The organism is Streptomyces sp. NPDC003035, from assembly GCF_042888285.1.
Taxonomy (GTDB): Bacteria; Actinomycetota; Actinomycetes; order Streptomycetales; family Streptomycetaceae; genus Streptomyces.
This window is the reverse complement of the sequence record NZ_JBIAPJ010000004.1, coordinates 448,095-504,493: the sequence shown is the minus strand read 5'-3', so window position 1 is coordinate 504,493 and position 56,399 is coordinate 448,095. Positions and strand designations below refer to the sequence as shown.

The window sequence follows — 56,399 nt, the reverse complement described above, 5'->3', positions numbered from 1 at the left end:
TCAGGGTGTGCCCCGGCGCAGGAGTCGAAGAACGACGGCGTAGCGCCAACCGCCACTCCTTCAGCCAAGGTTCCGGTGACACCCCTGACGGTGGCTCAGCTCAAGACCTTCGCCTTCAAGGACGGAGAAGTCCCGCAAGCCCACGAGCCCATCGAGGTGAGCGAACCGGCGCCCGAGGGCAGCGGGCGCAGCTTCCCGCCCATCTCCGAACCCTCTTGCCGGCCGCTCATCGACGTCCGCTCGGGCGAGGGTTCATTCGCTCATGTCTTCCAGACTTTCAACTGGAAGGAGAACATCATGGGCGGCGGCTCCACACTTGCCTCCTACCAGGCCGGCAAAGCCGAACAGCGCTTCGCGGAACTCAAGCAGGCCCTCGCCACCTGCCGGTCGTACGAGGGCGAGGGCTGGGTCGGGAAGTTCAAGGCGACAGTGAAGACGGAGGCACCGCCGCAGGTCGGCGACGAGGCCGTGGCCTTCCGCGAGATCATCCCCATGGGGCCGGAACAGCCCGGAGACCGGAACGAGCAGTTCATCGTGGTACGCACGGGGAACACCATCGCCACGTTCTCCGAGCTCAGCGTAGGCGCAGGCCTGTCGTTCCCCGCCGAGCTGGTCAGTCGCCAGGTGGAACGGCTGCGGAACGCTCAGCGGCCCTGATCACAGGCGAACGCGACCGGCCGACGACGCCCCCGTAGCCGTCGGCCGGTCACATCCCTCCCCGGTCAGTCCGCCAGCGGCAGGTAGACCCGGTTGCCCGCGGCCGCGAACTCCTTGGACTTCTCTGCCATCCCGGCCTCGATCTCCTCCGACTGGAGGTCGCCGCCGTGCTCGCGCCGGATGTCCTGCGAGATCTTCATCGAGCAGAACTTCGGGCCGCACATCGAGCAGAAGTGCGCGGTCTTCGCGGGCTCCGCCGGCAGCGTCTCGTCGTGGAACTCACGAGCCGTGTCCGGGTCGAGCGCCAGGTTGAACTGGTCCTCCCAGCGGAACTCGAACCGCGCGTCCGACAGCGCGTCGTCCCACTCCTGCGCCCCCGGGTGCCCCTTGGCCAGGTCGGCCGCGTGCGCCGCGATCTTGTACGTGATGACGCCGGTCTTCACGTCGTCGCGGTTCGGCAGGCCCAGGTGCTCCTTGGGCGTGACGTAACAGAGCATCGCCGTGCCCCACCAGGCGATCATGGCGGCGCCGATGCCGGAGGTGATGTGGTCGTACGCCGGAGCGACGTCCGTGGTCAGCGGGCCGAGGGTGTAGAACGGCGCCTCCTCGCAGATCTCCTGCTGGAGGTCGATGTTCTCCTTGATCTTGTGCATCGGGACATGGCCCGGGCCCTCGATCATCGTCTGGACGTTGTGGCGCTTGGCGATCGTGTTGAGCTCGCCGAGCGTCTTCAGCTCCGCGAACTGCGCCGCGTCGTTGGCGTCCGCGATCGAACCGGGGCGCAGACCGTCGCCCAGCGAGTACGTGACGTCGTACGTCGCCAGGATCTCGCAGAGCTCCTCGAAGTTCGTGTAGAGGAAGTTCTCCTTGTGGTGCGCCAGACACCAGGCGGCCATGATCGAACCGCCGCGCGAGACGATGCCGGTCTTGCGACGGGCGGTCAGGGGCACGTACGGCAGCAGTACGCCGGCGTGCACCGTCATGTAGTCGACGCCCTGCTCGGCCTGCTCGATGACCGTGTCCTTGTAGATCTCCCAGGTCAGCTCCTCGGCCTTGCCGTCGACCTTCTCCAGGGCCTGGTAGAGCGGCACGGTGCCGATCGGCACGGGGGAGTTGCGCAGCACCCACTCGCGGGTGGTGTGGATGTTGCGGCCGGTGGAGAGGTCCATGACCGTGTCCGCGCCCCACTTGGTGGCCCAGGTCATCTTCTCCACCTCCTCCTCGATGGAGGAGGTCACGGCGGAGTTGCCGATGTTGGCGTTGACCTTCACCAGGAACCGCTTGCCGATGATCATCGGCTCGATCTCCGGGTGGTTGACGTTCGCCGGGAGCACCGCGCGACCCGCGGCGATCTCCTCCCGTACGACCTCGGGGGAGACGTTCTCGCGGATCGCGACGTACTCCATCTCCGGGGTGATCTCGCCCCGGCGGGCGTACGCGAGCTGCGTCACCGCCTGGCCGTCGCGCCCCCGGCGGGGAAGCCGCGGACGGCCGGGGAAGACCGCGTCGAGGTTCTTCAGCCCACCGCCGCGCGGCGAGGTGTGCTTGATGCCGTCGTCCTCGGGACGGACCGGGCGGCCCGCGTACTCCTCGGTGTCGCCGCGGCCGATGATCCAGTTCTCGCGCAGCGGCGGCAGGCCCCGCCGTACGTCGGTGTCGATGGTGGGGTCGGTGTACGGACCGGACGTGTCGTAGAGCGTCACGTCCTTGCCGTTGGTGAGGTGCACCTGCCGGACGGGCACTCGGAGGTCGGGGCGCGAACCCTCGATGTACCCCTTGTGCCAGCCCGGCTTGCGCTCGTCCTGGCTGGTGGCAGGCGTGCGTGCATCCTGAATGGTCATGAGACCGATCTCCCTACGCCGGCATTACCCGGTAACAGGTTCGGCGGTCGGCGCAGCCTCCTCCCGTACGTACGTCAGTACGCGCGTACGGTGATCAGCGCCCTCTCAGCCCGGTGCTCCGAGCTCCCGCGTGTGCAAAGGTGCCACCACGCTAGCGTCAATCCGGCCGTGCTGAACAGTGGGCCCCCACCGTTCTTGCGATGATCGGTCGGTGACTTCCTCGCAGCAGACCCCAGAACCCGACGGCCACGGCGGACATGGCGGACATGGCGACGCGGGCCACGGGCATGGCCACGCCCACAGCCATGGGCCGGCCGCGCCCGTCTCCCGCCATCTGCGCAGGGTCATCGCCGCGGTGCTGATCCCGTTCGCCACGGCCGTGGTGGTCGGTCTCGCCGTCCTGTGGCCGGGGGGCGCCCCCGAGCACGAGCGCACCGGCGTCGGTTTCGACCGGCAGACCTTCCAGGGCAAGGTCGTCGCGGTCGAGCAGGTCGACTGCAGGGACGTGAACGCCGCCCAGGTCCCACCGACCGGGGACACCTCCACGCCCGAGGGCCGTGAGGCCGTCAACGCCCAGCAGGGGAAGTGCGAGAAGGCGACCATCGAGGTCTCCGACGGCCCCGACAAGGGCCGTACCTTCACGGAGATCGTGCAGCCGGACGCGCCCCGTCAACTGGATCAGGGACAGGGCGTGGTGGTGGCGTACGCCCCCGACGCCCCGCGCGACCTGCAGTATTCGGTGACGGATGTGAACCGCAAGGTTCCGCTGACGGTCCTCGCCCTGATCTTCGCGCTCGCGGTCGTGCTCGTCGGCCGGCTGCGCGGCGTGATGGCGCTGATCTCGCTCGCCGTGAGCTTCCTGATCCTGACCTTCTTCATCCTGCCGGCGATTCTCCAGGGCTCGAATCCGCTGGTGGTCGCGGTGGTCGGGTCCAGCGCGATCATGCTGATCGCGCTCTACATGTGTCACGGCCTGTCGGCCCGTACCTCGGTCGCGGTGCTCGGCACGCTGATCTCACTGCTGCTGATCGGGCTGCTCGGTTCGCTCTTCATCGGCTGGGCGTCGCTCAGCGGCAACACGGACGACAACACGGGTCTGATCCACGGCCTCTACCCGGACATCGACATGTCCGGCCTGCTGCTCGCGGGCATCATCATCGGTTCGCTCGGTGTCCTCGACGACGTGACGGTGACCCAGACCTCGGCGGTGTGGGAGCTCCACCAGGCCGATCCCCGGATGGGCCCCCGTGCGCTGTACCGGGCCGGGATCCGGATCGGCCGCGACCACATCGCGTCCGTGGTGAACACGCTGGTGCTCGCCTACGCCGGTGCGGCCCTGCCCCTGCTGCTGCTCTTCTCGATCGCGCAGAGCAGCGTGGGGACAGTGGCCAACAGCGAGCTGGTCGCGGAGGAGATCGTCCGGACGCTGGTGGGATCGATCGGTCTCGTCGCGTCGGTCCCGGTCACCACCGCGCTGGCCGCCCTCGTGGTCTCCGCCGACCGGCCGGGCGACCTCGCTTCCGAGAAGCGATCGTCCAAAGGTGGGCGCCGCCGCCGGGCGAAGTGATCGGCCGCTCCGGGCGCTCCCGGCCGGGGAGCGCGCCGGGGAGCGCCGGGCTCCCGGGGCAGCACGCCGGGGCGCTCAGCCTGCGTTCTCCTCTGCCAGAATCCGGCCGAGAGCGGCTTCCAGATGGCCTTCGAAGTCGCCCAGCGTTCGTTCCTGACCAAGCGGAACCAACCTGTCCGTACGGTCGAGGAAGGCGACGAGCGGCGGAGCGCTGGCCCGGAACAGGGCCCGGTCGCTGCCGACCTGGAGCCGGATGGAGACGTCCGAAAGTGCCTCGGGTGCGGTCGGCGCGATGTGCACATCACCGTCCCCGCTCGGTCGGTTGATCCCGTCCAGCAGCAGTTCCCGTCCGAACGCCCAGGTCACGGGCGCGTCTCCGGGGAGATGGAAGGTCATCCGTACCGCGTAGGGGTCCCGGGTCTCGTACCGGAGTTCCACCGGGATCCTGAAGGAGAGCTCCTCGGAGACGAGGAAGCTCATCAGGACCTCGGCCTGAACCGACTCTCGCATCATGTACCCCGCAGTAGATGAAGCAGTTGTGTAAACACGGCTGCTGAAAGGTGATCAAAAAGGCCAGGAATGATCCCCCATGGCCCTCTTGACGCAATCGTGGTGGAAGCGCTAGCAGATCACAAGGAGTGATTTTTCAGATACTGATAGAGAAAGCGAAGGAGCTGAACAACCTCCCGATCTCGTTGCGTAGCTGATCGACTGCGGGCAGCAACCGTTCTTCCTGGTGAAGAGGGAGGGAAATCGCCATGGCGGCCGCCGTGGACCCGGCAGTGATCGGGATGGCGGCACAGACCGTGCCGAGCGCATATTCCTGACGCTCCACCAGGGGCTCCATTCGCCCCATACCGCCCAAACGCTCCAAAAGCACCCGCCGGTTACGCACCGTATACGGAGTGATGGTTTCCACCGGATGGCGGTCGAGGTGGTCTTGACGACTCTTCAGATCCAGTTGACTGAGCAGGCACTGCCCGATCGCATGGGCGTGTCCGGTCTCGCGGAAGTCGGCCCACTCGTCCACGGCGGGAGTGGAGGGGGTGTCGGCGACGGCGACGAGCTCGATCTCACCCTCGCGGTAGATCGCGAAGTAGACAGGGACGCCGATCTCGTCGCGCCAGTGCGCGAGGGAGTCTTCGATCTTGGTGCGACGATTCTGCAGAACTCCACCGCCGGCCAGTCGGCCCGCCGCGTCGCCGAACACGAACACACCCTTCTCGCGGCGCAGATAGCCCTCGTGCGTCAGAGTGCGGAGCAGGTGGTACGCGGTCGGAAGCGGGAGCCCCGCCTCGCGCGCGAGCTGTTTGGCGGGAGCTCCGTCCTCGTGGGAGCCCACGGCCTCCAGGAGTCTCAGCGCCCGCTGCACCGAGCCGATCAGGGTAGGAACAGCAGACTGCGAAGCCGTGGCCAAAGGTCACCCCCAGGCGTGACGACGGGTGCCGCGCACCCGCCCGCGGGGGCCGCCCCCGCGCGCCCGCCGCGGCCTGGGAACCGGTGGGGTCCGGTGGCGGACCCGCCCGGGACAGGTGAAGAACGGCTGGTCAGCGCTGAGGTCTACGCCAGTTTCCCCGGGGCGGCAGAGATTCCACTCTAATGGGAGGCCCAGGGCATGAACGCGGATTCAACCACCGCGTCCCTCGGCCGGGCTAACAGCGAGCGGTCGGCTCATACCGGCGGGTAGCTTATGCTACCAGTCCTCGCGCGAGGCCGACGAGGAGGTGAACTTCCGCACGACGTAGATCAGTCCGCCGACGAGGGCGACGAAGACCAGCGCCTTGAAGAGCAGGCCGATCACGACCATCGCGATGCTGGTGATCAGGCCACCGAAGACGAGCAGGGCGATGACCGGTATCGCCACCCACTTCACCCACCAGGGCATCCCCGCGAGAATCTCTCGTACCGCCATCGCGCTTACCTCATCTCCCGCAGACTCCGCTCCGCGCACTCTGCGCCGAACACTCCCGATGCTAGGGGCGGTACCGGGGCCCGCGGGGGCCTCGCGTCCCTTGCTGTCCCCTGATCCGACCCCTAGGGGAGGTCAGGACTCCGGCGGGGAGAAGACCACCATGACCCGGAGATCCTCGGTGATGTGGTGGAACTTGTGGGCCACCCCGGCCGGCACATAGACCACGCTGCCGCGCGCGACCTGTGTCGTCTCCATCCCGACCGTGATCGCGGCACGGCCGCTCACGACGAAGTACACCTCGTCCTGACCATGCGGCTGCTGCGGGTCGAGGGAGCCCGCGTCGAGCGCGTACAGACCCACCGACATGTTCCGCTCCCGCAGGAACTGGAGGTACGCGCCGTCGTTGGCGGCGCGCTCCGCCTCCAACTCGTCCAGTCGGAATGCCTTCATCGTGCGTCCGCCCCTGCCCTTGGCCCGATCATGTCTGCCACGATCAGACACATGAAGAATTTCGTAGTCAAGACGCTCGCGAACGCGGGCGCCCTGGGAGTGGCCATCTGGCTGCTCCAGGACATCACCTTGACCGGTGACAGCACGGGCAAGAAGGCCTGGACGCTCATCCTCGTCGCCCTGGTTTTCGGGCTGGTGAACTTCTTGGTGAAGCCGGTCGTCAAACTGATCTCGCTTCCGCTGTTCATCCTCACCCTCGGCCTGATCACCCTGGTGATCAACGCCCTGATGCTGCTGCTCACCTCCTGGCTGGCCGACCAGCTCGACCTCAGCTTCCACGTCGAAGGCTTCTGGACCGCCGTGCTCGGTGGCCTGATCATCTCCGTCGTCTCCTGGGCGCTCAACGTCGTTCTCCCCGACGGGGACTGAGTGCGGACGATGACGTACCGCATCTGTTTCGTCTGCACCGGCAACATCTGCCGCTCGCCGATGGCCGAGTCCGTCTTCCGCGCGCGCGTGGAGGAGGCCGGCCTGGCGGGCGCGGTGGAGGTGGACAGCGGGGGCACCGGCGGCTGGTACGAGGGCGAGGGCGCCGATCGGCGCACAGTCGCCGTCCTGGAGGACCACGGTTACGCCTCCGCCCACACGGCCCGCCGGTTCCGTGCCTCGTGGTTCCCGGCGCTCGATCTGGTGATCGCCCTCGACGAGGGGCATCTGCGGGAGCTCCGGCGGCTCGCCCCGACCCCGGACGACGCGGCGAAGATACGGCTGCTGCGCTCGTACGACCCGGCGGCCGACGGTCCGGATGTGCCCGACCCGTACTACGGCGGGACGGAAGGGTTCGAGGAGTGCCTGGAGATGGTGGAGGCCGCGAGCGAGGGACTGCTCGCCGCGGTGCGCGAGAGGGTGGAGGAACGAGCGGCATGAGCACGGACGCAGTGGGCGACGGACTCGGTGAGGGGACGCGGGCGGTGCGCGCCGGGCTTCCCGAGCCGGTGAAGTACGAGCCGACCCTGCCGGGGCCGGTGTTCGCCGCCCACTTCCACCTCCCGGGCGACCCCACCGGCCCCTACACGTACGGGCGGGACGAGAACCCCACCTGGACCCATCTGGAACGCGCCATCGGCGAGCTGGAGGCACCGGGGGAGCCGGGCGTCGAGACGCTCGTCTTCGCCTCGGGCATGGCGGCCATCTCCGCCGTCCTCTTCTCCCAGCTCACGGCGGGCGACACGGTCGTCATGCCGGACGACGGTTACCAGGCGCTGCCGCTGCTCCACGAGCAGCTCAGGGCGTACGGCATCGAGGTCCGTACCGCGCCGACGGGCGGCGACGCCCAGCTGTCCGTACTGGACGGAGCCCGGCTGCTGTGGATCGAGACGCCCTCCAACCCCGGGCTCGACGTCTGCGACATCCGTCGCCTGGTGCGCGCGGCGCACGAGAGCGGAGCGCTCGTCGCGGTCGACAACACCCTGGCCACCCCGCTCGGCCAGCGCCCCCTGGAGCTCGGCGCGGACTTCTCCGTCGCGAGCGACACGAAAGGCATGACCGGGCACGGCGACATCCTGCTCGGTCACGTCAGTTGCCGCGATCCGCGACGGGCGGCGGAGGTACGGCGCTGGCGGAAGATCGTCGGCGCGATCCCCGGCCCGATGGAGGCCTGGCTCGCGCATCGCTCCCTCGCCACGCTCCACCTCCGCATCGACCGGCAGTGCGCCTCGGCCCTCGCCCTCGCGAAGGCCCTGGACGCGCGCGCCGAGGTGGCGGGGCTGCGCTATCCGGGACTGCCCGACGACCCCTCGCACGCGGTGGCGTCGCGGCAGATGCGGCGCTTCGGGCCCGTGGTGTCCTTCGTCCTTCCCGACCGGGCGTGGGCGGAGCGGTTCCTCGACGGACTGCGCCTCGTGGACGACGCCACCAGCTTCGGCGGTGTGCGCTCCACGGCCGAGCGGCGCGGACGGTGGGGAGGCGACTCCGTCCCGGAGGGTTTCATCCGCTTCTCCGTCGGCGCGGAGGACCCGGAGGACCTGATCGCGGACGTGCTGCGCGCCCTCGACGAGGCCGAGAAGACCGCCGGCTGACCTGCTGACGTACGGCCACCGCAGGACGGCACACGGAACGGGGCGCTCCGAGCCTCCCCCCTCATGGCTCGGAACGCCCCGGTTCCACGCGCGGAGAACCGCCTGACCAAGGCTAGTTGACTCTGCGTCAGTGTCCAATCACGGTAGCGACAGAGGCCTATCGACTTATTTATAGTTGGACGGTCCTGAGGCGCCGTCAGCCGACCGCCTGAGTCGAACGGCCGCACGGCCGGGAGGGGGCGGACATGGATCTCGCCCTGCTGCGCACATTCGTCACGGTGCACCGGGCCGGCTCCTTCACGCGCGCCGCGGCGCTTCTCGGACTGTCCCAGCCCGCGGTCACCAGCCAGATCCGCACCCTGGAACGACAGCTGGGCCGCCCGCTCTTCCTCAGACAGGCCCGTGGCGTCACTCCCACCACCATCGGCGACGAGCTGGCCCACCGCGCCGCCCCGCATCTGGACGCGCTCGTCGAGATCGCCGAGACAGGCCCGGGCGAGGAGAGCGGCATCCGTACGCTCCATCTCGCCGGGCCTCCCGAGTTCACCTCGGTACGCGCACTGCCCGCCCTCACGCCCCTCGTCTCCCAGGGACTGGCCGTACGGGCCTCCTTCTCCGGGAACACCGAGGAGATCCTCGACGGCCTCGCTGCGGGCCATCACGACCTGGCCATCGCCACCGCCCGCCCGCGCGGCGGCCTGCTCACCTCCACCCCGCTCTGCGACGAGGAGCACGTCCTGGTCGCCGCCCCGCGGTGGGCCGCCCGGCTCGCACCGGAGGTGCTGCTGCGCAAGGGTGCCGTCGTCCTGGAGCAGCTGCCGGTGGTGGAGGTCCACGAGTCGCTGCCGTTCGTCTCCCGCTACTGGGCGGCCGTCTTCGAGACCAAGCCGGCCGCGGCCGCCACGGTCATAGCGCCCGATCTGCGGGCCGTCCTGGAATCGGCGGCCTCCGAGGCCGGCCTCGCCGTCCTGCCGCGCTATCTGTGCGAGGACGCCCTGGCGCAGGGACGTCTCGTGGCGCTGCTCGATCCGCCGGTTCCCCCGCTGCGGACGTACTTCCTCGTCGTCCGGGCCGGCACCCTTCCACTGCCCCACATCGCGCGGGCCCACGAGTGGCTCCTGCGCGCCTCTGGGGACTGGTGAGTTTCAGGACACCCCTGGCGGGCCATTTTCTTCCCATGACCGAACGCCCTGTGGTCAAGCGCACCGCACGCGCCATCCTGCTCGACGGAAACGACCTCATCCTCATCAAGCGCACCAAGCCGGGGATGGATCCCTACTGGGTGACACCCGGCGGCGGGGTAGAGGCCTCGGACCCCACCGTCGTCCAGGCCCTCCACCGCGAGGTGCACGAGGAACTGGGCGCCAAGATCACCGATGTGGTCCCCTGCTTCGTGGACACCGTGGAGCACATCGTCGACGGCGGCGTCTCGGGGGTGAAGGTCCAGCATTTCTTCGTCTGCCGGCTCGAGTCGATGGACCCCTCGTTGCGCCACGGACCCGAGGTCGAGGAACCCGTCGGCGAGTACGAGATCGTCCGGGTGCCGTTCACCCGGATCGGTATCGCCGCGGTCCATCTCGTACCGCTGTCCCTGCGTCACTACCTGGACGGCAACATCGAAGGCGTCCGCGCCATGCACGCGCCCGACCTGGGCTGACTACCCGCCGCCCACCGTTACCAGGTCCTCCAGCGAATCGTGGCGGATCCGCTCGGCGGGGATCCCGATGCCCCGCAGAGTGTCGACCCCGCGGCGGATCATGCCGGGCGGCCCCGACAGATAGGCCTCGTACTCGTTCCAGGGGCCGTACTGACGCACGGCGTCCAGCAACTGCGCCCTGTCCTCGGTGACCGGCCGCACCGACAGCCAGGGGAAGGTCTGCTGGAGCCGCATCATCGTGTCGATGTCGTAAAGGTCATGGCCGCTGCGCGCCCCGTAGAACACCTCCACGGGGCGCCGGGCCCCGTGTTCGGCCACATCCTCCACCAGCGCCTTGATGGGGGCTATCCCGGTGCCGCCGCCCAGGCAGAGCAGTCCGTTGTCCGTGGTGTGGTCTACCGTCATCGACCCGGCCGGCGGCCCGAGGCGCAGGACGTCACCGGGGCGCGCGTGGTGGACCAGGGCGTTGGAGACCCAGCCGGCCGGAACCGCCTTGACGTGCAGGGAGAGCAGTCCGTCGGGGCGGGCGCGGAGGCGAAGGAGTAGTGCCGCCATACGCGCGGCCACCAGGGTGCCTCCAGCGTCGTGTACTGGCCGGCGAGGAAGGGGTAGTGCTGGTCGGGGCGGAGTGTGATCACCGCGATGTCCGGGGTCCGTAGATCGTGCGAGACGACCTCGGCCTGCCACCAGGCGGGCGTGTGCCGCTCGGTCTCGGCCGCCGCGTCGATCATGATCTGCGAGATCGTGGTGTACGTCCTCACCCAGGCGGCTTCCGTCTCCTCGTCCCACGTCACCGTGGCGTACCGGATCAGCGCCCCGATCAGGGCCTCGCCGACGGCCGGGTAGTGAGCCGACTGTGTGCCGTACTTGCGGTGCCCGCGGCCCAGGTTCTGGAGGTACTCGGTGAGCACCGGGACGTTGTCCATGTGCTCGGCCGCCGTCAGCAGCGACGCGAGAAGCCGGTCCCGCTGGGTATCCATGGCCACGGGGAACATCGAGCGCAGCTCCGGGTGGCGGACGAAGAGCAGCGCGTAGAAGTACGAGGTGACCTTGTCGGCCACGGGGGCGATCTCCGCCAGGGTGCGGCGGACGAGGACCGCGTCGGGAGGGGATTCCGAGGGTATCCGGGGTGGTGCGTCGCCCTCAGCGGCCGACAGGGGGGTCGGAGCGTCCATCATGTGCCTCGCCTCGCGCAAGCGGCTCTTGTCGCCGCAGCGTGGCAGGTTCGGCCATCGGTTCGGACAGAAAGTGGAATTCTCGGGCATTAGCCCCCGGCGTACGACTAGGCTGCGCCCTTTTGAACCAGCTCGTACGCCTCTCGTAGATCGCCTCCCACGTAGGCATGGCGGGAGAGCCCGGCCAGATGACGGTCCGCGTTCACCGCCACCGCCAAGGGGACCGCGGCGAAGAGCTCGGCATCGGACATCGAGTCGCCGTAGGCGACACAGTCCTCGAACCCCATCCCGTACTTCGCGCAGAGGCGTCGCGCGATGCTCACCTTCGCCGCGGCATCGAGGATCCCCGGGCGATGGATGGGCGCCGTGAAGGGAACCGACGGCCATCGGGAACCATGCGCCGCATCGGCCCCCCAGTCGAGGAGCCGCTCGACAAAGAAGTCCGGCGAGAGCGAAATGACCGCACAGCGACCTCCCTGGGCCCGGATGTCCGCCCAGACCTCACGGATGCCGGCCAGCCAGGGCGCCCCCTCGAAGGCGGCCGTGACCTGCTCGGCGGTCAGGGCGGACCAGAGCTCGCGGGCTTGGACGGCGAACTCGTCGGGTGTCAGCCCCTCCAGCAGAAATCCCCGCTCCAGGGCTGCGATCTCCTCGCTGAGACCCAGCTGCCGGGAGATCTCCACGGCCGCGGCCGACCCTCGGATCAGAGTGCCGTCGAGATCGAAGAGATGGAGTCTGCCTCTGCCCTGGAAGGTCGTCATGTACGCCGAGGCTAGTACGTGTGGCTACTCCCCCGGTCAGACGCGGGATGGGAGCACCGAGCGGCACGGTGTTTCACGTGAAACATCTCAAGCGACCCGCTCGGCGGGCTCTCCTCGTGGTCCATGTCGCCGTCTCCGTGGCGTGGCTCGGGCTCAGCGTGGGACTGCTGGCGCTCGGCATCGCGGCCTGGACGACGGGCGATCCCTCCCTCACGGAAGCCTCCTATCGCGCGATGAAGGTGTTCGCCGACTGGCTCCTGGCCCCGGTCGCCGCAGCCACCCTGGTGAGCGGCCTGGTGCTGTCGCTGGGGACGCCCTGGGGTCTCGCCCACCATCGCTGGGTCTGGATCAAGTTCTGGCTCACCCTGGCCACCGCGGCCGCGACCGTCATCGCTCTGCGCCCGGAGATCGAGCACGCGGCGGCGGTCGGGGTGCCGGACTTCAGTCTGGTGGCGGCGCCGACGGTGTCGACGACGGCCTACCTCTTCATGACGGCAGTCTCGGTACTGAAGCCCTGGGGGCTCACGCGAAGGGGCCGCCGCCTGCGGGCACGGGCCGGTTCCCGTAAAGCGGTGGACGGACGATCAGTACGTCGGACAGCCTGAGCTCCATGCCGACCTCGCTCGCTCCGCTCGACCAGCTTCCCATCAGATGTCTCACGGCGGACGACCTCACCGCCTGCGCCGATCTCTCCGAGGACCGGGGCTGGCTCCGCGAGGAACACAAGTGGAGCCTGCTGCTCACCGCCGGGACTGGCTACGGCATCGACGATCCGGCCGGCAAGGGACTGATCGCGGCCTGTGTGGTCACGTCGTACGGGCCGGGGCTGGCGGCGATCGGCATGGTGCTGGTCGCCGAGCGGTACGCACGCCGGGGCGTGGGGCGCCGGCTGATGCTCCATGTGCTGGACAAAGCCGGGGACACCCCGATGACGCTCCATGCGACCCCGAACGGACAACCTCTCTACGAGCAGCTCGGCTTCATCCAGACGGGCCGCGCGGAGATGGTCGCCGGTCGCTTCACGGCTACGGACCCGGCTCCGGACATCCCCACCCGCCCCGCCACCGCGGAGGACCTCCAGGCGGTCCTGCGTCTGGACGCGGAGATCTTCGGCCTGGACCGGACCCATATGATCACCCGCCTGCCCGCCTTCGCGGACCAGCTCCGCGTCTCTGAGGTGGACGGAGAGATCACCGGCTTCGCGGCGGCCTGGCCGAACATGGAGACCCATGTCATCGGCCCCCTGATCGCCCGGGACACGGGGACAGCGCAGGCCCTCGTCGCCTCCCTGGCCACCGCCACGGACCGCCCCCTGCGCACGGACATCGATGTGCGCCACGAGTCGTTGCTGCGCTGGCTCAAGACGAACGGTCTCGCCCCGATCGCCTTCAACGCCGTCATGGTGCGCTCACTCACCGCTCTGCCGGGTGACTGGAACCGGAGGTTCGCCCCCCTCACGGTCGCGGCGGGATGAGAGCGAAGTGATTGCAGACGCGGGCTATTGCAGTCATCGTCTACTCTGGGAGGAGCCGCTCCGGACCGAGGAGAGACCATGACCGCGACCGACCCCGCACTCACCGCGCTCTCCCAGGGCTGGTGCGCGCTCTCATTGCTGCACGGCAGGATCGAATCCCACATCGAGCGCGCACTGGAGGCCAAGCACGGTCTGAGCATGCGCGAGTACTCGCTGCTCGATGTGCTCAGCCGCCAGCACAGCGGTCCCGGCGGGCACCTCCAGATGAAGCAGGTCGCGGACGCCGTCGTGCTCAGCCAGAGCGCCACCACGCGACTGGTGACCCGTCTGGAGGATCGCGGCCTCCTCACGCGCTACCTCTGCACCACCGACCGGCGCGGCATCTACACCGACGTCACCGAAGCCGGCATGAAGCTGCTCGAAGAGGCACGGCCCACCAATGACGGGGCACTGCGCGAGGCGCTCGACGAGGCGGCGAAGAATCCTGAGCTGGCTCCCCTGGTCCGCGTCGTCGAGGGACTGCGGGTTCCGGCCTAGCCCGAACAGCTCCCGGGCGTAGTCTGCGCCCCATGAGCGATCTTGAGATACGGCCCGCCACCGCTGAGGATCTCCCGGACATCGTCGCGATGCTCGCCGACGACCCCCTGGGCGCGCAGCGCGAGTCCCCGGACGACCTCACGCCGTACACCGCGGCCTTCGAACGACTGGCACAGGACCCGAACCAGCATCTCGTCGTCGCCGCGCGCGGGAGCAAGGTCGTCGGCACCCTGCAGCTCACGGTCATCCCCGGGCTCTCCCGGCGCGGGTCCACCCGGTCGATCATCGAAGGCGTCCGCATCCACGCGGAGGAGCGGGGCAGTGGCCTCGGCACCCAGCTCATCGAGTGGGCCGTCGAGGAGTCCCGGCGACAGGACTGCCAGTTGGTGCAGCTGACCTCCGACGCCACCCGTACGGACGCCCACCGCTTCTACGAGCGGCTGGGGTTCGAGGCCTCGCACCTGGGCTTCAAGCTGGCGCTCTGAAACCTTCGGCACACAGGCCGCCGAGGCACTTCGCCTTCGACGGCCTGTCGCCTGTCGTCGTGTCGTCCCGTTTCACGTGAAACAACCGGATCAGAGGCCGCGCCAGCCCGCTTCGTCGACCCCGCCGGGGACCGCATCGCCCCGCTCGTACGGCTCTCGGGTGAAGACGAAGGAAGCGAGATCCAGATGGCTCACCGAGCCGTCCGGCCGCCGCACCACGCGCAGCGTCTCCCCCGCGTAGTAGCCGGTCAGGCCGATCCACCCACCGTCGGTCAGCGCCCGGAAGGTCGCCCGCCGTCCGGCGCCGCGCAAGGGCTCGAGGACCACGCTCCGGTCGGACCCCAGGCGCAGCCCGAACGCGTACGTTCCCCAGTACCAGGGCCCGGTCAACTCCAGCAGCTCCTGATCGACGTCGGCCTCCGGCAACGGTCGCCACGGCTCGGGGAACCTGGGCTCGGCATCCGCCACGATCCGTACCAGATCCGCGGCCACCGCCGGCGTCAGCGGCCCCGAGGTGGCGTTGGCGAGCGCGACCGCCGCCACCCCGTCCTCCACACTCACCCAGAGGCACGCCACAAAGCCGGGCAGCGAGCCGGTGTGGCCGATCAGCGTCCGGCCGTCCTTGCGCAGCAGTTGGACACCGAGGCCGTAGCCGCCCTCCCATTCGCCCGCTCCCGGCGGCGCCGCCGGCGTCCGCATCTCCTCGACGGAAGCCGCGCTCAACACGCGGTCGTCGCCCCGCGCGAGGAATCCGGCGAAGCGGCAGAGATCCTCGGCCGTGGACCAGAGCTGTCCGGCCGGCGCCATCAGGCCCAGATGCTCGGTCGGTTCGGGGAGCATCACATCCGCCCAGGGGTGCACGGCCCAGCCACCGGCGTAGGGAGCCACCGGCTGCACGGTCGTACGCGTCAGCCCCAGCGGCTCCAGGACTTCGCCGCGCAGCGCCTCCTCCCAGGACATTCCGCGGACCTTCTCGACCAGCGAACCGAGCAGGGTGTAGCCGGGGTTGGAGTAGTGATACCGGCGCCCCGCGGTCTGGAGGAGGGGCTCCTCGCCCAGGACGTCGACCAGCTCCGGCCGGGTGGTCCCCGGTGTCCGCTCCCACCACGGCCCCGGCGTCTCGGCCGCGAGGCCTGCGGTGTGCCCGAGGAGTTGAGCGATGGTCACCTCGCCGACGCCCGTACCGGAAAGGTGCTTCTCCAAGGGGTCGTTCAGATCCAGGAGCCCCTCGTCCCGGAGCCGCATCACCAGAACGGCGGTGAACACCTTGGTGAGGGAACCGATCCGGTACTGCGTGTCGGCGTCCGGGGCGTGGCCGTCCACGCAGCTGCGCGACCCGCTCCACACCATCGCCCCATCACGGGCCACCGCACCGACGAAGGAGGGCGACCTCCCCTCGGACTGAGCGACGGCTACGCGGTGCGACAGAGCACGCTCGGTACTGGGAAGCAGCACATCGAAGGATGAGGGTGAGGTCATACACCGATCCAACGCCGTTCCCCCGCCGGAGTCGACCACATTTCGCGCGGGGCGGACGTCCCCGGCACCTGGCACGGAAGTCCTCGGGTTCTGCCGACGGTGAAGACCGGCCCGACCCGGGCTCGACCATCACTACAGTCCGGTCTCATGACGACGGTTACCACGCGCACGGTCGCCTACCCGGCCGACGGCCTCACGATGATCGGGCACCTCGCGCTCCCCGAAGGCGTCGACCGACGGCCCGCGGTCCTGATCGGCCCCGAGGGCGTGGGGCTCAGCGACGTCGAGCGCCGCCGGGCCGACGCCCTGGCCGAACTGGGGTACGTGGCGCTGGCCTTCGACCTTCATGGTGGGCGCTACTTGGGCGACCCCGAGGAGATGCTGGCCCGTTGCATGCCACTGCTCGCCGACCCCGACCGGATGCGGAGCATCGGACACGCGGCACTCGATGTGCTGCGCACCGAACCGCGGACCGACCCCGACCGGATCGCCGCCATCGGCTACGGCACCGGGGGCGCGATCGCACTGGAACTCGGGCGCGACGGCGTCGACCTGCGCGCGATCGGGACGGTCAACGCACCGACCACGGGCCGACCGGGCGAGGCGGCGCGCATCCGTTGCCCCGTGTGGGCCGGGGTCGGATCGGAGGACCCGATCATGCCCGCTGAGCAACGGGACGCCTTCGCCGCCGAGATGCAGGCCGCGGGCGTCGACTGGCGCCTCGTGGTCTACGGCGGAGCCGTGCACGCCTTCCACCACCCGCCGGTCGACCACACCGTGCTCCCCGGCATCGGCTACCACCCGCAGCACGCGCAGCGAGCCTGGCGCGACATCGTCGGCCTGCTCGCCGAGTGCCTGCCCGTGACGCAGTGAGCCACGCCGGTCAGGTCTGCGCCATGTCCACGAAGCGGGAGTAGTGACCCTGGAAGGCCACGGTGATCGTCGCCGTCGGACCGTTTCGGTGCTTGCCCACGATGATGTCCGCCTCGCCCGCGCGCGGTGACTCCTTCTCGTAGGCGTCCTCGCGGTGCAGCAGGATCACCATGTCCGCGTCCTGCTCGATCGAGCCGGATTCACGCAGGTCGGAGACCATCGGCTTCTTGTCGGTGCGCTGTTCGGGACCACGGTTCAGCTGCGAGAGCGCGATCACCGGCAGCTCCAGCTCCTTGGCCAGGAGCTTCAGGTTTCGCGACATGTCGGAGACCTCCTGCTGTCGGCTCTCGGCCCGCTTGGAGCCGCCCGACTGCATCAGCTGGAGGTAGTCGATGACCACGAGCTTGAGGCCGGCACGCTGCTTGAGCCGGCGGCACTTGGCACGGATCTCCATCATCGACAAGTTCGGGGAGTCGTCGATGTAGAGCGGGGCCTGGGAGACGTCCGGCATCCGACGCGCCAGTCGGGTCCAGTCCTCGTCCGTCATGGTTCCGGAGCGCATGTGGTGCAGCGCGACCCGGGCCTCCGCCGAGAGAAGGCGCATCGCGATCTCGTTGCGGCCCATTTCGAGGGAGAAGATGACGCTCGGCAGGTTGTGCTTGATGGAGCAGGCCCGGGCGAAGTCCAGGGCGAGAGTCGACTTACCCATGGCGGGACGGGCCGCGATGATGATCATCTGGCCGGGGTGCAGTCCGTTGGTGAGCTGATCGAGGTCGGTGAAGCCGGTCGGCACACCCGTCATCTCGCCGCTGCGCGAGCCGATCGCCTCGATCTCGTCGAGAGCGCCCTCCATGATGTCGCCGAGCGGCAGATAGTCCTCGGTGGTCCGCTGCTCGGTGACCGCGTAGATCTCGGCCTGTGCCGAGTTCACGATCTCGTCGACGTCTCCGTCGGCCGCGTATCCCATCTGCGTGATCTTGGTGCCGGCCTCCACGAGCCGGCGGAGCACGGCGCGCTCGTGGACGATCTCCGCGTAGTACGCGGCGTTGGCCGCCGTCGGGACCGACTGGACGAGGGTGTGCAGATAGGAGGCCCCGCCGACGCGGGTGATCTCGCCGCGCTTGGTGAGTTCGGCGCCGACGGTGATCGGGTCGGCGGGCTCGCCCTTGGCGTACAGGTCGAGGATCGCCGCGTAGACCGTCTCGTGGGCGGGCTTGTAGAAGTCGTGGCCCTTGATGATCTCCACGACGTCCGCGATGGCGTCCTTGGAGAGCAACATGCCGCCGAGAACGGACTGCTCGGCGTCGAGGTCCTGCGGGGGCACCCGCTCGAAGCCGGAGAGACCGCCGTCCCACGGGCCGCTGTCGCTGCCGCGGTCGTGCTGGTCCTCACGGCCCCGACCGCGCCCACGGCCCTCGGCGCGGGGTCGAGCGACGGGCAGCCGGTCACTCGGTCCGCTGTCGGCCCAGGGGTCGTCCAACGGCTCTGGAATGCTCATCAAGCCACCTCCTCCCGTCCGCTCCGCGGACCTAGCCCGTGCCACTCTTTCTTACGCCACGGCTCGGACAAACAAGAGGCTTTGACTCCGCTTCTGGCGCGTGGGGCGCCGGACCACGGTAGGCCCGCGGGCACCGTCAGCCAATCTGGTTATCCACAGGGCCTGTGGGTGAAGGACCAGATGCTGTGGAGAACTCCACAGAACCTGTGCACGGACCGGGGGACAGCCATGTGGACAAACTCATACCCCACCCCGGCACGCGCCCCTGACCTGGCCTTTTTCCATCCACCGGCTGTGGGGGAGAAAAACTTCTGACTCCGGGCCAAGATCAGAACAAACGGCGCACACCCGAAGCCCCACACCTGGAGAATGTAAGGGCCCATCCCCCATTGCATGTCTTACCTGTGGAAGATTAGATTGGCGTTCATGACCGAGGCTCCCCCGACCCCCAAGGCCGCCCGTCGGCAGCACGACCGAGAGATCATCTCGCTCGCCCTCCCGGCCTTCGGCGCGCTCGTCGCCGAGCCGCTCTTCCTCATGGTCGACAGCGCCATTGTCGGCCACCTCGGCACCCCTCAGCTCGCCGGGCTGGCCATCGCGGCAGCCCTGCTCACCACCGCCGTGAGCGTCTTCGTCTTCCTCGCCTATGCCACCACCGCCGCCGTCGCCCGCCGCGTCGGAGCCGGTGACCTCCAGTCCGCCATCCGCCAGGGCATGGACGGCATCTGGCTCGCGCTCTTCCTGGGCGGAGCCGTCGTCGCCCTGACGCTGCCCACCGCCCCCTGGCTGGTCGACGTGTTCGGCGCCTCCGACACCGCCGCCCCGTACGCCATCACGTATCTCCGCATCTCCAGCCTCGGTATCCCCGCCATGCTCGTCGTCCTGGCCGCCACGGGCGTCCTGCGCGGCCTTCAGGACACCCGGACACCGCTGTACGTCGCCATCGGCGGCTTCGCGGCCAACGCCCTCCTCAACGTCGGCCTGGTGTACGGCGCCGGCATGGGCATCGCCGGCTCCGCCTGGGGCACCGTGATCGCCCAGTGCGGCATGGCCGCCGCCTATCTCGTCGTCGTCGTCCGGGGAGCCAGGCGCCACGGCGCCTCCCTGCGTCCGGACGCGGCCGGCATACGCGCCAGTGCCCAGGCGGGCGTCCCACTCCTCGTCCGTACGCTCTCCCTGCGAGCGGTTCTGATGATCGCCACGGCCGTCGCGGCCCGGCTCGGCGACGCCGAGGTCGCCGCCCACCAGATCATCCTGTCCCTGTGGACCCTGATGGCCTTCGCCCTGGACGCGATCGCGATCGCGGGACAGGCCATCATCGGCCGCTACCTCGGAGCCGACGACGCCGAAGGCGCACGGCAGGTCTGTCGGCGGATGGTCCAGTGGGGCATGGTCTCGGGCATCGTGCTGGGCGCACTGATCGTGGTTGCCCGCCCGCTCTTCATCCCCCTGTTCACGAGCGACACGACGGTCCAGGACACCCTGCTCCCGGCCCTGCTGGTCGTTGCGGTGTCCCAGCCGATCTCCGGCGTGGTCTTCGTCCTCGACGGCGTCCTCATGGGCGCGGGTGACGGCCCCTACCTGGCCTGGGCGATGCTCCTCACCCTGGCCGTCTTCGCCCCGGTCGCACTCCTGGTGCCGGCCCTCGGCGGCGGACTGATGGCCCTGTGGTGGGCGATGACGCTCATGATGGCCGTACGGATGCTGACGCTCTGGCTGCGGTCGCGCTCCGGTCGGTGGATCGTCACAGGAGCCACGCGTTGACGTGTTTCACGTGAAACGGCGGAAGGGCCGCACCCCGAGGGGTGCGGCCCTTCCATACTGCTGAGAGCAGCGTTACGCGGCGACGACCTCGACGCCGAGCTTCGCGGCAACCTCGGGGTGCAGACGCACGGACACCTGGTGCGAGCCCAGGGTCTTGATCGGCGAACCGAGCTCGACGCGACGCTTGTCGACGTCGGGGCCACCCGCGGACTTGATCGCCGTGGCGATGTCGGCCGGGGTCACGGAGCCGAAGAGGCGGCCGGCGTCGCCGGAGCGAACGGCCAGACGCACCTTCACGCCCTCGAGCCGGGCCTTGATCTCGTTGGCCTGCTCGATGGTCGCGATCTCGTGGATCTTGCGGGCGCGGCGGATCTGCGCCACGTCCTTCTCGCCACCCTTGGTCCAGCGGATCGCGAAACCACGCGGGACCAGGTAGTTGCGAGCGTATCCGTCCTTGACGTCGACGACATCGCCGGCGGCACCGAGGCCAGAGACCTCGTGGGTCAGGATGATCTTCATTTTTCGGTCACCCTTCCCTTATCGCGCGGTGGACGTGTAGGGCAGCAGCGCCATCTCACGGCTGTTCTTGACGGCCGTGGCGACGTCACGCTGGTGCTGCGTGCAGTTGCCGGTCACGCGGCGGGCACGGATCTTGCCACGGTCGGAAATGAACTTCCGCAGCATGTTCGTGTCCTTGTAGTCCACGTACGCGGTCTTGTCCTTGCAGAACGCGCAGACCTTCTTCTTAGGCTTGCGCACAGGCGGCTTCGCCATGGTGTTTCTCCTGTGTGATCAAGAAGTGGGGGTACGAGCCCTCTTCGAGGGGAGTGCCCCTAGAAGGGGGGCTCGTCCGAGTAGCCGCCGCCGCTGGAGTTTCCACCCCAGCCGCCTCCGCCGCCCTGCGGCTGGCTGCCACCGGCCGGCGCGCTGGTCGCCCACGGGTCGTCGGCGGGAGCACCGCCGCCACCCTGCGGAGCGCCACCGGAGCTTCCGCCCCAGTTGCCGCCGCCCTGCTGGCCGCCACCGCCGCCGAAGCCACCCTGGCCACCGCGACCGGTGGTCTTGGTGACCTTGGCCGTGGCGTTCTTGAGGCTGGGGCCGACTTCGTCGACGTCCAGCTCGTAGACCGTGCGCTTGACGCCCTCGCGGTCCTCGTAGGACCGCTGCTTCAGACGGCCCTGCACGACGACGCGCATGCCTCGCTGAAGCGACTCGGCGACGTTCTCCGCCGCCTGACGCCAGACCGAGCAGGTCAGGAACAGGCTCTCGCCGTCCTTCCACTCATTGGTCTGACGGTCGAAGGTGCGGGGGGTGGACGCGATACGGAACTTCGCGACCGCCGCACCGGACGGGGTGAAGCGCAGCTCGGGGTCGTCGACAAGATTGCCGACGACCGTGATGACGGTCTCGCCTGCCATTGGGTGAACCTCTCGGCGGGATTGCTTCTGGCTGCTTACTGCTACTCGAACCCGATGACCTCTGAGCTAGATGCTCAGTGGGTCTCGGGACGGAGGACCTTGGTCCGGAGGACCGACTCGTTCAGGTTCATCTGGCGGTCGAGCTCCTTGACGACCGCAGGCTCGGCCTGCAGGTCGATGACCGAGTAGATGCCCTCGGGCTTCTTCTTGATCTCGTAGGCGAGACGACGACGGCCCCAGGTGTCGACCTTCTCGACCTTTCCGTTGCCCTCACGGACGACAGAAAGGAAGTTCTCGATCAACGGGGAGACAGCGCGCTCCTCGAGATCGGGGTCGAGGATGACCATCACCTCGTAGTGACGCATGTGGAACCCACCTCCTTTGGACTCAGCGGCCACGGTCGTTCCGTGGCAGGAGGGTCGTGATGCGTAAGCAACGGTATCGGCCACCACTGACAATCCCCCTCGGCGAGCGAGGAGGGAGTCGGGATCCTGGACGGACCTGGGCAGACACCGGTGCAGACCGTACAGACTACCCGCACACCGGCTTCCGGTTGAAATCCGGTGGTGGGGGGACGCAATCTGTACACAACGGATGTGGGCGGCGCTAGGATGCGCCGCCTTCCGGCAGGCACGCCAGGAGGTGCTCCATGGCACAGGCAATGCGACCCGACCCCGGACATTCCCTTCTCGCCACCGACGGCAAGCCCCACCCGCTCCAGGACACCCTGGTCGGGCTGACACTCGTCCTGGGCGTCCTCGCCTTCGTCACCGCGATGTTCCACAACCTGCACCTGCTCAGCTCCTGGGCAGGGCTGATCGGGATCATCGCGGGCGCCTACGGACAGTTCATCTCCGTCACCACCAGGGAACGCTTCGCACTGGTCGTCGGTCTCGGCGCCGCGGCGGTGGGCTTCTTCCTCGGCATGGCCCATGGCGGTCTCTTCGGAGGCTTGATCGGCTAGCCACTCGCCGAGGGCCCCATGCCCAATCGGGGCGCTCCCCGGTCGCAGTAGGCTTCGGCGCGAGAGCCGGAGCCCCTGTACCGATGGGGACACACCTGCCGAGGAGCGCCCCGCATGAGCCTGACCCTGAGGACCATCAGCCGTGAGCAGCATCTGGCATTCATCCAGAGTCAGCCCGCGGCGAGCCACTGCCAGGTCCCGGCGTGGGCTGATGTGAAGACCGAGTGGCGCTCGGAGAACCTGGGTTGGTTCGACAAGTCCGGCGAACTCGTCGGCGCGGGCCTCGTGCTCTACCGCCAGCTGCCGAAGATCAAGCGGTACCTCGCCTATCTGCCCGAGGGCCCGGTCATCAACTGGTACGCCCCCAACCTCGACGACTGGCTGCAGCCGATGCTCGCGCATCTCAAGCAGCAGGGCGCCTTCTCCGTGAAGATGGGCCCGCCGGTCGTCATCCGGCGCTGGGACTCGGCCGCCATCAAGGCCGGTATCCAGGACCCGGACGTCAAGCGCCTCAAGGACGTCGAGGCCACGCACATCGAGCCGCGCGCCTTCGAAGTGGCCGACCGGCTGCGGAAGATGGGCTGGCAGCAGGGCGAGGACGGCGGCGCCGGCTTCGGCGACGTCCAGCCCCGCTACGTCTTCCAGGTCCCCCTCGCGAACCGCTCCCTCGACGACGTCCTCAAGGGCTTCAACCAGCTCTGGCGCCGCAACATCAAGAAGGCCGAGAAGGCCGGCGTCGAGGTCGTCCAGGGCGGTTACGAGGACCTCGCCGAGTGGCAGCGGCTGTACGAGATCACGGCCGTCCGCGACCACTTCCGCCCGCGCCCGCTCTCCTACTTCCAGCGCATGTGGACCGTCCTCAACAGCGAGGACCCCAACCGGATGCGGCTCTACTTCGCGCGCCACAACGGGGTGAACCTGTCCGCGGCCACCATGCTCGTGGTGGGCGGGCATGTCTGGTACTCGTACGGAGCATCGGACAACATCGGTCGTGAGGTCCGGCCCTCGAACGCGATGCAGTGGCGGATGCTGCGCGACGCCTACGCGATGGGCGCGACCGTCTACGACCTGCGCGGCATCTCGGACTCGCTCGACGAGACCGACCACCTCTTCGGCCTGATCCAGTTCAAGGTGGGAACGGGCGGCGAGGCCGTGGAGTACGTCGGCGAGTGGGACTTCCCGCTCAACAAGCTCCTTCACAAGGCGCTCGACATCTACATGTCGCGCCGCTGACGGTTGCGTAGTCTCGCCCGTAATCTCGTACGTAATCTCGTAGGTCTCGTACATACCTTTGATACACCGCAGCCATCAGAAAGGTTCCGGGCCGGCCATGGCGCTCTCCCTCTACGTCGACACCGCTCGCTGGCGGGCGCACCAGAAGACCGTGATCGACCAGTTCCCCGGACTGATCCCGGTCTGCAAGGGCAACGGCTACGGGTTCGGCCATGAGCGGCTCGCCGACGAGGCGGCCCGCTTCGGCTCGGACATGCTCGCCGTCGGCACCACGTACGAGGCCGCGAAGATCAAGGACTGGTTCGGCGGCGACCTGCTCGTCCTGACCCCCTTCCGGCGGGGCGAGGAGCCGGTGCCACTGCCCGACCGGGTGGTCCGTTCCGTGTCGTCCGTGGACGGCGTGCACGCCCTCGTGGGCGCGCGCGTCGTCATCGAGTGCATGAGCTCGATGAAGCGTCACGGCATCCTCGAGGCGGACCTCGGCCGGCTGCACGCCGCCATCGAGGACGTACGGCTCGAGGGCTTCGCCCTCCACCTGCCCCTGGACCGAACGGACGGCACCGACGCGGTCGAGGAGGTCATCGCCTGGATGGACCGGCTGCGGACCGCCCGGCTGCCGCTGCACACCATGTTCGTCAGCCATCTGCGGGCCGAGGAGCAGGCCCGGCTGCAGCAGCAGTTCCCGCAGACCCGGTTCCGCGCCCGGATCGGTACCCGGCTCTGGCTGGGCGACCACGAGGCCACCGAGTACCGGGGCGCCGTGCTGGACGTCACCCGTGTCTCCAAGGGCGACCGTTTCGGTTACCGCCAGCAGAAGGCCGCCTCCGACGGCTGGCTGGTGGTCGTCGCGGGCGGAACGTCGCACGGAGTGGGCCTGGAGGCGCCCAAGGCCATGCACGGGGTGATGCCGCGTGCGAAGGGCGTGGCCCGGGCCGGCCTGGCGACCGTCAACCGGAACCTCTCGCCCTTCGTGTGGGCCGGCAAGCAGCGCTGGTTCGCCGAGCCGCCGCACATGCAGGTGTCGATCCTGTTCGTCCCCGCCGACGCCCAGGAGCCCAAGGTCGGCGACGAACTGGTGGCCCATCTGCGGCACACCACCACGCAGTTCGACCGCCTCGTCGAGCGCTGAGCCCCGCCGGGAGTTCCGCGTTACTCGCGCGGGACTCCCCACTCCACCCGCGGCCCGTCCACGGCCATGGCCGCGTGCCGGGCCGGGTGCGCGGCCCTTCCCCGTACGAAGACGTCCTCCGCGCCGTCCAGGACACCCCCTGAGGGGTCGTCCGAGCCGTCCTGCCGCACCACGTCCCGCTCGGGCGCGAGGATGTCGCGCACGATGACCGCGCACAGGTAGAGGGTGCCGACCAGGTGCAGGACGACGGCGAAGTGGTAGCCGTCCGTCGGAAGCCCCTGCTTGTTGCCGCTCATGGTGAACGCCAGGTACAGCCAGATACCCAGGAAGTACGCGACCTCGCAGGCCTGCCAGATCAGGAAGTCGCGCCACTTCGGCCGGGCAAGCGCGGCCAGGGGGATGAGCCACAGCACGTACTGCGGCGAGTACACCTTGTTGGTCAGCACGAACGCGGCCACGACCAGGAACGCGAGCTGGACGAAACGGGGTCGGCGGGGCGCCGTCAGCGTCAGGACCGCGAGGCCCGCGCAAGCGAGCAGCATCAGCAGGATCGCGAAGACGTTCGCCATGCCCGGCGGAATCGGCTCTCCGCCGCGCTGGCTGATCAGCAGCCAGAACGAACCGAAGTCGACGTTCCGCTCGGTGCTGAAGGTGTAGAACTGCTTCCACCCCTCGGGCGCGAGCAGCATGATCGGCAGGTTCACCGCGAGCCAGGCGCCCGCGGCGCCGAGCAGGGCCGCCCCGTACTCCCGCCACCGCCACGCGCGCCAGCAGAGCAGCAACAGCGGGCCGAGGAGCAGCACCGGGTAGAACTTGGCGGCGGTCGCCAGGCCGAGCAGGAGGCCGAAGGCGAGCGGCCGGCCGCGTGACCACATCAGCACGGCGGCGGATGTCAGGGCGACAGCCAGCAGATCCCAGTTGACGGTCGCGGTGAGCGCGAAGGCGGGGGCCAGGGCGACGAGCAGCCCGTCCCAGGGGCGGCGGCGGTGGGTTCGCGCGACGCAGACGGCCATGACGACGGCGCAGACCATCAGCAGGGCGGCGTTCACCATCCAGTAGGTCTGCTCGCGCTGCACCAGGTCGCTGCCACCGGGCGTGAGCCACGCCGCGACCTGCATGAACAGTCCGGTCAGGACCGGGTACTCCAGGAACTCTATGTCGCCGCCCAGGCGGTCGAAGTACGGCACCATGCCGTCGGCGAAACCACGCCCGGCGAAGAGGTGAGGGATGTCCGAGTAGCAGGCGTGGGTGTACTGGGACGTGGTGCCCCGGAACCAGGCCCAGTCGTAACACGGGATCTTCTGCACCATCCCGAGGGCAAACATCCCGATGGCCACCAGTGCGATCAACCGCACGGGGGTCAGGGGTCCGGTGCCGAGCAGCGCCCGGCGGCCGACCGGCCCACCGATCAGTTCGCTGCCCGCCGCCGCGACCTCGTCGCGGTGGGTGGGACAGACCACCGGCGGGTCCTGCGGCCGGTCCTGGGGCGGACTCGTCTTGTGGAGGCTCGGCATGGGGACATCCTGCCGTACGGCCCCGGGAAACGGTGAGGGCCGCCGTACCCGGCGACGTACCTGGGGTACGTGTCGGGTACGGCGGCCCTCACGGCCGTGCCGGGCGGGGCCCGGTGGGCGGGTCAGCCGCCGCCCAGCCAGCCGGTGCCACCGTTGGGCCTGCCTCCACTGTCATCCGTGTTCGTCGGTGTGGGTGTCGTCGGCGTCGGACTCGAACCGCCCTCGGTGGTCCCACCGCTGTCGTTGCCCGAGGTGGCGCCACCGTCCTGGCCGCCGTCGGTGGTGCAGTCCCAGTCCCATACGCCACAGCTCTTGTCCGGCTTGCCCGGCGTCCTGCTGGGCGTCGACGAAGGCGTCTGCGACGACGGGGTGCTGGAGGGCGTCTGGGACGGGGTCGCCGTCGGCGTCGGGGTCGGGCTCGGGGCGCCGCCACCGAAGACGGGCTCGGCGTCCTCGATCTTCTCCGGCTCCGGGAAGGGGATGACCTTGGCGCCGTCGAGTGCCTCGGTCATGTAGTCGTTCCAGATCCGGGACGGGAACGACGAACCGTGGATCTTCGGCTGATCGCCGGTGCCGAACATCGACTCGAACTTGCGCTTGGTGTTCTTCGCGTTGTCGTCGAAGCGGTACATGTCGATCGCGGTCGACAGCTGGGGGGTGTACCCCACGAACCAGGCGGAGTTGTTGCCGTCGGTCGTACCCGTCTTGCCGGCCACCTCACGGCCGTCGATGGCGGCCTTGCGACCGGTGCCCTCCGGGTGCTCGACCACGTCCCGGAGGACGTCGGTGACGTTGCTGGCGACAGCCGTGGAGAAGGCCCGCTTGGGCGCGGCCTTGTGCTTGTAGACCTCCACGCCCTTCTCCGTCACCTTCGTGACGGAGAACGGGTCGTTGCGCTCGCCGTTGTTGGCGAAGGTCGCGTACGAACCGGCCATGCGGATAGCGCTCGGGTCGGAGATACCGAGGGAGAACGACGGCACGTTGGACTGCACCAGCGAGCTGTTCAGCAGGCCCGCGTCGATGGCGGCCTGCCGGACCTTGTCGATACCGACGTCCATGCCGAGCTGCACGTACGGGGAGTTGGCCGACTTGACCATCGCGTAGCGCAGGCTGATGGGGCCGTAGTTCGCGTCGTCGTCATTGACCTGCAGCCACTCCTTGCCCTCCTCGTTGCGCCAGATCGAGCCGTCGTAGTCCTTGATCTTCAGCTCGTTCTTGCCGCTGTACCGGCTCTTGTCCGGGTCGACGCGGGTGCGGGTGGAGGCGTCCTGCACCTTGTCGCCCCTGGGGTCCCGCACGCCGTCCCGCATGGCCGCGGCCAGTACGAAGGGCTTGAAGGTCGATCCCACCTGCGCACCGGTCTGGTCCGCGTTGTTGGTGAAGTGCTTGGTGGCGTCCGTGCCGCCGTAGATGGCGACGATCGCCCCGGTTGCCGGGTCGACCGAAGCGCCACCGAACTGGACGTGGGTGTCCGTCTTCGGGCGCTTCTTCGGGTCGATGTATTCCTTGTAGATCTTCTGGACGGACTTCTCCAGGGCGTTGACCTTCTTCTTGTCGAAGGTCGTGTGGATCTCGAAGCCACCGCGGGCGAGATCCTCCGCGTCGATGCCCTTGTCGTTGTTGTTGATGAAGTACGCCTTGGCGAGGCTCACCAGATAGCCGGTCTGCCCGGACAGCGCCGCGTTCTTCTTGGGCGGCAGCGGCATCGGGAAGTCCTTGTACGTCGCCCGCTTGGCCGCGTCGAGGTGGTTCTGCTCGACCATCGCGTCGAGGATCGCGTTCCACCGGATCGTGGCCCGCCTGGTGTTGCCGTCCGCGGTCGCCTTCGAATCGATCTCGGGGGATCCCGCGGGGTCGTAGTAGGTCGCGCCCTTGAGGAGCGAGGCGAGGAAGGCGCACTCACTGACGTTGAGCTCGCCCGCGTCCTTACCGTAGTACGTACGGGCCGCGGCCTGGATGCCGTAGGCGCCGCGTCCGTAGTACGCGGTGTTCAGGTAGCCCGCCATGATCTCGGGCTTCTCCATCTCGGCGCCGACCTTTATCGAGATGAAGAGCTCCTTCACCTTCCGGCTGAGCGTCTGCGACTGGTCGGCGAGCCGGTTGTTCTTCACATACTGCTGGGTGATGGTCGAGCCGCCCTGGGTGTCCTCACCCTTGGCCATGTTCCACACGGCCCGCGCGATACCCATCGGGTCGATGCCCGAGTCCTCCCGGAAAGTCTTGTTCTCGGCCGAGATCACCGCGTTCTGCATGTCCATGGGGATCTTGCTGATCCCGATGATCTGCCGGTTGACCTCACCACCGGTCGCGGCCATCTGCGAGCCGTCGGCCCAGTAGTAGACGTTGTTCTGCGCCTTGGCGGCCTCGTCCTCCTTGGGGATCCCCACCTGGGAGTACGCGATTGTCGCCGCACCCATCAGACTGCCGATGAACGCGAGGAAGAGGCCGGTGACGAGCTTCCACGAGGGCACCCAGCGGCGCCAGCCGTACTTGCCGTACCGGGGGTAGTCGATCATCCTCTTCCGGCCCGGGGGCCGGCCGCCACCGTGGCCGCGACCCGGACCGCCCTGACCGCCGCCTCCGCCGCCGCGCCGACCACCGCCGTGGCCGCCGGCGCCGCCGCCTCCGTCAGGGGTACGCCGACGGCTGCCGCCGCGCTGTGCCGCGCGACGGGCCTCGGCCCGCCCTCCGTAGGGTCGCTCCTCTTCGTACCCGGACGAAGGGGATCCCGTACCGACATCCCGCGCCTGGGCCGACCTGCGACCCATGGGCTGCTGGGCAGCTCGTCGGGCCGCCGCGCGACCGCCACTCGGCGGCTGCGACTGCGGCATTTTGCGACGGTGCTCGCTCATCGAACGACTACTCCTCGGGCAGGCGATGACGCCTGGAAGCGGCAGTTGAGTTCCGGTCCCCCCGAAATGCGGACGGCTGAGCCTTGTCGAAGGCCCCTCCGTACCGCAGCCGGTCACCCGCAGCACTGACGCCCTGCGGCGTCGCTCGGTTCCCGGTGCTCTGCATGCCGCACAGACTACGCACGGTCAAAACCTGCCTAGGGCCGAAGTTCACCCCAAATCAGGCAAGTCAATTGCTGTGAATTGATGATGTGACGCCGGTCACTGCGGTCCCACTTGTCGCAGGAGAGCGCTCGTTCTATCGTCATGATGTATCGAGTCGATACATCAGTGCGGCATAAGGGCCCTGACGACGGAGGAGGAGGCGGATGAGCAGACGCTCGGGAATCCTCGAGTTCGCCGTCCTCGGCCTGCTCCGTGAAGCCCCGATGCACGGGTACGAGCTGCGGAAGCGGCTCAACACCTCGCTCGGCATCTTCCGGGCCTTCAGCTACGGGACCCTCTATCCCTGCCTCAAGACGCTGGTCGCCAACGGCTGGTTGATCGAGGAGCCGGGGAGCGCGCCCGAGGACGCTCTCGCCGCTTCACTCGCGGGGCGCCGCGCCAAGATCGTCTACCGGTTGACGGCCGAAGGTAAGGAGCACTTCGAAGAGCTCCTCTCCCACACCGGCCCGGACACCTGGGAGGACGAACACTTCGCCGCCCGCTTCGCCTTCTTCGGTCAGACCGAGCGCGAAGTGCGGATGCGGGTACTGGAAGGCCGCCGCAGTCGGCTGGAGGAGCGCCTGGAGAAGATGCGCGCCTCTCTGGCCCGTACGCGCGAGCGCCTCGACGACTACACGCTTGAGCTGCAGCGCCACGGTATGGAGTCCGTGGAGCGCGAAGTGCGCTGGCTGAACGAGCTCATCGAGAGCGAGCGGGCGGGGCGGGATCAGCGATCCGGCCCCGACGCCCCCGGGGACGCTGGGGGCGCCGCTCAGCACGACAACGATTCTGGAGAAACGGGCGGCCTGCCCCGGCACGGGGGCAGTACCCGGCCGGATCCGTCCGACGACACCGCCAAGTGAAACCCTGCATCTCGCAGGGCTTCCACGATCACACAGGGAGCAACCGGAAATGGGTTCGGTTCGCGTAGCCATCGTCGGCGTGGGCAACTGCGCCGCCTCGCTGGTGCAGGGCGTCGAGTACTACAGGGACGCCGACCCGGCGGCCAAGGTGCCCGGCCTGATGCACGTCCAGTTCGGCGACTACCACGTCGGTGACGTCGAGTTCGTCGCCGCCTTCGACGTGGACGCCAAGAAGGTCGGCCTCGACCTCTCGGACGCCATCGGCGCCAGCGAGAACAACACCATCAAGATCTGCGACGTCCCGAACAAGGGCGTCACGGTGCAGCGCGGCCACACCCTCGACGGGCTCGGCAAGTACTACCGCATGACGATCGAGGAGTCCGCCGAGGCTCCCGTCGACGTCGTCCAGGTCCTCAAGGACCAGCAGGTCGACGTGCTCGTCTGCTACCTGCCCGTGGGCTCCGAGGACGCCGCGAAGTTCTACGCGCAGTGCGCCATCGACGCCAAGGTCGCGTTCGTCAACGCTCTGCCGGTCTTCATCGCCGGTACCAAGGAGTGGGCGGACAAGTTCACCGAGGCCGGTGTCCCGATCGTCGGTGACGACATCAAGTCCCAGGTCGGCGCGACCATCACGCACCGCGTGATGGCGAAGCTGTTCGAAGACCGCGGTGTCCGTCTCGAGCGCACCATGCAGCTCAACGTCGGCGGCAACATGGACTTCAAGAACATGCTCGAGCGCGACCGCCTCGAGTCGAAGAAGATCTCCAAGACGCAGGCCGTCACCTCGCAGATCCCCGACCGCGAGATGGGCGAGAAGAACGTCCACATCGGTCCGTCGGACTACGTGGCCTGGCTGGACGACCGCAAGTGGGCGTACGTCCGCCTGGAGGGTCGCGCCTTCGGTGACGTTCCGCTGAACCTGGAGTACAAGCTCGAGGTGTGGGACTCCCCGAACTCGGCCGGTGTCATCATCGACGCCCTGCGCGCCGCGAAGATCGCCAAGGACCGCGGCATCGGTGGCCCGATCCTCTCCGCGTCCTCGTACTTCATGAAGTCCCCGCCGGTGCAGTACTTCGACGACGAGGCCTTCGCCAACGTCGAGAAGTTCATCAAGGGCGAGGTCGAGCGCTAAGGCGCTGATCGAGTTCATCGATGGAGGGCCCCCGGTCTACAGCCCGGGGGCCCTCTTCGTATGTGAGTCTTGCTGCCATGTCCGTCGTACGTGATCTGCGCGTACTCCTGCGCTTGACGAACTTTCGCCGCCTCCTTGCCGTGCGTCTGCTCTCCCAGTGCGCGGACGGCGTCTACCAGGTGGCGCTGGCCACGTACGTCGTCTTCTCCCCCGAGAAGCAGGCCTCCCCTGCCGCCATCGCCTCCGCCATGGCCGTGCTCCTGCTCCCGTACTCCCTCGTCGGCCCCTTCGCCGGGGTCCTCCTGGACCGCTGGCAGCGACGCCAGGTGTTCCTCTACGGAAATCTCCTGAGGACACTCCTCGCCTGCGGTACGGCGGTGCTGATCCTGGCCTCCGTACCGGACTGGCTCTTCTACGCCTCGGCCCTCTCGGTGACCGCCGTCAACCGCTTCGTCCTCGCGGGCCTCTCCGCCTCGCTGCCCCGGGTCGTCGACGCCGACCGGCTGGTCGTGGCGAACTCCCTCTCGCCGACCGCCGGCACCGTGGCCGCGACGGTGGGTGGCGGACTGGCCTTCGGAGTCCGGCTGATCGCCGAGGACTCCGACGCCGCGGTCGTGGTGCTGGGCGCTCTCCTCTATCTCTGCTCCGCCCTCGCCTCCTTGCGGATGCCCCGCGAGCTCCTCGGCCCCGACCCGGACGTGGTCCAGCCCCGCCTGCGCGCCGCACTGGCCTCCACGGCCCACGGCCTCGTGGGCGGGCTGCGCCATCTGGCCGAGCGGCCGCCCGCGGTCCGCGCGCTGGCCGCGGTGAGCCTGATGCGCTTCTGCTACGGCGCGCTGACGGTGACCGTCCTGATGCTCTGCCGCTACGCCTGGAGCTCCACGGAGTCCGAGGGACTCGCGCTGTTGGGGTTGGCCGTCGCCGTCTCCGGAGCCGGCTTCTTCGCGGCCGCCGTCCTCTCCCCCTGGGCGATCGGGCGCTTCGGCGTCTTCGGCTGGATGGCCGTGTGTGCTGGTTCGGCCGCCGTTCTGGAGCTCACGCTGGGGCTGCCCTTCGCGCAGACCCCTCTTCTGATCGCGGCCTTCGTGCTGGGACTCACCACCCAGGGAGCCAAGATCGCCACCGACACGGTGGTGCAGACGTCGGTGGACGATGCCTATCGCGGACGGGTTTTCGCCCTCTACGACGTGCTCTTCAACGTCGCCTTCGTCGGCGCCGCTGCCGTCGCAGCGCTGATGCTTCCGCCGGACGGCCGGTCGGCCCCGCTCATCGTGCTGGTTGCCGTCCTCTACGCCTCGACCGCGCTGCTCCTGGTGCGCGGACGGAAGGAGGGGTGATGTTTCACGTGAAACATCACCCCTCCGCGACGGGAATCCCCGTCGAATCCCTGCCTCGGATCCGTCGATGTTTCACGTGAAACATCGACGGATCCGGCTCAGCTCTGAGCCGCCCACCACTCCTTGAGAGCCGCGGCAGCCGCCTCACGCTCCATCGGCCCGTTCTCCAGGCGCAGCTCCAGCAGGAACTTGTACGCCTGCCCGACGGCCGGCCCGGGACGGATGCCCAGGATCTCCTGGATCTGGTTGCCGTCCAGGTCGGGCCTGATCGCGTCCAGCTCCTCCTGCTCCTGAAGCTGCGCGATCCGCTCCTCCAGCCCGTCATAGGCGCGCGAGAGGGCCCCGGCCTTGCGCTTGTTCCGCGTCGTGCAGTCCGATCGCGTCAGCTTGTGCAGCCGCGTGAGCAACGGGCCGGCATCGCGCACGTAGCGGCGCACCGCCGAGTCGGTCCACTCGCCGGTCCCGTAACCGTGGAAGCGCAGGTGCAGCTCCACGAGGCGCGAGACGTCCTTGATCATCTCGTTGGAGTACTTCAACGCCGTCATGCGCTTCTTGGTCATCTTCGCTCCGACCACCTCGTGGTGGTGGAACGAGACCCGGCCGTCCTTCTCGAAGCGGCGCGTACGCGGCTTGCCGATGTCGTGCAGCAGGGCCGCGAGCCTCAGCACGAGATCCGGGCCGTCCTCCTCCAGGTCGATGGCCTGGTCCAGGACGGTCAGAGAGTGCTCGAAGACATCCTTGTGGCGGTGGTGCTCGTCGCTCTCGAGCCGCAGGGCCGGCAGCTCGGGCAGGACGTGCTCGGCGAGGCCGGTGTCGACCAGCAGACCGAGGCCCTTCCGGGGGTGAGCGGACAGCAGCAGCTTGTTGAACTCCTCGCGGACCCGCTCGGCGGAGACGATCTCAAGACGGCCGGCCATGTCCGTCATCGCCGCGACGACCTCAGGGGCCACCTCGAAGTCGAGCTGGGCGGCGAACCGTGCGGCACGCATCATGCGCAGCGGATCGTCGGAGAAAGACTCCTCAGGGGTACCGGGCGTCCGCAGGACCCGGGCGGCGAGGTCGTCGAGACCGCCGTGCGGGTCGATGAACGCCTTCTCCGGAAGGGCCACGGCCATGGCGTTGACCGTGAAATCACGCCGGACGAGATCCTCCTCGATGGAGTCGCCGTAGGACACCTCGGGCTTGCGCGAGGTCCGGTCGTACGCCTCCGAGCGGTACGTCGTCACCTCGACCTGGTAGCCGCTCTTGTGGCAGCCGACCGTGCCGAAGGCGATCCCGACCTCCCAGACCGCATCCGCCCACGGGCGGACGATCTTCAGGACGTCCTCGGGGCGGGCGTCCGTGGTGAAGTCGAGGTCGTTCCCGAGGCGGCCGAGCAAGGCGTCCCGGACCGAGCCGCCGACCAGCGCGAGGCTGAACCCTGCCTCCTGGAAACGGACGGCGAGGTCGTCGGCGACAGGGGATACGCGCAGTAGTTCACTGACCGCGCGGCGTTGCACCAGGCTCAGTGCAGTCGGGGTGTCTTCGTTGGCGTTCGGCACAACAGAAAAGGGTACGTGCCCGGACCCACGGCGGCGTCACCGTTTTCCCTCCCTGCCCGCTCGTCACATCAGCTGGAGCAGTCCCCGGCACTTGGCCACAGCGTGCCTCGTTACCATGCGTGGACACAGCGACGGGCAACCACCGACACCACTGATACGACGAGGACGGGCGAACGCGTGGCCGAGGCGGCAGACATCCAGGGGACCCATCCCTCACCTGCCCGCCGTTGGCTGCGGCGCACGGCGTCGGTGCTCGCCGGAGCGCCCCTGCTGGCCGGCCTCCTGCACGGTGCCACGGCCCCGTCGGCGGCAGCCGCCGAGACCGCGACCGGCTCGCGCACCGTCGATGTGTCTCTCGACACGCTCAGCCCGAGCGCGCCGGTGGAGGGTGACACGCTCACCGTCTCCGGGACGGTCACCAACCAGAGCAAGCAGACGGTCACCGACGCCACGGTGAACGTCAGGGTCGGGCCTCGGATGACGAGCCGGAGCGAGATCGACGCCGTCTCGCGCCGTACCGGCTTCCTCCCGGGCAGCGATCCCGCGCCCCTGGGTGGCGGCTACAAGGTCCAGATCCCTCGGCTCGCAGCAGGGAGCAGCACGGACTTCAAGCTCTCCGTGCCGGTGGCCAAACTCGGGCTCGACGATGGCGGCGTCTACCAGCTGGGCGTCTCCCTCTCAGGACAGACGTCCCTGCAGTCGGGGGAGCAGGTTCTCGGGATCGAGCGGACCTTCCTGCCGTACCAGCCCGAGGCCGCGGAGAAGAAGACGCAGCTCACCTATCTCTGGCCGCTGATCTCCTCGGCCCATGTGTCGGCGGAGACGGGCACGGACGATCAGCAGACGCCGGTCTTCGAGAACGACGACCTGGCCGCGGAACTCGCTCCAGGCGGGCGCCTCGACCACATGGTCACGCTCGGCAAGGAACTCCCCGTCACCTGGGTGATCGACCCGGACCTGCTGGCCACCGTCGATGCCATGACGAAGAGCTACCAGGTCAAGAACGGCACGGAGACCGTGCCCGGCACGAACCAGGCCGTCGCCGAGCGATGGCTGGACTCGCTGGAGAAGGCGGTGGTCGGGCGCAAGGTCGTCGCCCTGCCGTTCGCCGACCCGGACATCGCCTCCCTCGCCCACCGGGGCAAGGACGTCCCCGGCTCCCTGAGCCATCTCCGGCCCGCCACGGAACTGGCCGGGTCGACCCTGGAGACCATCCTCCACGTGAAGCCGTCCACCGACTTCGCCTGGCCCGTCGACGGAGCCGTCGACCCCTCGATCATGGACGTCGCGACCTCGGCCGGTGCCCGCAAGGTGATCGCCCGATCGGACAGCTTCCAGGACGATCTCCCCTACACCCCGACGGCGGCCCGGCCCATCGGCGGCGGGACCACCGCCGTCGTCAGCGACGCCTATCTGTCGACGGCGTTCGAGGGCGACATGCTCACCGCCGGAAGCTCCACGCTCGCCGTCCAGAAGTTCCTGGCCCAGTCGCTCGCGGTCACCCTGGAGCAGCCCGACCGGCAGCGCAGCATCGTGGTCGCTCCCCAGCGAATGCCGACCACGGCCCAGGCACAGACCATGGCGACGGCGCTGCGCGGCCTGTCGGCCCAGCGCTGGACACAGTCCCTGGACCTGATCGCGGCCTCCGCCGTGAAGCCGGACCCGGACGCGGCCACCACGGTGCCCAGCGCCTCCCGCTATCCCCAGGCGCTGCGCAAGCAGGAACTTCCGGTGCAGGCCTTCCGCGACATGCAGGACACCCGTGGGCAACTGGACGACTTCAAGGTCATCCTGACCCAGCCGGACCGGGTGGTGACCCCGTTCGGCAACGCGATCAGCCGCGAGATGTCCACGTCCTGGCGCGGACAGGCGCCCGCGGCGTCGCTCTACCGGATCACGGTGCAGCAGTATCTGAAGAGCCTCACCAAGGGCGTTCAGCTGGTCGACAAGTCGGATCTCACGCTCTCCGGCCGCAGCGCCACCATCCCGGTGACCGTCCAGAACAAGTTGCTGCAGGGCGTGGACCACCTCGTACTGCGGCTGACCTCAGGCAACAAGACCCGTCTGAAGCTCAACGGCGGTGATGCCGTCGCCGAACTGCCGGTCAAGATCAACGGCGGGCACAGCCAGTCGGTGAAGTTCACCGCCTCGGCCAACGCCAACGGCCCGGTACCGATGACGGCCCAGCTGTTCACCCAGGACGGCACACCGTACGGGCAGCCCATGACCTTCACCGTGAAGGTCTCCGAGATCACCGCGACCGTGATGCTCGTCATCGCCGGCGGCGTGCTGCTCCTCGTCCTCGCAGGAGCGCGGATGTACACCCAGCGCAAGCGCGCGGCGGCCAGGAACGCCGAAGCGGAGGCCGCGGAGGACGACGATCCCGAGCAGCCGAGTGACCCGACGCCGGACACCGGTCCCGAAAGCGGCGACCCGTCGGGCGCGGGTGAGAAAGTGGACCGTTGAGCGATGTCGTGGCCGGTCGGCCGGGGACGATGAGGTGGGGTAACCATGAACGCGCCGTACGACGGTGACCGCGGCCAGGACGTGGGCGGCACCGGGCCGTCCGGTGGAACGCCCGCGGCGACCCCGGGACCCGGCCAGGCGCCGGTCCCGTCGCCGCAGCAGCCCGCCCCTGACCCGCACGACCAGAACCAGTACGCCCAGGACCCCTACGTCCAGGACGCGTACACCCACGATCCCTACCGTGCGCAGGATCTGTCGGCACAGGACCCGGTGACGGAGGCTCTCTACGACCGCGCGGCCCACCCGCCGCCCCCTCCGGGGACCTACCCGGAGCCTCAGCCGCTCTACCAGCAGCCGGCCGCTCCCCAGCACGCCCCGGACCCCCGGGTCTGGGCACAGACCCCGGCGCCCGAGCCGGACGGCCCCTCGCGTCATCTCCCCTACGGCGACGACGCCCGCACGGTCCAGTTCACCGGCGTGGACGACCTGGTGACCCGGGCCGGCGACGAGAAGCCCGAGCCGGACGCCTTCGCGCATCTCTACCGGGACCAGCAGACCCCCGGTCAGGTGCCCTCGCCCGCCCCGGAGCCGAATCCGATGCCCGCTCCAGCCCCGAAGAAGCCCGGTCGCGCCTCCGGGCTGCTGAAGTCGAGCGCGGTGATGGCGGCCGGCACGCTGGTCTCCCGCCTCACCGGCTTCGTCCGCAGCCTCGTGATCACCGGCGCGCTGGGCGCCGCGCTGCTCGGTGACACCTTCACCGTCGCGTACACCCTGCCGACGATGATCTACATCCTGACGGTCGGCGGCGGTCTCAACTCGGTCTTCGTGCCGCAGCTGGTCCGCTCGATGAAGAACGACGAGGACGGCGGCGAGGCCTACGCCAACCGGCTGCTGACCCTGGTCATGGTGGCGCTCGGCGCGATCGTGATCGTCGCCGTCTTCGCGGCTCCGCTGCTGATCCGGCTGATGTCGAACACCATCGCCGGCGACGCGGCCGCCAACAGCGTCGCCGTCACCTTCGCCCGCTACTGCCTGCCCACGATCTTCTTCATGGGCGTGCACGTGGTGATGGGTCAGATTCTCAATGCTCGGGGCAAGTTCGGCGCGATGATGTGGACCCCGGTCCTCAACAACATCGTCATGATCGTCACGTTCGGCCTGTTCATCTGGGTGTACGGCACGTCCGGCGAGTCCCACATGGGGGTCGACACCATCCCGGACGACGGCATCCGGCTGCTCGGCATCGGCACCCTGCTCGGCCTGGTCGTCCAGGCGCTGGCGATGATTCCCTACCTCCGTGAGACGGGCTTCCGCTTCCGCCCGCGCTTCGACTGGAAGGGCCACGGTCTCGGCAAGACGGTCAAACTGGCCAAGTGGACCGTGCTGTTCGTGCTGGCCAACCAGGCCGGTGTACTGGTCGTGACCCAGCTCGCCACCGCCGCCGGCGCGGAGTCCGGCAGGGACGGCGCCGGCTTCCTCGCCTACTCCAACGCCCAGCTGATCTGGGGCATGCCGCAGGCCATCATCACCGTCTCGGTCATGGCGGCGCTGCTGCCGCGCATCTCCCGCGCGGCCCACGACAACGACCCCGGCGCCGTACGCGACGACATCTCGCAGGGCCTGCGCAACTCCGCCGTCGCGATCGTCCCGGTCGCCTTCGCGTTCCTCGCCCTCGGCGTCCCGATGAGCACCCTGCTCTACGCCTCCAGCGGCTTCGAGGCGGCCCAGGGCATGGGCTTCATCCTGATGGCCTTCGGGCTCGGCCTCATCCCGTACTCGGTCCAGTACGTCGTCCTGCGTGGCTTCTACGCCTACGAGGACACCCGGACGCCCTTCTACAACACGGTCATCGTCGCCGCCGTCAACGCGGCTGCCTCGGCGGCCTGTTACTTCGTGCTCCCCGCCCGGTGGGCCGTCGTCGGCATGGCCGCCTCCTACGGCCTGGCCTACGCGGTCGGCGTCGGCGTCGCCTGGCGTCGCCTGCGCAACCGGCTGGGCGGCGACCTGGACGGCGCCCACGTCATGCGTACCTACGCCCGTCTCTGCCTCGCCTCCCTGCCCGCCGCGATCGTCGCCGGCGTGGTGGGATTCGCTCTTCTGAAGACCGTCGGGGACGGCGCTCTCGGCTCGCTCGTGGCCCTGTTCGTCGGCGGAGTGGTGCTGCTCGGCATCTTCTTCGTGGCGGCCAAGCGGATGCGGATCGCGGAGCTGAACTCCCTGGTCGGTATGGTCCGTGGGCGCCTGGGCCGGTAAGGAAACCGGTCCCGCACAACCATCGTCGACCGCCGCGTGTCGTGCGGAGCGGCCGACTGTGGGCACAATTGGCATGGCTGTTGGATGTGGCGCAACGGATGGGGAGGCAGGAACGACGGTGGCGGAACGTAGCACGGCTGCCGTCGACGTGGCCGACAACAGCGGTGACAACCCGCTGACCGCCAAGGCGGACAAGGCCGCGACCGACGGGGTGGCGGAAGCGCAGGACACGGCGGAGCAGTCCGCCGAGGTCACAGAGGACAAGGCCGGTAACCGGCAGAACGGCGAACAGCCCTCCATCGAGACTCCCGAACTGCACAGCGGGCACAAGCTGGCCAGGCGTTACCGACTGGAGGAGTGCGTCACTCGTCTGGACGGTTTCAGCAGTTGGCGCGCCGTCGACGAGAAACTGCGACGTGCCGTCGGTGTCCATCTCCTGCCGGCCGACCACCCCCGAGCCCGCTCGGTCCTCGCCGCGGCCCGTTCCGCGGCGCTGCTCGGAGACCCCCGGTTCGTCCAGGTCCTCGACGCCGTCGAGGAGAACGACCTCGTATACGTGGTGCACGAGTGGCTCCCCGACTCCGTCGAGTTGACGGCGCTGCTCGCCGCAGGCCCGCTGGAGCCGCACGACGCCTACCAGCTGGTCAGCCAGGTCTCCCAGGCCATGGCCGCCGCGCACCGCGAAGGCCTCGCCCATCTGCGCCTCACCCCGAGCGCCGTACTGCGCAGCTCCACCGGCCAGTACCGGATCCGCGGCCTCGCCGTGAACGCCGCGCTGCGGGGCATCAGCGCCGAGCGCCCCCAGCGCACCGATACCGAGGCGATCGGCGCCCTGCTGTACGCGGCGCTCACCCAGCGCTGGCCGTACGACAGCGATGCCTACGGGCTCTCCGGGCTGCCCAAGGGAGTGGGCCTGCTCCCTCCCGACCAGGTGCGGGCCGGGGTCCACCGCGGCCTGTCCGAGATCGCCATGCGCGCCCTGGCCAACGACGGAGCCACCGCCTCGCGCCAGGAGCCGGCGTGCACCACCCCGGACGAGCTCGCCAAGGCCGTGGCGGCGATGCCCCGCATCCGTCCGCCGGAGCCGGAGTTCCCGACCCCGCCCGAGTACCAGCGCACCACCTACCAGCAGGGCACCTACGGCCGCCCCCAGCAGCGCCCCGGTGCCGCGGTCACCCAGCCGGTGATCGCACCCCCGGCTCCGCTGGAGAGTCGTACCGGCAGGGCGCTGAAGTGGGCTGTGTCGGCGCTCCTCATCGCCGCCCTGGGCCTCGGCAGCTGGCAGATCGCGGACCGGCTGCTCGACCAGAAGAACGCGACTGAGACCCCGCAGCACACCCAGCCGCAGGACACCGAGGACGAGAAGAAGCCGGCGACGGGTGGGAAGCCGGTCGCGATCGTCGGCGCGCACGACTTCGACCCGGGGGGCGACGGCGCCGAGACTCCCTCGGAGATAGGGAATGCCTACGACGGGGATCCCTCCACGTCGTGGCAGACGTCCATCTACTACGGGTACTCGAACTTCGGCAGGTTGAAGGAGGGCGTGGGCCTCGTTCTGGACCTCGGATCGGTCCAACAGGTCTCCAAGGTCGAGGTCACCTTCCAGGGCAACACCTCCGTACAGCTGCGGACGGCGCCCGAGAACGCCTCGTCCCAGCCGGCGACGCCCGACGCCTACACCACCGTGGCCTCCGGCTCCGGTGCGCAGGTCCCCCTCACGGCCACCAAGCCCGTGAAGACGCGCTACGTTCTCGTCTGGCTGACCGACCTGCCCAGCAGCGGAGGCGGCTACCGCGGCAAGATCACAGACATCAAGATCACCAGCTGACGGCATGGGGGAGGGGGGCTCACCGTTGGACGAAGCCATAGGCAGCGGCATCAGCGACCAGGAACTCCTGGCGCGCCATGTCGCCGGCGACCCCGATGCCTTCGGTGAGCTTGTGCGGCGACACCGCGATCGGTTGTGGGCCGTGGCCCTGCGGACGCTGGGAGACCGTGAGGAGGCCGCTGACGCCGTCCAGGACGCCCTCGTCTCGGCCTTCCGGGCCGCGCACACCTTCCGTGGTCAGTCGGCGGTCACGACGTGGCTCCACCGGATCACGGTGAACGCCTGTCTCGATCGCGCCCGCAAGACCGCCTCCCGTAAGACCTCGCCCATGGACGACCCTGCGCGCTTCGAGCAGCTCCTCGAGCCCGCCGAGTCGGCCGAAGCGCCCGCCGAGCGCCAGGACCTCCACCGTGAGCTGCTGGCCGCCCTCGCCAAACTCCCTCAGGACCAGCGGGCCGCCCTCGTACTGGTCGACATGCAGGGCTATCCCGTGGCAGAGGCCGCCCGGATCCTGGACGTCCCCACCGGAACGGTGAAGAGCCGCTGCGCGCGCGGGCGGGCCCGGCTGCTGCCGATGCTCATCCATCTGCGCGCCGATACAAGGGGTAACGAAGCCCCCGACCGGGGAAGGAACCGGACGCCGGGGACATCCGTCCCACCGGTGTCGGGGCCAACGGATAACGGATCGAATGGTCCGGCTGCTGTGAAGGGCGGAGGTGGGCGCGCGTGACTTCCACGACCGGCAGGGCCGACACAACACAGCACCCGGACGTCTCGGAGATCTCCGAGCTCACCGAGGCGCTGCTTTCCCCCTCCCGCACCGCAGCCCTGCGACGGCACCTCGACGCCTGCTCGCTGTGCGCGGATGTGCGGACCTCCCTGGAGGAGATTCGGGGGCTGCTCGGTACCCTTCCCGGGCCGCCACGCATGCCCGCCGAGATCGCCGGCCGCATCGATGCCGCGCTGGCCGCCGAAGCGCTCCTGGACGCCACCACGCCGGACGTCGACGCGCATGTTTCACGTGAAACAGTGAGCACCCGCCTCGATACACGAACCAGCGCTACACCTGCCGTTGCAGATCGCCCTGCCGGCCGGCCTCGCGCGGCCACCGGTCCAGGCCGCTCCCGACCTGGACGCCGCCGCATCGCCGCCCTCGGCGCGGCCTTCGGCGCCGCAGCACTGGGCCTGAGTCTTTTCTTCGTCCAGGGCGGCGTACAGACACTCAGCGAGTCGGGCGACAAGAAGACGGACGGCGCCGCCAGTGGACTCACCGCGGGCCAGTTCGACGGCCGGCCGGTCGAAGCCCAGGTCCAGGACCTCCTGCATCAAGGCGCCGGCCTCAAGACCCCCGAGGGCACGCAACCGGAGTCGCTGACCGCCGAGAACGACGGCAACACCCCGAAGCGAGGCATGGCCGAGTCCCTGCCCAGCTGCGTCAAGGCCGGTACGGGCAGGACCGACGCGGTCCTCGCCTTCCAGAGGGGCGACTTCCAAGGCACTCCCGCCTATCTCGTCGTCCTGCCCGACGGCACCGAAGGCACTCGTGTGCAGGCCCTTGTCCTGGACGCCTCCTGCGCCGACGGTGGAGGACAGGCCAAGGCCGAGGTGCTGATGACACAGGTCTACCCCCGCTCCTGACCTCGTCGCCGTGCCGCACGGCGGTCGCGGGAATGCTCGCCCCGTAGGATCCGTTGGGTGGGGTGAGAGTCACCGACCGACCCCGTAGGCAGTAGGCAGTCTGCAGAGACGAGGAAGAAACCCGTGAGCGACGTCCGTAACGTGATCATCATCGGCTCCGGGCCCGCGGGTTACACCGCTGCGCTCTACACAGCGCGTGCGTCGCTGAAGCCGCTGGTCTTCGAAGGAGCTGTCACCGCTGGTGGCGCCCTGATGAACACGACCGACGTGGAGAACTTCCCCGGCTTCCGTGACGGCATCATGGGTCCGGACCTGATGGACAACATGCGCGCCCAGGCCGAGCGCTTCGGCGCCGAGCTGGTGCCCGACGATGTCGTCGCCGTCGACCTGACCGGCGAGATCAAGACCGTCACCGACACCGCCGGCACCGTGCACCGCGCGAAGGCCGTCATCGTCACGACCGGCTCCCAGCACCGCAAGCTCGGACTGCCCAAGGAGGACGAGCTCTCCGGACGCGGCGTCTCCTGGTGCGCCACCTGCGACGGGTTCTTCTTCAAGGACCAGGACATCGCCGTCGTCGGCGGCGGCGACACCGCGATGGAGGAGGCCACCTTCCTCTCCCGCTTCGCCAAGTCCGTCACCATCGTCCACCGCCGCGACACCCTGCGCGCCTCCAAGGCGATGCAGGAGCGCGCCTTCGCCGACCCGAAGATCACGTTCGCCTGGGACAGCGAGGTCGCCGAGATCCACGGTGACCAGAAGCTCTCCGGTCTGACGCTGCGGAACACCAAGACCGGTGAGACCAGCGAGCTGCCGGTGACCGGTCTCTTCATCGCCGTGGGCCACGACCCGCGCACGGAGCTCTTCAAGGGCCAGCTGGAGCTGGACGACGAGGGTTACCTCAAGGTCGACGCCCCGTCGACGCGGACCAACCTCTCCGGTGTCTTCGGAGCCGGTGACGTCGTCGACCACACCTACCGCCAGGCGATCACCGCCGCCGGAACGGGCTGCTCCTCCGCGCTCGACGCCGAGCGCTTCCTCGCCGCCCTCGCCGACAGCGACAAGCTCGCCGAACCGGAGAAGACCCCCGCGGTCTGACCCCGTCCCCACCACTCACACCCCGCAAAGTTAAGGGAGGTTGCCGTGGCCGGCACCCTGAAGAACGTGACCGACGCCGACTTCGACGAGGTCGTCCTCAAGAGCGACAAGCCCGTGCTCGTGGACTTCTGGGCCGAGTGGTGCGGGCCGTGCCGCCAGATCGCCCCGTCGCTGGAGGCGATCGCGGCCGAGCACGGCGAGATCGAGATCGTGAAGCTCAACATCGACCAGAACCCGGGCACGGCCGCCAAGTACGGCGTCATGTCCATCCCGACGCTGAACGTCTACCAGGGCGGCGAGGTCGTGAAGACCATCGTCGGTGCCAAGCCGAAGGCCGCGATCCTTCGCGACCTCGCGGACTTCGTCGAGACCACGGTCTGACCCCTCTGTTTCACGTGAAACACGAACGGTCCGCCTCCCTCGGGGAGGCGGGCCGTTGTCGTCTCTTCAGAGCGGCCGCAGTGCGGGCTCCTTCTGGACCGCGCCCAAGAGCCGGTCCAGTGCCAGCTCGACGTCTTCCTTCCAGGACAGCGTCGTCCGAAGCTCCAGCCTCAGCCGAGGAGAGGTGGGATGCGGGCGTACGGTCTTGAAACCCACCGCCGTGAGGTGGTCGGCCGGCAGGACACAGGCCGGCTCCTTCCACCGAGCATCACCGAACGCCTCGATCGCCTTGAAGCCGCGCCGCAACAGATCCTTGGCAACCGTCTGCACCATCGTCCGGCCGAGGCCCTGGCCCTGATACCCGGGCATGATCCAGGCCGTCATCAGCTGCACCGCGTCCGCGGAGACCGGACTCGTGGGAAAGGCCATGGAGCGCGGTACATAGGCCGGGGGTGCGTAGAGCACGAAACCGACCGGGACCTCGTCCACATAGACCACCCGGCCGCAGGAGCCCCACTCCAGCAGGACTGCGGAGATCCATGCTTCCTTCTCCAGCTCCGGCCGGCCCGCTTTCACCGCCGCTTCCCCACTCACGGGATCCAGCTCCCAGAAGACACAGGAGCGGCACCGCTTGGGGAGGTCCGGAAGGTTGTCCAGAGTGAGCGGTACGAGCCGACGCCCCACGGCTGTTCCTCGCTTCCCACGGCCATCGCAGTACGGATACGCCCTCACAGAATCGTATCGATGGGGCGATCAGGGCGATACCGCGCGCAGGCAAAGGGCGGGCCGTGTTCCCGCTTTCGCCGGAACACGGCCCGCCCTTCGGAACCCTGGAAACGTCGAACAGCTCAGCTCTCGGCGTCGCCCAGCTCGGAGTTCCCCTGGTCCAAGACCCGCCCCTCGCCCGGAGCAAGAGTCGAGAGAATCCGGTCGAGATCCTCCATCGAGGCGAACTCGACGACGATCTTTCCCTTCTTCTGGCCCAGGTCGACCTTCACCCGGGTCTCGAAGCGATCGGAGAGCCGCGTAGCCAGATCGGACAAGGCCGGGGAGACACGCGCCCCCGCCCTCGGCCCCTTCGGCTTGGTCGTGGACGTGGGCTCCGGGCCCATCAGGTTCACGATCTCTTCGACGGCACGCACCGAGAGACCCTCGGCCACGATCCGATACGCCAGCTTGTCCTGCGTCTCCGGATCGTCCACCGAGAGCAGGGCGCGGGCATGGCCGGCCGACAGCACACCGGCCGCGACCCGCCGCTGGACCGGAGGCGACAGCCGCAGCAGACGCAGCGTGTTGGAGACCTGCGGACGCGAGCGCCCGATCCGGTCGGCCAGCTGGTCATGGGTGCAGTTGAAGTCCTTGAGCAGCTGGTCGTAGGCGGCCGCCTCTTCCAGCGGGTTCAGCTGCGCCCGGTGGAGGTTCTCCAGGAGCGCGTCCAGGAGAAGCTTCTCGTCCTCGGTGGCCCGGACGATCGCGGGGATCCGCTCCAGGCCGGCCTCACGGCACGCCCTCCAGCGACGCTCACCCATGATCAGTTCGTAGCGCTCGGCTCCCACTTGCCGCACGACGACCGGCTGCAGCAGACCGACCTCCTTGATGGAGGTGATCAGCTCCGCCAGAGCGTCCTCGTCGAAGACCTCACGCGGCTGCTTCGGGTTGGGCGTGATGAAGTCAAGCGGCAGCTCGGCGAAATGCGCCCCGGCGGGGGATTCCGGCTCCACCACCGGAGCAGCCTCGAGCACCGGATCCATCGACATCACGGCGTCCGGGGACTGCGGGCTCTGCGGCAGGGTCGCCACCTTCGCGGCCGGCACGCCTCGCTCCGAAGACAGGGCGGGAACGGCCCCGGGGGAAGTGGAGCCCGCCCCCACACCGACAGCCGGCGCCTGCCGCTCCTGGGGAGCAGCAGGGATCAGCGCACCGAGCCCACGCCCCAATCCCCTACGTCGCTCACTCACTGGATCCCCTCCGACATGTTTCGCTGGCTGTTCTGGTGGCCCACATGATGGGCGTGCTGGGGGTCGTAGTGCATACCGACGCCCCGCAGCGCAATCTCACGGGCCGCCTCGAGATACGACAGCGAACCACTGGAGCCCGGGTCGTAGGTGAGGACGGTCTGTCCGTAGCTCGGCGCCTCCGAGATGCGCACGGACCTCGGAATGCTGGTCCGCAGCACCTCCTCACCGAAGTGGCTGCGCACTTCGTCGGCGACCTGCGAGGCGAGCCTCGTCCGGCCGTCGTACATGGTGAGCAGGATCGTCGAGACATGGAGCGTGGGGTTGAGGTGCCCACGCACCAGGTCCACGTTCCGCAGGAGCTGACCCAGGCCCTCCAGCGCGTAGTACTCGCACTGGATCGGGATCAGCACCTCGGCCCCCGCCACCAGGGCGTTGACCGTCAGCAGTCCGAGCGAGGGCGGGCAGTCGATCAGGATGTAGTCCAGTGGCTGCTCATATGCCTGGATCGCCCGCTGCAGTCGACTCTCCCGCGCCACCAGCGACACCAGCTCGATCTCCGCACCGGCGAGATCAATCGTGGCAGGGGCACAGAAGAGACCTTCGACGTCCTGGACGGGCTGGACCACGTCGGAGAGCGGCTTGCTCTCCACCAGGACGTCATAGATCGAGGGAACGTCGGCGTGGTGGTCGATGCCCAATGCCGTCGAGGCATTGCCCTGGGGGTCGAGGTCGATGACCAGGACCCGGGCCCCGTGCAGCGCCAAAGAGGCGGCAAGGTTGACGGTCGTGGTCGTCTTCCCCACGCCGCCCTTCTGGTTGGCGACCACCATCACGCGTGTCTGGGCCGGCCGAGGGAGGCCCTCACCGGCACGCCCCAGTGCCTCTACTGCCAGCTGGGCAGCACGACCAATGGGGGTGTCGTCCATGGGGGGCGGTGTTTCACGTGAAACATCCTCCCCCACCGATTCGGTTCGGGGACCGGGGACCGGATCGGTCATCGGTCCCGCGATGTTGGCGTCGGACCGCAAGGATTCACTCTCCTCGGCTTCAGGCTCGCGATGAACAGAGCCTGCCATGCTTTCGGGGTCGTGAACCAGCGAGGCCCGTGGTTCTGTGGATGAATCCACCTCTGTGGACAATCCCGTACCCCTCGCGAGTGGCTTCGCGAGGGGTTTGCGGTCCCGGGGCGTGGCAGCCGCGCGGCCGCGGCTGATGATCCCCTGCAGCAGTGAGCGACGTTTCACGTGAAACACGATGCACGCGCCGCCCACTCAGGACCGCTCGACACTCCGAAATACGTACGTATGGCAGCTTGTACGGATCAGTTGCGCCGCGTTGACGGCTCGTTCGCGCCGCATTGACGCTCAGCGGCGACGCCGCGTCCTGCTGGGGCGGGCGGCCTTGGCCCGCTTTGCGGCGAACCTCACACCACCCGGGCTCTCACCGACCTCCACGCGTACGACGGTCGACAGGGGGTCCACGATGCCCTCGCCGACCTGGAGCACGGAGGTCGCCACCACACCGAGCTTGGAGAGCGCGGCGCGGGCACCATCGATCTCCTCCTCGGCCGTGTCGCCCTTGAGCGCCAGCATCTCTCCGTACGGACGCAGCAGGGGGACACCCCAGCCGGCCAGCCGGTCCAGCGGCGCCACGGCGCGGGCGGTGACGACGTGCACGGGCGAGAGGGTACCGAGCACCTCCTCGGCACGACCGCGGACCACGGTCACATGGTCGAGCCCGAGCAGCTCCACGACCTCCTGGAGGAAGTTCGTCCGGCGGAGCAGCGGCTCCAGGAGCGTGATCTTCAGGTCCGGCCGTACCAGGGCCAGCGGGATACCAGGCAGGCCGGCACCCGAACCGACGTCGCACACGGTGACGCCCTCGGGCACCACCTCGGAGAGCACCGCGCAGTTCAGCAGGTGCCTCTCCCACAGCCGGGGAACCTCACGCGGGCCGATCAGCCCACGCTTGACGCCCGCGTCCGCGAGGAGCTCCGCGTACCGGACGGCCTCCGGGAAGTACTCACCGAATACCGTCCGAGCCTGTTCGGGCGCAGGGGGGAGCTCCGCTGCCTCCGTCACGGGAACCGTCCTTCCGTACCGCACGCATAGGTGCGAGCGCACTGTGGTGGCTGACTATCAGGCTGACAAGATCGGCCCCGCCTGCGAGCAGACGGGGCCGACACTGCGAGAGGGGTCAGGCAGGGAGAACGACGACGAAGCGCTGCGGCTCCTCGCCCTCGGACTCGCTGCGCAGACCGGCCGCGGCGACCGCGTCGTGCACGACTTTGCGCTCGAACGGGGTCATCGGGTCCAGCTTGACCGGCGCACCGGTCGACTTCACCTCGGACGCGGCCTTGGCGCCGATCTCGGCGAGCTCCTCGCGCTTCTTGGCGCGGAACCCGGCGATGTCGAGCATCAGCCGGCTGCGGTCGCCGGTCTCCCGGTGCACCGCCAGGCGGGTCAGCTCCTGGAGCGCCTCCAGCACCTCGCCGTCGCGCCCCACGAGCTTCTGCAGGTCGCGGCTGCTCGAGTCGCTGACGATCGAGACCGCGGCCCGGTCCGCCTCGACGTCCATGTCGATGTCGCCGTCGAGGTCGGCGATGTCGAGCAGGCCCTCGAGGTAGTCGGCCGCGATTTCGCCCTCCTGCTCCAGGCGGGTCAGGGTGTCGCCACCCTCGGCGGCGGCGGAGATGGTGCCTTCCGACACGGATGGACTCCTTCTACTTCTTGGACGACGGGTGCTTCGGGCGCTGCTGGCCCTTGCGCTGACCGGACTTGGCCTGACGGGATCCCCCGGAGTTGGCCCTCGGACGCGCGGGCTTGTCGCCCTGCGCCGAGTCCTTCGCCGAGTCCTTCGCCTCGCCCTTGGCCTCACCCTGCGGCTTCTTCTCCAGCGAGGTGGTGGGCTTCTCGTCGGACGCCTCGGGTTCCGCGTCCTCGGCGCCCTTCGCCGTGGAGTGCTGGGCCGCGGCCTGACGCTTCGCCTTGGTCTGGCGCTTGGGCTGCTGGCGCCTGGCCGCGGCACCGCCCTCGGCCTCGACGGTGACGGTGTCGCTCTTGATCACGGTGCCGTCGGCCTGGGGCGCGAAGCCGGCCTTGGCCAGGCCCGAGAAGAAGCGGCGCTCGTTCTCGTTGCGGTCGGCGCCCTTGGCGACGATGGCCTTCACGATGTTCTTCCGACGACGACCGCGGACCTCACCGTGCGACCCGACGCTCTTCAGCAGGCGCTGGAGGTAGGCGTCCTGGGCCTTGCTGCCCGGAGTGGGGTTCTGGCTGATCACGTACATCTGCTGGCCCATGGTCCACACGTTCGTGGTCAGCCAGTAGACGAGCACACCGACGGGGAAGTTGATGCCCATGACGGCGAAGATCACCGGGAAGATGTACATGAGCATCTTCTGCTGCTGCATGTACGGCGTCTTCACCGAGAGGTCGACGTTCTTCATCATCAGCTGGCGCTGCGTGTAGAACTGCGAGGCCGACATCATGATGATCATGATCGCGGTGACGATGCGGACCGAGGTCAGCGAGGCGTCGAGAGCGGCGACGTCGGCGGCGCTGTCGGTGAAGGTGGCGGCCAGCGGAGCGCCGAAGATGTGCGCCTGGCGGGCGCTCTCCAGCAGCGGCTGATCGATGACACCGATCGTCTTGCCCTCGGCGATGTGCGAGAGCACCGCGTACAGGGCGAAGAAGAACGGCGACTGCGCCAAGATGGGCAGGCACGAGGAGAGCGGGTTGGTGCCCGTCTCCTTGTACAGCTTCATCATCTCTTCGGACTGACGCTGCTTGTCGCTCTTGTAGCGCTCCTGGATCGCCTTCATCTTCGGCTGGAGCGCCTGCATGTTCCGCGTCGACTTGATCTGCTTCACGAAGAGCGGGATCAGACAGATGCGGATCAGCACCACGAGGGACACGATCGACAGGCCCCAGGCCCAGCCCGTGTCAGGGCCGAAGATCGCCCCGTACAGCTTGTGGAACTGGACGATCACCCATGAGACAGGTGTGGTGATGAAGCTGAAAAAATTGGCAATCGTGTCCACTAATCAGGCTCCTTGAGCATTGGGCGAGGTCTCTGCGGCCGGGCTCGTCTCGGCGGTGGACCCGCCCTTGTCGCCACGCAGCGCGTTCCGCAGCAGTTCGTGCCAGCGAGGACGCTTGCGCGGAGGCACGTGGTCCACGCCGCCGGGCGACCACGGATTGCACCGCAGAATGCGCCAGGCGGTCAGGGCTGTGCCCTTGATCGCGCCATGCCGGTCGATGGCCGTGAATCCGTAGTGGGAACACGACGGGTAGTACCGGCAGACGGGCCCGAGAAGCGGGCTGATCGTCCACTGGTACAGCTTGATGAGAGCGAGCAGCGGGTACTTCATCGCGTGCCCCCTCCCAGGAGCCGCTGAAGCGCGGTGTCCAGGTCTCGGGCCAGCTGTGCGTGGTCGGCGTCGCCGGCTCCGGGCAATGCCCGTACGACCACCAGGCTACCGGGGGGCAGCTCGGACAGCCGTTCGCGGACGAGGTGGCGCAGACGTCGCTTCACCTGGTTGCGTACGACGGCGCCGCCCACGGCCTTGCTCACGACGAAACCCGCACGCGTCGGGGGAGCGCTCTCCCCAGGCGCGTGCGGGTCCGTTGCACCGCTGCTTAGGTGGACGACGAGGAGCGGGCGACCGGCCCGGCGACCTCGGCGTACCGCGGTTGCGAAGTCCTCGCGCCGCCTCAGCCGATTCTCGGTAGGCAGCACGTCATGACCTGTTTAAGCGATCAGGCGGACAGGCTCGAGCGACCCTTGGAACGGCGGTTCGCCAGGATGGCGCGACCGGCGCGCGTGCGCATCCGCAGGCGGAAGCCGTGGGTCTTGGCGCGACGACGGTTGTTCGGCTGGAAGGTGCGCTTGCTCACTCGGGGGCTCCAGAAATGATTCGTAGATGGCGGGACATCGCCTGGCTGTCACCGTGCGCCCACGAGTAGCTCGCAATACGCCCGAGTGCACCGCTTCACGATCACAGACCGTGATCTTTGCCCATCGGAGGCAGGCGGCAGCAGCCATCGACAACTCGACCTGGTTACGGTACGCGCGGCTACGCCATCCGGTCAAACCGACCGATCAGCGGGGTCCATTGTGCACAGGCTGTGGACAACAACTTGAACGAGGTCAGCCGCCGCGACTACCGTGGCTGGACTCCTCAATCTTTTTCCGTTCTGTCCTCACCTGTCCTGACGGACTTCGACCAACCGTCCCGAGAACCACACCTTCGTGGGACCTGCGAGAAAGCGTGCCCTGTGGCTGACGTACCTGCCGATCTTGCCGCAGTGTGGCCACGCGTGCTGGAGCAACTCCTCGGAGAAGGCCAGCAGGGCATCGAGCCCAAGGACAAGCAGTGGATCGAGCGCTGCCAGCCTCTCGCACTGGTGGCCGACACCGCACTGCTCGCCGTCCCCAACGAATGGGGCAAGCGCGTCCTCGAAGGCCGCCTCGCGCCACTGATCAGCGAGACCCTGAGCCGCGAGTGCGGCCGCCCCATCCGGATCGCGATCACCGTCGACGACTCGGTCGGCGAACCGAGCCCCCTCGCGCCCCCGACCCAGCAGCAGCCGCGGTACGACGAGCGGCCGCCCTCGGAGCCGTACGACAAGTACGACGGCTACGGCCACCGGCCCATGCCCGACGACGGCCTGCCCACCGCCCGCCCCGCGTACCCGGACTACCAGCAGCAGCGGCCCGACCCGGGCTCGTGGCCGCGTACCCAGGAGGACCTCTCCTGGCAGCAGCCGCGGCTCGGTTCGTTCCAGGAGCGCGACCCGTACGCAGGCCCGAGGTCGCAGCAGTCCCAGCAGCCGCGGTACGACGAGCGGCCGTCCGCCTACGACCACCCGCAGCGGCCGGACCGGGCCGATCTGCCCGACGGACCGCGTCCGGGCGCCGGACCGGGTCCCCGCCCGGGCGGTCCGGCCTCGGGCCCCATGGGCGGCGGCTCCTCCGGGCAGGGGTCCACCTCCGGTGCCCCCGGCGAGCAGCACGCGCGGCTGAACCCCCGGTACCTCTTCGACACCTTCGTCATCGGTTCCTCGAACCGGTTCGCGCACGCGGCCGCCGTCGCGGTGGCCGAGGCGCCGGCGAAGGCGTACAACCCTCTCTTCATCTACGGGGAGTCGGGCCTCGGCAAGACCCACCTGCTGCACGCCATCGGGCATTACGCGCGGAGCCTCTACCCGGGGACCCGGGTGCGGTACGTGAGCTCGGAGGAGTTCACCAACGAGTTCATCAACTCGATCCGCGACGGCAAGGGCGACGCCTTCCGCAAGCGCTACCGGGATGTGGACATCCTGCTCGTCGACGACATCCAGTTCCTCGCGAGCAAGGAGTCGACGCAGGAGGAGTTCTTCCACACCTTCAACACGCTCCACAACGCGAACAAGCAGATCGTGCTCTCCTCGGACCGGCCGCCCCGGCAGCTGGTGACCCTGGAGGACCGGCTCCGCAACCGCTTCGAGTGGGGCCTGACCACCGATGTGCAGCCGCCCGAGCTGGAGACGCGCATCGCGATCCTCCGTAAGAAGGCGGTCCAGGAGCAGCTCAACGCCCCGCCGGAGGTGCTCGAGTTCATCGCCTCCCGGATCTCGCGGAACATCCGCGAGCTGGAGGGCGCGCTGATCCGCGTGACCGCGTTCGCGAGCCTCAACCGGCAGCCGGTGGACCTCGGGCTCACCGAGATCGTCCTCAAGGACCTGATCCCGGGCGGCGAGGACTCGGCGCCCGAGATCACAGCGCCGGCGATCATGGCCGCGACGGCGGACTACTTCGGGCTGACCGTCGAGGACCTCTGCGGGTCCTCGCGGAGCCGGGTCCTGGTGACCGCCCGCCAGATCGCCATGTACCTGTGCCGGGAGCTCACCGACCTGTCGCTGCCGAAGATCGGTGCGCAGTTCGGTGGTCGCGACCACACGACCGTGATGCACGCGGACCGGAAGATCCGCGCGCTCATGGCCGAGCGGCGCTCGATCTACAACCAGGTCACCGAGCTGACCAACCGCATCAAGAACGGCTGAGACCGAGGGGGAGCGCCGAGAGCCGCCCCGAGCCGCCGCGCACCCTCAAAGGGCGCCCTGGGACACCTCCTGGGGCGCCCTTCTCGTTCCCGGGCGCCTGTGCGCCGGCCTTCCACCCGCCCTCTACGCGGCTTCCCACACCCCTGTGCACGGCTTCCGGGCCGCCCGGGCGGGACAGCGCTGTTCGAATAGGACGAGCGGGTGGCCAGTTCTCCACAGATTGAGGGATGATCTTCCGTCCACAGGGTGGGACTGCTGAGTTATCCGGACTGCGTCCACAGGCCCACGGTCTGTGAGGTCATCACACCAGGTCAGGTGGGTGTGGATTTGTTGGCAACCTTGATCCACAGGCTGTGGACGAATCTTTCGTCCACAGGGCCGCCTCTCGGTTGTCCACCGGCAACCCACAGGGGGCGGTCAGTTGCCCACAGCTTCTCCACACCGCTGTCCACTGTTCGGCAACGAATCGCCCGAGCTCACCGCGTCGAGTGAAAGCGGTCACACCAACGGAGACGATTGGGCTGTGGGGAACACGGGTAAAGCTGGGGACAGCACTGGGGAGAACTCGGCCCTGCCTGTGTACCGGGTGTGCAGAACTTTCGGGCGTCCACAGAACCCCTGAGTTGTCCACCGGGTCCACCCACAGGGGCGGTGGACAAAAAACCGGCGTTGACCTGCGCATACGGGGTTATCCACGGTTTCCACAGGCCCTACTACTACTCCCACCTAGAGTTAGCCCGGAATCCGCTTCGAAGTGGGGCCTGTGCACAACTCGGCGCCGGAGCCTCGGCGGCCTCTTGTCGCGACTTGACCCCGAGCCGCACCGAGTGTCGGTGGCGTACGTCAGACTGGTTCCCGCAGTCGACGTAGAGCCAGCAACAGCAGGAGGCGGTTCCGGTGAAGATCCGGGTGGAGCGCGATGTACTCGCGGAGGCGGTGGCCTGGGTGGCCCGCAGCCTCCCGGCCCGTCCGCCGGCGCCCGTACTCGCGGGCCTTCTGCTGAAGGCCGAGGACGGCGCGCTGAGCTTCTCGAGCTTCGACTACGAGGTCTCGGCCCGCGTCTCCGTCGAGGCGGAGGTCGAGGAGGACGGCACCGTCCTGGTCTCCGGCCGTCTGCTCGCCGACATCTGCCGCGCCCTGCCCAACCGTCCGGTGGAGATCTCCACAGACGGTGTACGGGCGACCGTGGTCTGCGGCTCCTCCCGCTTCACCCTCCACACCCTGCCTGTGGAGGAGTACCCGGCGCTGCCGGAGATGCCCACCGCGACCGGCACGGTCCCCGGTGAGGTCTTCGCCTCCGCCGCCGCCCAGGTGGCCATCGCCGCCGGCCGCGACGACACGCTGCCCGTCCTCACCGGTGTGCGCATCGAGATCGAGGGCGACACGGTCACCCTGGCCTCCACCGACCGCTACCGCTTCGCGGTCCGCGAGTTCCTGTGGAAGCCGGAGTCCCCGGACGCCTCCGCCGTCGCCCTGGTGCCCGCCAAGACCCTCCTGGACACCGCCAAGGCGCTGACCAGCGGTGACACGGTCACCCTGGCGCTCTCCGGCTCAGGCAAGGGCGAGGGCCTGATCGGCTTCGAGGGCGCGGGCCGCCGCACCACCACGCGGCTGCTCGAAGGCGACCTGCCGAAGTACCGCACGCTCTTCCCGACCGAGTTCAACTCGGTCGCGGTGATCGAGACCGCCCCGTTCGTCGAGGCCGTCAAGCGTGTGGCCCTGGTGGCCGAGCGCAACACCCCGGTCCGGCTCAGCTTCGAGCAGGGCGTGCTGATCCTGGAGGCCGGCTCCAGCGACGACGCACAGGCTGTGGAGCGTGTGGACGCGCAGCTGGAGGGCGACGACATCTCGATCGCCTTCAACCCGACGTTCCTGCTGGACGGCCTGAGCGCGATCGACTCCCCGGTCGCCCAGCTCTCGTTCACCACGTCCACCAAGCCCGCGCTGCTGAGCGGAAAGCCGGCTCTGGACGCCGAGGCGGACGAGGCGTACAAGTACCTGATCATGCCGGTGCGCCTCAGCGGCTGACGGCCCTCGGGCAGGCGTCGACTGAGCGGCTGACCCCACAGGTGTGCACCCGGGTCCGGGCGTAGGCTCGGACCCGGGTAAACCGCACACGACGCTTAAGGAATCTCTGATGGAGCTCGGTCTCGTCGGTCTCGGCAAGATGGGCGGCAACATGCGTGAGCGCATCCGCCGCGCAGGCCACACCGTCATCGGATACGACCGCAACCCGGACCTCGCCGATGTCCACAGCCTCGAAGAGCTTGTGGGCAAGCTCAAGGGTCCGCGCGTCGTGTGGGTCATGGTCCCGGCGGGCGCCGCGACCCAGTCCACCGTCGACGAGCTGGCGGACCTGCTCTCTCCCGGCGACATCGTCGTGGACGGCGGGAACTCCCGCTGGACCGATGACGAGAAGCACGCCGAGGAGCTCGCCGCCAAGGGCATCGGCTTCGTCGACTGCGGCGTCTCCGGTGGTGTCTGGGGCCTGGAGAACGGCTATGCGCTGATGTACGGCGGCGACGCCGAGAACGTGGCGCGGGTCCAGCCGATCTTCGACGCCCTCAAGCCCGAGGGTGAGTTCGGCTCGGTCCACGCGGGCAAGGTCGGCGCCGGCCACTTCGCGAAGATGGTCCACAACGGCATCGAGTACGCGATGATGCAGGCGTACGCCGAGGGCTGGGAGCTCCTGGAGAAGGTCGACTCCGTCACCGACGTGCGTGAGGTCTTCCGCTCCTGGCAGGAGGGCACGGTCATCCGTTCCTGGCTGCTGGACCTGGCGGTCAACGCCCTGGACGAGGACGAGCACCTGGAGAAGCTCCGCGGCTTCGCGCAGGACTCCGGCGAGGGCCGCTGGACGGTGGAGGCCGCGATCGACAACGCGGTGCCGCTGCCCGCGATCACCGCGTCGCTCTTCGCGCGGTTCGCGTCCCGTCAGGACGACTCCCCGCAGATGAAGATGATCGCCGCGCTGCGCAACCAGTTCGGTGGCCACGCGGTCGAGTCCAAGAAGTAATCCACAGGCTGTGCACTCCCGGTGCACAGCGGCCGGGGGAAGGTCGGCGCACACCATGCATGTCACGCATCTGTCGCTGGCCGACTTTCGCTCCTACGCCCGGGTCGAGGTCCCGCTCGATCCGGGCGTCACGGCTTTCGTGGGCGCGAACGGCCAGGGCAAGACCAACCTCGTCGAGGCCGTCGGCTATCTGGCCACCCTCGGCAGTCACCGCGTCGCCTCGGACGCCCCGCTCGTGCGGATGGGGGCGGACCGGGCGGTCATCCGCGCCGCCGTCACCCAGGGCGAGCGCTCGCAGCTCGTCGAGCTCGAACTCAACC

General features: G+C 68.9%; 54 protein-coding genes, 1 pseudogene and 1 riboswitch (2 of these 56 cut by a window edge). Of the genes and pseudogenes, 30 read left to right on the top strand and 25 right to left on the bottom strand.

Annotation, left to right across the window (positions count from 1 at the left end):
* On the top strand, positions 1-657 hold the 3' portion of the coding sequence (locus tag ACFYV5_RS15525; protein WP_389168624.1) for a hypothetical protein. It extends 66 nt beyond the left edge of the window; 657 of the gene's 723 nt are visible here — the last part of the coding sequence; its start codon lies beyond the left edge, outside the window; the stop codon is at positions 655-657.
* 65 nt (positions 658-722) lie between these two features.
* Here the strand turns inward: ACFYV5_RS15525 and thiC are convergent, their stop codons facing one another.
* Positions 723-2,498: a phosphomethylpyrimidine synthase ThiC gene (gene thiC, locus ACFYV5_RS15520; RefSeq protein WP_389168622.1), complete on the bottom strand. Its 1,776-nt coding sequence runs from the start codon at positions 2,496-2,498 to the stop codon at positions 723-725.
* A riboswitch (TPP riboswitch) is annotated at positions 2,492-2,638 on the bottom strand. (Overlaps the previous gene by 7 nt.)
* Before the next feature lie 71 nt (positions 2,639-2,709).
* Between thiC and ACFYV5_RS15515 the strand changes: the two genes are divergently transcribed.
* On the top strand, positions 2,710-4,065 hold the full coding sequence (locus ACFYV5_RS15515; RefSeq protein ID WP_355110748.1) for a YibE/F family protein: 1,356 nt from the start codon (positions 2,710-2,712) through the stop codon (positions 4,063-4,065).
* A 75-nt stretch (positions 4,066-4,140) separates the two neighbouring features.
* Here the strand turns inward: ACFYV5_RS15515 and ACFYV5_RS15510 are convergent, their stop codons facing one another.
* The 4 genes from ACFYV5_RS15510 to ACFYV5_RS15495 all read right to left on the bottom strand — a co-directional run bounded on the left by ACFYV5_RS15510 (position 4,141) and on the right by ACFYV5_RS15495 (position 6,427).
* Positions 4,141-4,575: an SsgA family sporulation/cell division regulator gene (locus ACFYV5_RS15510; protein WP_355110991.1), complete on the bottom strand. Its 435-nt coding sequence runs from the start codon at positions 4,573-4,575 to the stop codon at positions 4,141-4,143.
* Positions 4,576-4,711: 136 nt separating this feature from the next.
* Positions 4,712-5,482: an IclR family transcriptional regulator gene (locus ACFYV5_RS15505; protein ID WP_389168620.1), complete on the bottom strand. Its 771-nt coding sequence runs from the start codon at positions 5,480-5,482 to the stop codon at positions 4,712-4,714.
* 276 nt (positions 5,483-5,758) lie between these two features.
* Positions 5,759-5,977: a DUF5326 family protein gene (locus tag ACFYV5_RS15500; RefSeq protein ID WP_389168618.1), complete on the bottom strand. Its 219-nt coding sequence runs from the start codon at positions 5,975-5,977 to the stop codon at positions 5,759-5,761.
* Positions 5,978-6,109: 132 nt separating this feature from the next.
* On the bottom strand, positions 6,110-6,427 hold the full coding sequence (locus ACFYV5_RS15495; protein WP_355110745.1) for a cupin domain-containing protein: 318 nt from the start codon (positions 6,425-6,427) through the stop codon (positions 6,110-6,112).
* 51 nt (positions 6,428-6,478) lie between these two features.
* On the opposite strand from ACFYV5_RS15495, the gene ACFYV5_RS15490 reads away from it, so the two are divergent.
* The 5 genes from ACFYV5_RS15490 (at position 6,479) to ACFYV5_RS15470 (ending at position 10,162) form a co-directional block, all read left to right on the top strand.
* Positions 6,479-6,856, top strand: a complete 378-nt coding sequence (locus ACFYV5_RS15490; RefSeq protein WP_355110744.1) for a phage holin family protein — start codon at positions 6,479-6,481, stop codon at positions 6,854-6,856.
* Positions 6,857-6,865: 9 nt separating this feature from the next.
* Positions 6,866-7,354 carry a low molecular weight protein-tyrosine-phosphatase gene (locus ACFYV5_RS15485; RefSeq protein ID WP_355110743.1) on the top strand — a complete coding sequence of 163 codons (489 nt, stop codon included), beginning with the start codon at positions 6,866-6,868 and terminating at the stop codon, positions 7,352-7,354.
* Positions 7,351-8,505 carry a cystathionine gamma-lyase gene (locus tag ACFYV5_RS15480; RefSeq protein WP_389168614.1) on the top strand — a complete coding sequence of 385 codons (1,155 nt, stop codon included), beginning with the start codon at positions 7,351-7,353 and terminating at the stop codon, positions 8,503-8,505. The genes ACFYV5_RS15485 and ACFYV5_RS15480 overlap by 4 nt, the downstream gene beginning before the upstream one ends.
* A 245-nt stretch (positions 8,506-8,750) precedes the next feature.
* A complete protein-coding gene (locus tag ACFYV5_RS15475; protein ID WP_355110741.1) occupies positions 8,751-9,647 on the top strand; it encodes a LysR family transcriptional regulator in 897 nt (298 codons plus the stop codon).
* Positions 9,648-9,682: 35 nt separating this feature from the next.
* Complete coding sequence (locus ACFYV5_RS15470; protein ID WP_355110740.1) at positions 9,683-10,162, top strand: NUDIX hydrolase; 480 nt, start codon at positions 9,683-9,685, stop codon at positions 10,160-10,162.
* Here the strand turns inward: ACFYV5_RS15470 and ACFYV5_RS15465 are convergent.
* Together ACFYV5_RS15465 and ACFYV5_RS15460 are read right to left on the bottom strand one after the other, a co-directional pair.
* A pseudogene (locus ACFYV5_RS15465) lies at positions 10,163-11,271 on the bottom strand (globin domain-containing protein); the annotation flags it as partial.
* Between the two features lie 173 nt (positions 11,272-11,444).
* Positions 11,445-12,098, bottom strand: a complete 654-nt coding sequence (locus ACFYV5_RS15460; protein WP_389168611.1) for an HAD family hydrolase — start codon at positions 12,096-12,098, stop codon at positions 11,445-11,447.
* 77 nt (positions 12,099-12,175) lie between these two features.
* On the opposite strand from ACFYV5_RS15460, the gene ACFYV5_RS15455 reads away from it, so the two are divergent.
* The 4 genes from ACFYV5_RS15455 (at position 12,176) to ACFYV5_RS15440 (ending at position 14,594) form a co-directional block, all read left to right on the top strand.
* Positions 12,176-12,703, top strand: a complete 528-nt coding sequence (locus ACFYV5_RS15455; protein WP_355110738.1) for a DUF2269 domain-containing protein — start codon at positions 12,176-12,178, stop codon at positions 12,701-12,703.
* A 5-nt stretch (positions 12,704-12,708) separates the two neighbouring features.
* A complete protein-coding gene (locus ACFYV5_RS15450) occupies positions 12,709-13,572 on the top strand; it encodes a GNAT family N-acetyltransferase (protein WP_389168608.1) in 864 nt (287 codons plus the stop codon).
* 78 nt (positions 13,573-13,650) lie between these two features.
* Positions 13,651-14,109 (top strand): MarR family transcriptional regulator, encoded by a 459-nt coding sequence (locus ACFYV5_RS15445; RefSeq protein ID WP_355110736.1) that lies wholly within the window; start codon positions 13,651-13,653, stop codon positions 14,107-14,109.
* Positions 14,110-14,141: 32 nt separating this feature from the next.
* Positions 14,142-14,594 carry a GNAT family N-acetyltransferase gene (locus ACFYV5_RS15440; protein WP_389168605.1) on the top strand — a complete coding sequence of 151 codons (453 nt, stop codon included), beginning with the start codon at positions 14,142-14,144 and terminating at the stop codon, positions 14,592-14,594.
* A 90-nt stretch (positions 14,595-14,684) separates the two neighbouring features.
* Here the strand turns inward: ACFYV5_RS15440 and ACFYV5_RS15435 are convergent, their stop codons facing one another.
* Positions 14,685-16,073, bottom strand: a complete 1,389-nt coding sequence (locus ACFYV5_RS15435; RefSeq protein WP_389168603.1) for a serine hydrolase domain-containing protein — start codon at positions 16,071-16,073, stop codon at positions 14,685-14,687.
* Positions 16,074-16,220: 147 nt separating this feature from the next.
* On the opposite strand from ACFYV5_RS15435, the gene ACFYV5_RS15430 reads away from it, so the two are divergent.
* A complete protein-coding gene (locus tag ACFYV5_RS15430) occupies positions 16,221-16,946 on the top strand; it encodes a dienelactone hydrolase family protein (protein WP_389168601.1) in 726 nt (241 codons plus the stop codon).
* Positions 16,947-16,956: 10 nt separating this feature from the next.
* Here the strand turns inward: ACFYV5_RS15430 and dnaB are convergent, their stop codons facing one another.
* Positions 16,957-18,444, bottom strand: a complete 1,488-nt coding sequence (dnaB, locus tag ACFYV5_RS15425; RefSeq protein ID WP_355110732.1) for a replicative DNA helicase — start codon at positions 18,442-18,444, stop codon at positions 16,957-16,959.
* 426 nt (positions 18,445-18,870) lie between these two features.
* On the opposite strand from dnaB, the gene ACFYV5_RS15420 reads away from it, so the two are divergent.
* On the top strand, positions 18,871-20,208 hold the full coding sequence (locus ACFYV5_RS15420) for an MATE family efflux transporter (protein WP_389168598.1): 1,338 nt from the start codon (positions 18,871-18,873) through the stop codon (positions 20,206-20,208).
* 72 nt (positions 20,209-20,280) lie between these two features.
* On the opposite strand, the gene rplI is transcribed toward ACFYV5_RS15420, so the two are convergent.
* The 4 genes from rplI to rpsF all read right to left on the bottom strand — a co-directional run bounded on the left by rplI (position 20,281) and on the right by rpsF (position 21,991).
* Positions 20,281-20,727: a 50S ribosomal protein L9 gene (rplI, locus tag ACFYV5_RS15415; protein ID WP_158988579.1), complete on the bottom strand. Its 447-nt coding sequence runs from the start codon at positions 20,725-20,727 to the stop codon at positions 20,281-20,283.
* Positions 20,728-20,745: 18 nt separating this feature from the next.
* Complete coding sequence (gene rpsR / locus ACFYV5_RS15410) at positions 20,746-20,982, bottom strand: 30S ribosomal protein S18 (protein WP_005315025.1); 237 nt, start codon at positions 20,980-20,982, stop codon at positions 20,746-20,748.
* A gap of 59 nt (positions 20,983-21,041) precedes the next feature.
* Positions 21,042-21,626, bottom strand: coding sequence for a single-stranded DNA-binding protein (locus tag ACFYV5_RS15405; protein ID WP_355110730.1), 585 nt, complete (start codon positions 21,624-21,626; stop codon positions 21,042-21,044).
* Positions 21,627-21,700: 74 nt separating this feature from the next.
* A complete protein-coding gene (rpsF, locus tag ACFYV5_RS15400) occupies positions 21,701-21,991 on the bottom strand; it encodes a 30S ribosomal protein S6 (RefSeq protein ID WP_004950685.1) in 291 nt (96 codons plus the stop codon).
* 284 nt (positions 21,992-22,275) lie between these two features.
* On the opposite strand from rpsF, the gene ACFYV5_RS15395 reads away from it, so the two are divergent.
* From ACFYV5_RS15395 to ACFYV5_RS15385, 3 genes are all read left to right on the top strand, one after another.
* On the top strand, positions 22,276-22,590 hold the full coding sequence (locus ACFYV5_RS15395; protein ID WP_355110729.1) for a hypothetical protein: 315 nt from the start codon (positions 22,276-22,278) through the stop codon (positions 22,588-22,590).
* Between the two features lie 114 nt (positions 22,591-22,704).
* A complete protein-coding gene (locus ACFYV5_RS15390; RefSeq protein WP_389168595.1) occupies positions 22,705-23,823 on the top strand; it encodes a lipid II:glycine glycyltransferase FemX in 1,119 nt (372 codons plus the stop codon).
* 97 nt (positions 23,824-23,920) lie between these two features.
* Complete coding sequence (locus ACFYV5_RS15385) at positions 23,921-24,952, top strand: alanine racemase (protein ID WP_355110727.1); 1,032 nt, start codon at positions 23,921-23,923, stop codon at positions 24,950-24,952.
* A 20-nt stretch (positions 24,953-24,972) separates the two neighbouring features.
* Here the strand turns inward: ACFYV5_RS15385 and ACFYV5_RS15380 are convergent, their stop codons facing one another.
* Together ACFYV5_RS15380 and ACFYV5_RS15375 are read right to left on the bottom strand one after the other, a co-directional pair.
* Positions 24,973-26,466, bottom strand: coding sequence for a glycosyltransferase family 87 protein (locus ACFYV5_RS15380; RefSeq protein ID WP_389168592.1), 1,494 nt, complete (start codon positions 26,464-26,466; stop codon positions 24,973-24,975).
* A gap of 122 nt (positions 26,467-26,588) precedes the next feature.
* Entirely contained in the window at positions 26,589-29,318 is a 2,730-nt protein-coding gene (locus ACFYV5_RS15375; RefSeq protein WP_389168590.1) for a transglycosylase domain-containing protein, read from the bottom strand.
* Between the two features lie 368 nt (positions 29,319-29,686).
* Here ACFYV5_RS15375 and ACFYV5_RS15370 point away from each other — a divergent pair, with 368 nt between their 5' ends.
* From ACFYV5_RS15370 to ACFYV5_RS15360, 3 genes are all read left to right on the top strand, one after another.
* Positions 29,687-30,385 carry a helix-turn-helix transcriptional regulator gene (locus ACFYV5_RS15370; protein ID WP_355110724.1) on the top strand — a complete coding sequence of 233 codons (699 nt, stop codon included), beginning with the start codon at positions 29,687-29,689 and terminating at the stop codon, positions 30,383-30,385.
* Between the two features lie 49 nt (positions 30,386-30,434).
* Complete coding sequence (locus ACFYV5_RS15365; protein WP_389168587.1) at positions 30,435-31,517, top strand: inositol-3-phosphate synthase; 1,083 nt, start codon at positions 30,435-30,437, stop codon at positions 31,515-31,517.
* 77 nt (positions 31,518-31,594) lie between these two features.
* Positions 31,595-32,854 carry an MFS transporter gene (locus ACFYV5_RS15360; RefSeq protein ID WP_389168585.1) on the top strand — a complete coding sequence of 420 codons (1,260 nt, stop codon included), beginning with the start codon at positions 31,595-31,597 and terminating at the stop codon, positions 32,852-32,854.
* 98 nt (positions 32,855-32,952) lie between these two features.
* Here ACFYV5_RS15360 and ACFYV5_RS15355 read toward each other — a convergent pair whose 3' ends face one another.
* A complete protein-coding gene (locus ACFYV5_RS15355) occupies positions 32,953-34,395 on the bottom strand; it encodes a CCA tRNA nucleotidyltransferase (RefSeq protein ID WP_389168583.1) in 1,443 nt (480 codons plus the stop codon).
* A 177-nt stretch (positions 34,396-34,572) separates the two neighbouring features.
* Here ACFYV5_RS15355 and ACFYV5_RS15350 point away from each other — a divergent pair, with 177 nt between their 5' ends.
* The 7 genes from ACFYV5_RS15350 (at position 34,573) to trxA (ending at position 44,059) form a co-directional block, all read left to right on the top strand.
* The gene (locus ACFYV5_RS15350) at positions 34,573-36,861 is read left to right on the top strand and encodes a DUF6049 family protein (RefSeq protein WP_389168581.1); all 2,289 of its coding nucleotides are present in this window, start codon (positions 34,573-34,575) and stop codon (positions 36,859-36,861) included.
* Between the two features lie 45 nt (positions 36,862-36,906).
* On the top strand, positions 36,907-39,114 hold the full coding sequence (murJ, locus tag ACFYV5_RS15345; RefSeq protein ID WP_389168579.1) for a murein biosynthesis integral membrane protein MurJ: 2,208 nt from the start codon (positions 36,907-36,909) through the stop codon (positions 39,112-39,114).
* A 118-nt stretch (positions 39,115-39,232) separates the two neighbouring features.
* The gene (locus tag ACFYV5_RS15340) at positions 39,233-40,942 is read left to right on the top strand and encodes a protein kinase family protein (RefSeq protein ID WP_389168577.1); all 1,710 of its coding nucleotides are present in this window, start codon (positions 39,233-39,235) and stop codon (positions 40,940-40,942) included.
* 4 nt (positions 40,943-40,946) lie between these two features.
* Complete coding sequence (gene sigM / locus ACFYV5_RS15335) at positions 40,947-41,672, top strand: RNA polymerase sigma factor SigM (protein WP_389168575.1); 726 nt, start codon at positions 40,947-40,949, stop codon at positions 41,670-41,672.
* Entirely contained in the window at positions 41,669-42,580 is a 912-nt protein-coding gene (locus ACFYV5_RS15330; protein WP_389168573.1) for a hypothetical protein, read from the top strand. The genes sigM and ACFYV5_RS15330 overlap by 4 nt, the downstream gene beginning before the upstream one ends.
* Before the next feature lie 123 nt (positions 42,581-42,703).
* Positions 42,704-43,678, top strand: coding sequence for a thioredoxin-disulfide reductase (trxB, locus tag ACFYV5_RS15325; protein WP_389168572.1), 975 nt, complete (start codon positions 42,704-42,706; stop codon positions 43,676-43,678).
* 45 nt (positions 43,679-43,723) lie between these two features.
* Positions 43,724-44,059, top strand: coding sequence for a thioredoxin (trxA, locus tag ACFYV5_RS15320; RefSeq protein WP_355110714.1), 336 nt, complete (start codon positions 43,724-43,726; stop codon positions 44,057-44,059).
* A gap of 66 nt (positions 44,060-44,125) precedes the next feature.
* On the opposite strand, the gene ACFYV5_RS15315 is transcribed toward trxA, so the two are convergent.
* The 9 genes from ACFYV5_RS15315 to rpmH form a co-directional block, all read right to left on the bottom strand.
* Positions 44,126-44,743 carry a GNAT family N-acetyltransferase gene (locus ACFYV5_RS15315; RefSeq protein WP_355110713.1) on the bottom strand — a complete coding sequence of 206 codons (618 nt, stop codon included), beginning with the start codon at positions 44,741-44,743 and terminating at the stop codon, positions 44,126-44,128.
* Between the two features lie 164 nt (positions 44,744-44,907).
* The gene (locus tag ACFYV5_RS15310; protein ID WP_389168569.1) at positions 44,908-46,017 is read right to left on the bottom strand and encodes a ParB/RepB/Spo0J family partition protein; all 1,110 of its coding nucleotides are present in this window, start codon (positions 46,015-46,017) and stop codon (positions 44,908-44,910) included.
* Positions 46,014-47,093: a ParA family protein gene (locus tag ACFYV5_RS15305; RefSeq protein ID WP_355110711.1), complete on the bottom strand. Its 1,080-nt coding sequence runs from the start codon at positions 47,091-47,093 to the stop codon at positions 46,014-46,016. Before ACFYV5_RS15305 ends, ACFYV5_RS15310 begins: the two co-directional genes overlap by 4 nt.
* A 288-nt stretch (positions 47,094-47,381) precedes the next feature.
* Complete coding sequence (gene rsmG / locus ACFYV5_RS15300; RefSeq protein WP_355110710.1) at positions 47,382-48,098, bottom strand: 16S rRNA (guanine(527)-N(7))-methyltransferase RsmG; 717 nt, start codon at positions 48,096-48,098, stop codon at positions 47,382-47,384.
* Positions 48,099-48,213: 115 nt separating this feature from the next.
* A complete protein-coding gene (locus ACFYV5_RS15295; protein WP_355110709.1) occupies positions 48,214-48,726 on the bottom strand; it encodes a R3H domain-containing nucleic acid-binding protein in 513 nt (170 codons plus the stop codon).
* 13 nt (positions 48,727-48,739) lie between these two features.
* Entirely contained in the window at positions 48,740-50,059 is a 1,320-nt protein-coding gene (yidC, locus tag ACFYV5_RS15290; protein ID WP_389168566.1) for a membrane protein insertase YidC, read from the bottom strand.
* A 3-nt stretch (positions 50,060-50,062) separates the two neighbouring features.
* A complete protein-coding gene (yidD, locus tag ACFYV5_RS15285; protein ID WP_137994568.1) occupies positions 50,063-50,389 on the bottom strand; it encodes a membrane protein insertion efficiency factor YidD in 327 nt (108 codons plus the stop codon).
* Entirely contained in the window at positions 50,386-50,757 is a 372-nt protein-coding gene (gene rnpA / locus ACFYV5_RS15280) for a ribonuclease P protein component (protein WP_355110707.1), read from the bottom strand. Before rnpA ends, yidD begins: the two co-directional genes overlap by 4 nt.
* A gap of 20 nt (positions 50,758-50,777) precedes the next feature.
* Complete coding sequence (gene rpmH / locus ACFYV5_RS15275; protein ID WP_060891143.1) at positions 50,778-50,915, bottom strand: 50S ribosomal protein L34; 138 nt, start codon at positions 50,913-50,915, stop codon at positions 50,778-50,780.
* Positions 50,916-51,296: 381 nt separating this feature from the next.
* Between rpmH and dnaA the strand changes: the two genes are divergently transcribed.
* The 4 genes from dnaA to recF form a co-directional block, all read left to right on the top strand.
* Complete coding sequence (dnaA, locus tag ACFYV5_RS15270; protein ID WP_389168563.1) at positions 51,297-53,063, top strand: chromosomal replication initiator protein DnaA; 1,767 nt, start codon at positions 51,297-51,299, stop codon at positions 53,061-53,063.
* Between the two features lie 897 nt (positions 53,064-53,960).
* A complete protein-coding gene (dnaN, locus tag ACFYV5_RS15265; RefSeq protein ID WP_015034855.1) occupies positions 53,961-55,091 on the top strand; it encodes a DNA polymerase III subunit beta in 1,131 nt (376 codons plus the stop codon).
* 109 nt (positions 55,092-55,200) lie between these two features.
* Positions 55,201-56,079 (top strand): phosphogluconate dehydrogenase (NAD(+)-dependent, decarboxylating), encoded by an 879-nt coding sequence (gene gnd, locus ACFYV5_RS15260; protein WP_389168561.1) that lies wholly within the window; start codon positions 55,201-55,203, stop codon positions 56,077-56,079.
* Positions 56,080-56,134: 55 nt separating this feature from the next.
* Positions 56,135-56,399, top strand: partial view of a DNA replication/repair protein RecF gene (recF, locus tag ACFYV5_RS15255; RefSeq protein WP_355110704.1) — the start only. 857 nt of this gene lie beyond the right edge of the window; the window shows 265 of its 1,122 coding nt (coding positions 1-265); the start codon lies at positions 56,135-56,137; the stop codon falls past the right edge of the window.

What these genes read in the sequence shown, in the direction of transcription:
- ACFYV5_RS15445 (WP_355110736.1), top strand. Translation starts at nt 13,651, where the DNA reads ATGACCGCGACCGACCCCGCACTCACCGCGCTCTCCCAGGGCTGGTGC.
- gnd (WP_389168561.1), top strand. Translation starts at nt 55,201, where the DNA reads ATGGAGCTCGGTCTCGTCGGTCTCGGCAAGATGGGCGGCAACATGCGT.
- ACFYV5_RS15470 (WP_355110740.1), top strand. Translation starts at nt 9,683, where the DNA reads ATGACCGAACGCCCTGTGGTCAAGCGCACCGCACGCGCCATCCTGCTC.
- ACFYV5_RS15430 (WP_389168601.1), top strand. Translation starts at nt 16,221, where the DNA reads ATGACGACGGTTACCACGCGCACGGTCGCCTACCCGGCCGACGGCCTC.
- rpsR (WP_005315025.1), bottom strand. Translation starts at nt 20,982, where the DNA reads ATGGCGAAGCCGCCTGTGCGCAAGCCTAAGAAGAAGGTCTGCGCGTTC.
- ACFYV5_RS15450 (WP_389168608.1), top strand. Translation starts at nt 12,709, where the DNA reads ATGCCGACCTCGCTCGCTCCGCTCGACCAGCTTCCCATCAGATGTCTC.
- rpsF (WP_004950685.1), bottom strand. Translation starts at nt 21,991, where the DNA reads ATGCGTCACTACGAGGTGATGGTCATCCTCGACCCCGATCTCGAGGAG.
- dnaB (WP_355110732.1), bottom strand. Translation starts at nt 18,444, where the DNA reads ATGAGCATTCCAGAGCCGTTGGACGACCCCTGGGCCGACAGCGGACCG.
- ACFYV5_RS15420 (WP_389168598.1), top strand. Translation starts at nt 18,871, where the DNA reads ATGACCGAGGCTCCCCCGACCCCCAAGGCCGCCCGTCGGCAGCACGAC.
- yidD (WP_137994568.1), bottom strand. Translation starts at nt 50,389, where the DNA reads ATGAAGTACCCGCTGCTCGCTCTCATCAAGCTGTACCAGTGGACGATC.
- ACFYV5_RS15390 (WP_389168595.1), top strand. Translation starts at nt 22,705, where the DNA reads ATGAGCCTGACCCTGAGGACCATCAGCCGTGAGCAGCATCTGGCATTC.
- ACFYV5_RS15480 (WP_389168614.1), top strand. Translation starts at nt 7,351, where the DNA reads ATGAGCACGGACGCAGTGGGCGACGGACTCGGTGAGGGGACGCGGGCG.
- ACFYV5_RS15500 (WP_389168618.1), bottom strand. Translation starts at nt 5,977, where the DNA reads ATGGCGGTACGAGAGATTCTCGCGGGGATGCCCTGGTGGGTGAAGTGG.
- ACFYV5_RS15490 (WP_355110744.1), top strand. Translation starts at nt 6,479, where the DNA reads ATGAAGAATTTCGTAGTCAAGACGCTCGCGAACGCGGGCGCCCTGGGA.
- ACFYV5_RS15485 (WP_355110743.1), top strand. Translation starts at nt 6,866, where the DNA reads ATGACGTACCGCATCTGTTTCGTCTGCACCGGCAACATCTGCCGCTCG.
- ACFYV5_RS15375 (WP_389168590.1), bottom strand. Translation starts at nt 29,318, where the DNA reads ATGAGCGAGCACCGTCGCAAAATGCCGCAGTCGCAGCCGCCGAGTGGC.
- ACFYV5_RS15510 (WP_355110991.1), bottom strand. Translation starts at nt 4,575, where the DNA reads ATGCGAGAGTCGGTTCAGGCCGAGGTCCTGATGAGCTTCCTCGTCTCC.
- ACFYV5_RS15395 (WP_355110729.1), top strand. Translation starts at nt 22,276, where the DNA reads ATGGCACAGGCAATGCGACCCGACCCCGGACATTCCCTTCTCGCCACC.
- ACFYV5_RS15305 (WP_355110711.1), bottom strand. Translation starts at nt 47,093, where the DNA reads ATGGCAGGCTCTGTTCATCGCGAGCCTGAAGCCGAGGAGAGTGAATCC.
- ACFYV5_RS15435 (WP_389168603.1), bottom strand. Translation starts at nt 16,073, where the DNA reads ATGACCTCACCCTCATCCTTCGATGTGCTGCTTCCCAGTACCGAGCGT.
- murJ (WP_389168579.1), top strand. Translation starts at nt 36,907, where the DNA reads ATGAACGCGCCGTACGACGGTGACCGCGGCCAGGACGTGGGCGGCACC.
- ACFYV5_RS15360 (WP_389168585.1), top strand. Translation starts at nt 31,595, where the DNA reads ATGTCCGTCGTACGTGATCTGCGCGTACTCCTGCGCTTGACGAACTTT.
- ACFYV5_RS15495 (WP_355110745.1), bottom strand. Translation starts at nt 6,427, where the DNA reads ATGAAGGCATTCCGACTGGACGAGTTGGAGGCGGAGCGCGCCGCCAAC.
- thiC (WP_389168622.1), bottom strand. Translation starts at nt 2,498, where the DNA reads ATGACCATTCAGGATGCACGCACGCCTGCCACCAGCCAGGACGAGCGC.
- ACFYV5_RS15385 (WP_355110727.1), top strand. Translation starts at nt 23,921, where the DNA reads ATGGCGCTCTCCCTCTACGTCGACACCGCTCGCTGGCGGGCGCACCAG.
- ACFYV5_RS15475 (WP_355110741.1), top strand. Translation starts at nt 8,751, where the DNA reads ATGGATCTCGCCCTGCTGCGCACATTCGTCACGGTGCACCGGGCCGGC.
- ACFYV5_RS15380 (WP_389168592.1), bottom strand. Translation starts at nt 26,466, where the DNA reads ATGCCGAGCCTCCACAAGACGAGTCCGCCCCAGGACCGGCCGCAGGAC.
- ACFYV5_RS15440 (WP_389168605.1), top strand. Translation starts at nt 14,142, where the DNA reads ATGAGCGATCTTGAGATACGGCCCGCCACCGCTGAGGATCTCCCGGAC.
- ACFYV5_RS15405 (WP_355110730.1), bottom strand. Translation starts at nt 21,626, where the DNA reads ATGGCAGGCGAGACCGTCATCACGGTCGTCGGCAATCTTGTCGACGAC.
- ACFYV5_RS15370 (WP_355110724.1), top strand. Translation starts at nt 29,687, where the DNA reads ATGAGCAGACGCTCGGGAATCCTCGAGTTCGCCGTCCTCGGCCTGCTC.
- ACFYV5_RS15365 (WP_389168587.1), top strand. Translation starts at nt 30,435, where the DNA reads ATGGGTTCGGTTCGCGTAGCCATCGTCGGCGTGGGCAACTGCGCCGCC.
- sigM (WP_389168575.1), top strand. Translation starts at nt 40,947, where the DNA reads ATGGGGGAGGGGGGCTCACCGTTGGACGAAGCCATAGGCAGCGGCATC.
- ACFYV5_RS15460 (WP_389168611.1), bottom strand. Translation starts at nt 12,098, where the DNA reads ATGACGACCTTCCAGGGCAGAGGCAGACTCCATCTCTTCGATCTCGAC.
- rplI (WP_158988579.1), bottom strand. Translation starts at nt 20,727, where the DNA reads ATGAAGATCATCCTGACCCACGAGGTCTCTGGCCTCGGTGCCGCCGGC.